The sequence below is a fragment of the Streptomyces sp. NPDC002958 genome, assembly GCF_055563255.1.
In genome coordinates this window covers 1-57,671 of record NZ_JBVHDS010000008.1, presented here as the reverse complement: position 1 = coordinate 57,671, position 57,671 = coordinate 1, and the positions used below count along the sequence as shown (strand labels likewise).

Below are 57,671 nucleotides of genomic sequence, written 5' to 3'. Positions count from 1 at the left end.
CAGACCGGAAAGGTCGCCGCCGCACTGCGGGCACAGCCCGACACCGATCCGACGCAGGTCCAGGTGCGTGACGAGATCGCACAGGAGCTGGTCAGCGATCCGCTGGGCGCCGGGCCGCAGGCCGCGCTGCCCGCGGTGGCCGTCGTCGCTGCGGCCCTGGCCGCGGTCGGCTTCGCGGTGAGCGCCGTCGGCGCGCAGCGCGAACGGAACGCGGAGTTCGCCGTCCTGCGGGCGCTGGGGACGCCACGCCGACGGCTGACCCGGATGATCGCCGCCGAGCAGGGGGTGCTGATCGCGATCGCGCTGCTGGTCGGGGTCGCGCTCGGGGCCGTACTGAACCGCGCTGTCGTGCCGCTGATCGTCCTGACCGGGCAGGCCACCCCGCCGGTGCCCCCGGTGCTGGTGCAGCTGCCGGCCGGGCAGATCGCGGCGTTGCTGGCCGGTGTCGCCGCGCTGCCGCTGGTGATCGTCGCGTTGCTCGCCCTGCGCGGCGCCGACCCCGCGACCTCGCTGCGCCACCAGGGGGACAACTGATATGAGCCCGCGTTCCGATCGAGGCCGTCGCGCGCCCGCTTCCTGTGCGCCCTGGGTCCGTACCCGGCTGCGTACCGCACCCGGCGCGGCCTGGGCGCTCGGGCTGCTGGTGCTGCTGACGGCGTTCCTCGCCGCCGCTTTCCCGCGTGCCGTGGACCGCTACGAGAGCGAGGGGCTGCGCCATGGCGTCTCCGCCTCGGACCCCCGGCTCAGTGTGCTGCAGCTGAGCGCGCCGCAGCCGGATCTGCAACTGTCCCGGACGACGCGTGCGGCAGCGGTGCGTGAGGCGTCGCTGGCGGCCGTCCATCGCAAGGTGCTGTCCGGGCTGCCCGATGCGGTGCGGCCCGACACCGCCCAGTCCTCGTACGGCTTCCGCACCGGCAACCCGATCGCCGCGCAGGAGGGCTGGCTGCCCCGGCCCAACGGCATCGACCCCGTGCTGACCTACTCGACCCTGCCGGCTCTCCCGGATCACGCCACCCTGCACGCGGGGACATGGCCCACCGTCCGCGGCAAGGTCACGGCGGACGGGCCGGAGGTGGAGGGCGCGGTCACCGAGGAGACGGCGAAAGCCCTGCGGATCACGACCGGTTCGGCCATCTCCGTACCGACGCAGAGCGGGACACGACTGACCGTGCGGATCACCGGCATCATCACCCCGGAGCGTTCCGAGGCCACCTACTGGTCGGCCCAGCCGCTGCTGCGGACCCCCGCCCTGGTCCCCAAACCGTCGCGGGAAGCCCCGCGTTACTACTGGTCCGGCGCCGTCCTGCTGCCGCCGGACGCCGCGCCCGCGCTGCTCTCCACCTTCGGCCAGCCGGAAGCATTCTGGCGGATCGCACCGGACGTCTCCGACCTCACCGCCACCGACGTGGCGCAACTGCGCTCGTCGATCGCCTCGCTGGAGGGCGGTCCCGGGCTGGTGAAGCTGCGTGCGGCGGCCGGCAACAACGCCTCGCTCACGACCGACCTGGACGAGATCCTCACCCGGTACGACACCCTGCGTACGGCGATCGGCCCGATCGTCACGGTCGCCGCCGTGGGCATCGGAGCCGTCGCCGGCGTCGTCCTGCTGATGACCGTCGGGCTGATCGGAGGGCGGCGCCGCAGCGAACTGGCCCTGCTGCGCTCGCGCGGCGGATCACTGCGCGGGATCGGCGGACGGCTGCTCGCCGAGACGGTGGTGACCGCGGTGCCCGCGGCGGCGCTGGGTCTGCTGATCGCCGTACTGACCATCGGGCAGGCCCGGCTGTGGCCCTCGGTCGCCGGGGCGGCCGCCATCGCCGCACTGGTCTGTGTCGCCCTGCCGCTGTGTACGACACTGCCGCACCGCAGACCGCAGCTGCACGGTGCCCGCGACGACCTGATGAACGCCCGCCCGTCGCGGCAGCGCACGGTCGCCGAACTCACCCTGCTGGCGCTGGCCGTCGGCGCGGTCGTCGCCCTGCGCCAACGCGGTACGGGGTCCGACGGCAGCGGCGACCTGCTGGTCAGCGCCGCCCCGGTGCTCGTCGGGCTGATCGCCGCCCTGGTCCTCGTACGGCTCCATCCGCTGCCGCTGCGTCTCGCCTCGCGCTCCGTCGCCCGGCGGCGCGGGGCGGTCGGTTTCCTGTCGCTGGCCCGCGCCGGGCGCACCTCGGGGGGCGGCACGCTGCCGCTGCTCGCGCTGCTGATCGCGCTGACCACGGCGGCGTTCGGCGGCTCGGTGCTCGCGGGTGTCGCGGACGCGCGGGACGACGCGGCGGTGCGCGCGACCGGCGCGGACGCCCGGATCAGCGGACCGGGCAACTCCCTGCCGCTGCCGGACCGGCTGATCCGGGAGGTGCGGGAAGCGCGCGGCGTGCAGGAGGTGGCGCGCGTGCAGATCGAGTACGGCATTCCGCTGCCCGCCGACGGAGCCGGGGACCAGCGCACGAAGGGCGCCACCCTGGTGGGTGTCGACCCGGCGGCGTATGCCCGGCTGGCCCACGCGACCGGCCTCGGGGCGTTCCCCGCCGACCGGTTGAAGGCCTCCGGATCCCCGGCGTCGAAGGGGATGACCCCGCCGAAGGACCGGGTGCTGCCCGTCATCGCCTCGCCGTCCGTCGCCGAGCGGCTCGGCGACGGGCCCCGCGACCTCTCCACGGCGGCCGGCTACCTCAAGGTTCAGGTCGCGGGTACCGCCACGCGTACTCCCGCCGTCCCCGACAGCGACTTCCTGATCATCGACGCCGCGTCGCTCACCCACCGCCAGACCACCGCCCTGCTGGTCACCGGCGGCTCCCTGGACGCGAAGGCGCTGCGCACGGCGGCGCACGACGCGGGCAAGGACTTCTCCGTACAGCTGCGCTCCGAGGAGCGCGAGGCCTTCGTCGACACCCCGATGCAGCGGGGCGCCGAGGGGATCTACGCGGCGGCGATCGCAGCCGGCGCGGGATACGCCCTGCTCGCCGTCCTGCTGTCGCTGCTGCAGACCGCACCGGAACGCACCGCCCTGCTGGCCCGGCTGCGGACCATGGGCCTCACCGCCCGACAGGGCAGACGGCTCCTCGGCCTCGAAGCGCTGCCGCAGGCGCTGCTGGCCGCCGTCGGCGGACTGCTCGTGGGCTGGGCGACGATCGCCCTGCTGGCGCCGGGCGTCGACCTGGTCAGCCTCGCACTCTCTGCCGGTCCCGGCTCCGGCTCGCACGAGACCGTTTCGCTGCGGGCCGACCCGTGGTCGCTGACGCTCCCGGCGCTCGGCGTGGTCGTCCTCGCCGCCGCGGTGGCCGCCGTCCAGGCCTGGTGGGCCGGCCGCCGCGGACCGATCACCGAACTCAGGTCAGGAGACCCCCGATGACGTCGCCATCGACCGACACCACGCTGGCCGAGCTCGAACAGCGGGCCGCCGCACGCCGCGACCGGCCCTCGTACGGGCACGACGCGCTGATCGCCTGCGACCGCCTGGTCCGCATCTTTTCCACGGACGGGGTGGAGGTCCAGGCCCTCCAGGGGCTCGATCTGCTGGTCACCGAGGGCGAGTTGATGGCCCTGGTCGGTGCGTCCGGCAGCGGCAAGTCGACCCTGATGAACATCCTGGCGGGCCTCGACGTGCCCACGGCCGGGTCGGCGAAGGTCGCGGGGTCCGATCTGCTGTCGATGGGGCCGAAGGAACGGCTCCGCTACCGGCGGGACGTCGTCGGCTTCGTCTGGCAGCAGACCGCCCGCAATCTGCTCCCGTACCTCACCGCCGTCCAGAACATCACCCTGCCGATGCAGCTGCGCGGCCGGGGCCGGAACCGTGAACGGGCCGCGCGCGCAGAGTCGTTGCTCCGGATGCTGGAGCTGGAGGAATGCCGCGACCGGCGCCCGCAGCAGCTCTCCGGCGGCCAGCAGCAGCGGGTGGCGATCGCCGTCGCGCTCGCCAACAGCCCGTCGGTGCTGCTCGCCGACGAACCGACCGGCGAACTCGACTCCGCCACCGGCGAGCAGGTCTTCGCCGCCTTCCGCCGCGCCAATGAGGAGCTGGGCACCACGATCGTGATCGTCACGCACGACCAGGCGGTGGCGGGCGAAGTGCGCCGCACGGTCGCCATCCGCGACGGCCGTACGTCCTCCGAGGTGCTGCGCCGCACCGAGGTCGACGCGGCGACGGGCCTGGAGTCCCAGGTGGCACGGGAGTACGCGATGCTCGACCGCGCGGGCCGGCTGCAACTGCCCGCCGACTACACGGAGGCGCTCGGAATGGAGCACCGCGTGATGCTGGAGCTGGAGCAGGACCACATCGGGGTGTGGCCGGACGACCAGCCGCGCCCGTGAGGAAGTCGGTGGGACACCGAACAACCCGCCCGGGAAGCCGGACAGGTCGTCCTGCCGTCGGACCGACACCCAGCCCACGCCCGGCGCTCAGCCCGTGCCCGGTGCTCAGCCCGTGCCTGGCGCCCAGCCCGAGCCCGGTGCTCAGCCCGCGCCCGGTGCTCAGCCCACGCCCACCGAAACGGCAAGCGTGCCGAGCCCGCTGCCCGGGCCGCGCCCCGGCGCCCAGCCCGCGCCCCGGCGCCCAGCCCACGCCCGGTGCTCAGCCCACGCCCACCGAAACGGCGAGCGTGCCGAGCCCGCTGCCCGGGCCGCGCAAGGCGATCGAGCCGAACGGGGTACGCAGCCGCAGCCAGGACCCGGCCGCGAGCAGAGCGATCGGGAAGTCCGGCGCCGGGCGGAGGAAGCCCAGGGACTGGGCGGCGTGGACGGCCCGCAGCGGAAGTTCGGTGTCGGCGACCGTGCGCGACCAGATCTCGCGGCCGATCAGGTCCCGCTCCGCCCGGGTACGGCGGCCCTCGGGCAGCGCCTCGTCGCGGGAGCGGAACTCCGCCACCGCGGCGGTGACCGCTGTGCGCAGGGAGACCGGGTCGGGCAGGCCCGGCAGTTCGCGCCAGCCGCCGCGGGGCGGGAGGACACCCGCCCACGGCGGCCCGGTGACGGGTGCGGGCAGAGTGCCCGAACCGGCTGCCGTGCCCTCGACATCGAGGGATTCGAGGAGTTCCCCGGCGGACACCGTGATGTCGAAGTCATGCGGGCCGGCCAGCCGCGCCGCCCGGATCGCCAGGACCTCGAACGACGGCGGCCTGCCGAACACGGCCAACGCACTGCCGCCCGCCTGCATGCGCACCACGGCGGCCCGGTCGTAGTGGAGCAGCCGACCGAGGAAGGCCGCGAGATCCGCGGCCTCCCTCGCGTCGGCGAACTCCAGTGACCGCACGGGCACCGTCATGCTGCGGCATGCTCCTCGGCCAGGTACTGCTGGAGGAAGAGCTTCTCCTCGGCGGAGATCCGCCGGGGCCGCTCCTCGGCCAGGTCGTACGGCACGACGACGGTCGAGGCCCGTACGTACACCTGGTCCAGGTCCTTGATCTCGTACGCGATCGTCAGCGACGCGGCGCCGATCTTCGTGACCCACGACTCGACGGTCACCGGCTCGTGCCGGTGGACCAGCGGCCGTACGTAGTCGATCTCGTGCCGGGCCACGACGGACCCGCCCGAGAAGGACGGCGAGCCGTCCCCGGGCGCCAGCCGGAACATGAAGTCGATACGCGCCTCCTCCAGATAGCGGAGGAAGACCACGTTGTTCACATGGCCGAAGGCATCCATGTCCGACCAGCGCAGCGGGCAGCTGTAGATGTGACGAGCCAAGACGATCAGCCTCGCGTGAGCTTCTTGTACGTGGCACGGTGCGGGCGGGCCGCGTCCGCACCGAGGCGGTCGACCTTGTTCTTCTCGTACGACTCGAAGTTGCCCTCGAACCAGTACCACTTGGATTCGCCCTCGTACGCCAGGATGTGCGTGGCGACGCGGTCCAGGAACCAGCGGTCGTGGGAGATGACCACAGCGGCGCCCGGGAACTCCAGCAGGGCGTTCTCCAGCGAGGACAGGGTCTCGACGTCGAGGTCGTTGGTGGGCTCGTCGAGGAGCAGCAGGTTGCCGCCCTCCTTGAGCGTCAGCGCCAGGTTGAGGCGGTTGCGCTCACCACCGGAGAGAACACCGGCCGGCTTCTGCTGGTCCGGGCCCTTGAAGCCGAACGCGGAGACATAGGCCCGCGAGGGCATCTCGACCTGGCCGACGTTGATGTAGTCCAGCTCGTCCGAGACGACGGCCCAGAGGGTCTTCTTCGGGTCGATGTTGGCGCGGGACTGGTCGACGTAGGAGATCTTGACCGTGTCACCGATCTTGATGGAGCCGGTGTCCGGGGTCTCCAGGCCCTGGAGCATCTTGAACAGCGTGGTCTTGCCCGCGCCGTTCGGACCGATGACGCCGACGATGCCGTTGCGCGGCAGCGTGAACGACAGGTCGTCGATGAGGACCTTGTCGCCGAAGGCCTTCGAGAGGTTCTCGACCTCGACGACGATGGAACCGAGCCGCGGGCCCGGCGGAATCTGGATCTCCTCGAAGTCCAGCTTCCGCATCTTGTCCGCCTCGGCCGCCATCTCCTCGTAACGGGCGAGACGTGCCTTGGACTTGGTCTGCCGCCCCTTGGCGTTGGAGCGGACCCACTCGAGCTCTTCCTTGAGCCGCTTGGCGCGCTTCTCGTCCTTGCGGCCCTCGACCTTGAGGCGGGTGGCCTTCTTGTCGAGGTACGTGGAGTAGTTGCCCTCGTACGGCAGGGCACGGCCGCGGTCGAGCTCGAGGATCCACTCGGCGACGTTGTTCAGGAAGTAGCGGTCGTGGGTGACCGCGACCACGGCGCCCGAGTACTTCGAGAGGTGCTGCTCCAGCCAGTTCACCGACTCGGCGTCGAGGTGGTTGGTGGGCTCGTCGAGGAGCAGCAGGTCGGGGGCCTCGATCAGCAGCTTGCAGAGCGCGACACGGCGCTTCTCGCCACCGGAGAGGTTGACGACCGGCCAGTCGCCGGGCGGGCAGCCCAGGGCGTCCATGGCCTGCTCCAGCTGGGCGTCCAGGTCCCACGCATTGGCGTGGTCCAGGTCCTCCTGGAGCTTGCCCATCTCCTCCATCAGCGCGTCGGAGTAGTCGGTCGCCATGAGCTCGGCGACCTCGTTGAAGCGCTTGAGCTTGCCCATGATCTCGGCGGCGCCGTCCTGGACGTTCTCCAGAACCGTCTTCGCCTCGTCGAGCTTCGGTTCCTGCATGAGGATGCCGACGCTGAAACCGGGCGAGAGGAACGCGTCACCGTTGGACGGCTGCTCCAGGCCCGCCATGATCTTCAGCACCGTGGACTTACCGGCGCCGTTGGGGCCCACGACACCGATCTTCGCGCCGGGCAGGAAGTTCAGGGTGACGTCATCGAGGATCACCTTGTCGCCGTGCGCTTTGCGCGTCTTGCGCATGGTGTAGATGTACTCAGCCAAGAGAAACCGTCCGGCTATCGATGTGTGGGCAGATACACCCCATCTTGCCTGACGGCCACCTCTCCACGGAAACCAGTCTCGCCAGGGGCCCGTGACCTGCCCCTTCACTGTCCCTGCTCTTATCCGATCCGTCACTGACCGTCGCCGCCGATCGCTGACGTGCGCCCTCGCACGGCCCAGGAACGATCACTCTGCGGGCGTCGCCCGGTCTTCACCTCGTTCAACGGCGGCCGGGGCCAGGGGGTGGTCGCCGGGACCGGCCACCACCCCCGCTGCTCACTGCCCGTACGCGACCAGCAGGTGGGTGGCCGGAACCACCACGAGCCCGCCACCCGCTCCGAGACCGGTCAGCGGCTCGGACACGTTGTGCTCGTCGGGCTCGTTGATCGGCGCGCCGACGTCCGTGGACCAGACGGACTGACCGGTGGCGCCGTTGAGCGCCCAGAGCCGACCGGTTCGGGAGCCGACGTAGACGTAGCCGTTGACGACGATCGGCGCCGTGCTGATCTGGCCGTCGCCCTCGAACTTCCAGCGAGTGGCCAGGGTGCGGCTGTGTCGCTCCTGAAGGACACCGTCGTCGACGAAGTAGCCCTGGCGGCCGTCGAAGGCCGGTGCAGGCGACCAGCCGGTGGCCTCGTAAGTACCGCGGACCGTCCCGTCGGCGGCGTTGAGGACCGAGGGGGCCATCCCGGCAGCGTCGCGGATCCAGACACCGCCGTCGGCGATGACAGGAGTGCGGCCCCCGCCGCCGGAGCAGTCCGTCCGGTGGCGCCAGATCGGGTTGCCCGACTTGGGGTCGAAGGCGTATGTCTGCTCGCAGGCGTATGAGACGTAGACCCCGTTGGCCGTGACGGCGGGCGAGCTGTTGTCCCCATTTGCGACAGGCTGGGTCCAGAGCACCGCACCGCTGGAAGCGTCCACCGCGTACAGGGTGCCGCCCGAGCCGGCGCCGCCCGTGTACACCACGCCGCCGGCGAAGGTGGGCGGTGAGGTGAAGGAATACTGACCGGGCAGCGTGGTGGTCCAGATCTCCGTCCCGGTGTCCGGGTCGAACGCTGTCAGCACGCCGTCGTAGTTCTGGGCGTAGAGCCGGCCGCCCCCGTAGGCGAGCGCGGACCACCAGTAGGTGCCACCGAGGTCAACGGGCTCCCAGGCGTTCTCGCCCGTGGCCGCGTCAATGGCGTAGAGGATGGTGCCGTACCCGTCCGGCGAGGCAGCGGTGGCGAAGACGCGCCCGCCGGCCACGACGGGGTAGGAGACGTTCCCGCCCAGGTCGCGGGACCACTTCTGGCTGAGCGGCGGCGCGCCCACCGCGGTATCGACGAGACTGCCGTCGTGCCGCGCGTTGATCTGATAGGTGGTCGAGGCTCCGGCCGGCGTCGTCTGCGCGCCGACCGGCGACACAAGCATGACAACCGACAGTGCCGCGCCGAACAGGACGGTGATGGTTCTTCGAAGGTTCACTGAGATGTCCCTCATCATCCGGCATCGTCGTGGCGATGCGCGCAGGACGTCCGGCCCCCAGGTTCGGTGGCCCGCTTCCAAGCCCCATAGTTTCCCAAGGGCACCTCAACCGCCTTCTATTTTCGCCCAGTTGGAGCTCCACGACCGCATTCCGCGATCCGCGATCCGAGGCGCCGGTCGACGTGACATTGCCCCGGGCGACGTCCACCGGCCTGCCTCCACGCGGTGGAAGCCCGCGCGGTCCGCGATACGCCCGTCCCGGCCTGCCGGGCGTGCCGGGAGCCGGTCTCCGGCATGCGACGGCCCCGGTACGCGTCGGCGTACCGGGGCCGTCATCAGGCGGACGCGGCAGTCCGCCCTCGATTCGTCACTCCCGGGATTCAGCTACGGGGCGACGGTGCGGGATCACTGTGCTGAGGACTGCGTCTTGCGCTTGCGGAGAAGGATCAACGCGCCGCCGCCGACGACGACGAAGGCGATCGCGACGCCCGCGATGACCGGAGTGGCGCTGGAGCCACCGGTCTCGGCGAGGTCACCCGAGCCACCGGTCGAGCCGCCACCGGTCGTGGCCGGGGCGGGCTTGTCACCGCCGGTCTGGGTGTCAGTGCCGGTGCCGGTGCCGCCGGTGCCACTGCCGCTGGTCTTGCAGTCCAGGACGCCCTTGAACGTCTTGGTGAAGCCACCGGGGCCGGTCACCGTGATGTCGTACGCCTGGTCCTCGGCGACCGGGACGGTCACGGTCTCGGACTTGCCCGCCTCGACGGTGTGCTCCGCCCCGGCCAGCTCGAAGGTGAACGCCTCGTCGCCCTTGTTGCTCGCCGTGACGTCCACGCCGCCCTTGGCGCAGTTCTTCTTCGCCGAGACGGCCGGGATCGCGCCCTGCTCGGCCCAGGTCGCGGTGGCGGTCGCGGAGACCGTGGACTCGCTGGAGCCGGCCAGGATCATGGTCTGGCTCTTGGTCACTCCGGCGAAGGCCCGGCCGACCGGCACCGAGGTGGTGGCCTGGACGGACAGCGAGGCGGAACCGTCGGCCGCGCCCGCCGGTACGTCGAAGTAGAGCTGGGCACCGTCGACCGCGGCGGTCACGGGCTTGCCGCTCTTGTCGGTGACCTTGACACCGCTGGCGACGTCGGCGGGCGGGGTCACGGAGACCTGGCCGGCGTTGGTACGGACGGTGACCGGCCCGAGCCGCTCACCGGACCGGCCGGAGACCGCGGCCGGGTCCAGGGCGAGGGACGCCTTGGGCTCGGTCTGGTCGGCGGCGTTCTTCTCCAGCCAGTCGGCGAGCTTTTCGGCCTGGCTGTCGGTCGCGTCGACATCGACGTTGTCCGAGTAGCGCCAGATGGCGACCTGGGTGCCCGCCGCCGCGGTCTTCTCGGTGAGCGGCCCGGTGCCGGCCTGCTGGGCGAGCGCCGCGAGGTCGTCGACCTGCGGGTAGGAGTGCTCCAGGATCCAACGGATCTTGCCCGCGTTCTTGTTGCTGCCGAGCGAGGTCTGGTTCCAGGGGGTCTCCAGGTACTTCGCCCGGTCCTGGGTGGGGTTGTGAATGTCGATGCAGTACGTCTTGAGCTTGCCACCGCCGTCGACGGTCATCTCGAAGAGCCCGGCGGGCAGTTGCTCGTTCTTGCCGTTCACGTGGAGCACGGCGCGGTCGTAGGTCTTCAACCCGTCCAGGACCGCGGCCGCGCCACCTTGGTGCTGCGGCGCCTCGTCGGCGACCGCACCGCCCGCGCCGACGAGGGCGCCTGCCATGACCAGACCGGATGCCACCACCGAAGCGGCCAGCCGGGCTATGCCCCGCCGCTGTGGAGAATTGGTTGTCTCCGTGGACGACGAATCGGTTGCTTTAGAAGCAGAAAGCACAGAATTCCCCTCCGGGCGAGACCCTCCGCGCCTGATGCGCGTGTGGGGATTGTCCCGCCAGTCGACTCAAGTACCCCGTGAGTACTGGGGAATCCTAAAGATGAAGCGATGAACATTCCCCCGTCGTACCGTCGTACAACCATTCCGAATCGGAATCGTTATCGCCGGTATCGCCCGCGCACGGTTGAACGCACCTGCGCGCACCTCGTTCCGCCACGGTTCGCCCCGCTCCTGCTCGGTTCGCTTCGGCCCGATCACGGCACCGACGCAAGCTCCTGGCCGCGCTTCTGACGCCCCGTCGGCCGCTTGCTCACCTGCCGCCCACCCCGCTCACTCCGACCGCCCGCTTCCTCCCGTTCACCTCGTTCACCTCGTTCACCCTGCTCATCCCGATCGGCCCGTGGCGCTTCGTACGCACCACCCGACCCCTCCGACCCCTCCGACCCCTCCGATTCGCCCGAGCGTCCTGGCCTGCCCGCGACCCCCACCCAGCCCGAGTCCCCCATCCCGTCCACGCTCCCCGAGCGCGCCATCAACCCCGGATCGCCCCTCATCACCCTCCGGAACGCGGCCGTCCCCCGTGTCAGATCGTGTCCCACCGCGACCGCCTCGATGTCCACGAACGTCCTGCGCCCGCCCTCCCGTTGCTCCTCGCGCACCTTCAACCTGCCGTGCACGACCAGTGGTTCTCCGACAGAGACGGAACCCGACAGATTCGACGCCAGAGTCCGCCAGGCCCACACGGTGTAGAAACTGGTGTGTCCATCCGTCCAGAACTGTTTCTCGCGATCCCAACGGCGCGGTGTCACCGCGAACCGGAATCGCGCCATTCCGCCGGTCGCGGTCTCCCGGAACTCCACGCCCGTCGCCGCGTTGCCCACCAGTGTCACCAGGGTGTCATTCATGACTCCGCCTCCCCTTCGGCCTTCGGCTCCAGCGACCGCACCCGCGCGGTCACTGATCCCAGGTTGAAGGGAAGGCAGAAATCCTGCTGACGCCTGTGGACTACTGAACCGTTGTGGAAAACTCCGTCACCGCCACGTACCTCTCCCGCACCTCGCGATACCGCACGAGTTCCGCCGCCACCGGATCGAGCACCCGCGCCCGCCCACATGCCGCCGCGGCCTCGCGCAATTGCCGCTCGGCCTCCTGCCCGTACCGTCGCGCGGGCCCCCGTGCCGCGGCCGCGCACGACCACTCCACCAGCGGACCGCCGATGACCCCTGCCAGCATCACCAGGGCGGGCGTGAGGAATCCGGGTTCGAGTACGCCGACGATCTGGCCGAGCAGCCAGAGACCGCCGAAGACCTGAAGCAACGTCATCGACGCCTGTGCCAGCACGGCGGCGGGCCACCACTTGGGCCGAGGCGGCTTCCCGCCCACGCGACCGCTGTGCGCCACACCGGAGGCCCCGGCCACCCCCGTCGCCACAACCGTCGAACCGCCCAGACCGCCCGCGCCCTGCGCGCCGCCCCCCGAGTCGCCCGAGGAGCAGTTCACCACCCGCCCACGCCCGTCCGCGGCGCCGACCCTTTCAGCCAGCTCGTCGAGCGCCTCCGGCAGCCCTTGTGCGCCGTTCACCGCGGCCTCGCGGACCGCCTGGGCCCAGGGGCCCGGCAGCCCGTCGGCGGCCTCGCCCGCCACGGTTCGTACCGCCTGTTCAACGCGTTGCCGGGCGGTGAGCCGCTCCTCGGGGGGTGCGGGCTGTGCAGGGCACTCCAGGCTTCCCGGCCGCCGGGTGGACTCGTACCAGCGCCACAGCCGCAGCCATGGTGTACCGCACGCCCGTCCGGCGTTCCTGCGCCACTCGCGCTCCGCCGCCTGTCCCGCCGCGGCCGCTCCGACGGCTTCCGCGAGCCGGTCGGCGAACTCCTCGCGGGGCCGTTCGCCGAGTCCGGGCCGCCCCTCGGCGACGTACACCGGGCGGAGCCTGGCCGCGGCGGCGTCCACATCTGCGGAGAGTCTGCGTGCCGCTGCCGTGCGCTCCTGGACCAACCGGCCGAGCATCTCTCGTAGTTCACCCACGCCTTCACCGGTGAGTGCGGACAGGGACATGACGGTGGCACCCGGTTCGCCGTGTTCGCCGAGCGCCATGCCGTCCTCGTCGAGCAGCCGGCGCAGATCGTCCAGGACCTGGTCGGCGGCGTCGCCGGGCAGCCGGTCGATCTGGTTGAGGACGACGAAAGTGATCTCGGCGTGCCCGGCGAGCGGCCTCAGATAGCGCTCGTGCAGGGCCGCGTCCGCGTACTTCTCCGGGTCGACGACCCAGATCACCGCATCGACCAGCGCAAGCACCCGGTCGACCTGCTGACGGTGTCCGGCCGCCGCCGAGTCGTGGTCGGGCAGGTCGACGAGGACGAGTCCCTGGAGCGCCTCGTCGGCGTCCGCACCACCCTGCTGCGGCCTGCGTCTGAGCCGTCCGGGAATGGCGAGCCGGTCCAGCAGCCCGGCGGCACCATCGGTCCAGGAACAGGCGATGGGGGAGGCGGTGGTCGGCCTGCGCAGCCCGGCCTCGGAGATCTGGACGCCCGCGAGGGAGTTGAAGAGGGTCGATTTTCCGCTGCCGGTCGCTCCGGCGATGGCGACGACGGTGTGCCGGGAGGAGAGCCGCCGACGGGCTGCCGCTTCGTCGAGCACGCGTCCCGCTTCGGCGAGGGTGGCCCCGTCGAGCCTGGCCCTGGACAGCCCGACGAGCTCGCGCAGCGCGTCGAGCCGCGGCCGGAGCGGACCGCCGGACGGTACGTACGCCTCGACCTGGGGCGGCCGTACGTCGTCGTCCGGGGCGATCCCGGACTCGGGATCTGCCGCCTTGTCCGCCGCGCGCCGGGCGATGAGCCCGTCGTTCCAGTCCCCGCTCGCCTCCAGCACACCTGCGCACCCGCCGTCGCGCGTCCGGACCCTGCTCCGGTGGCCCTGGCTCCGGTCCTCGTGAGCAGCGGGACTCTCGCCCCGGCCGGGCCCCTCGTCAATGACGGCAGTCATCGCTGCCACCTCTCCTTCTGCAGTACGGACAGCGCGGCGATCAGTTCGGCCTGCGGCTCCGGGGCCACGTCGAGTGCGTCGAGCGGTGCGAGCCGACGGTCGCGCTCGCCGTCCAGCACCCGGTCCAGGCAGTTGGTGAGCAGCGCGCCGCCCTTGTCGCGCAGCCGCAGCGCGCCCTGGGCGCCGATCCGTTCGGCGAGCTGTTCCCCGGCGCCGCGGGTACGGCGACCGCCGAGCAGTGCGGCAGCCAGGAGCGCCGCCACCGTCTCGGCGTCGGGTGCGGCATTGCGTTCGAGCCGGCGCACCTCTTCCTCGGCCAGTTCCTCCAGCACCCGCCACCACCGCCGTACGGCCATGGCGATCCGCCCCCGGATGTCCTCGGCGGGCCCCCATCCCCCGGCCTCCCGGCCGACGCCCTCGAAGCCGAACACCCCGGCCGCGGGCTCGCACTGCCAGGTCGTGCGGATCTGTTCGTCGGCGGCGGCCACGGCGCACTGCAGAAGTGCGGCGAGACTCTCCACCAGTGCTTCGAGGAGTTCCTCGGAGGTGCTGTACAGCGGGTATCCGCGCCACCTGGTCCGGGCGTCGCCTGCGAGCACGCCGCCGTTGCGCAACCGCCGCCGGACCCGGGCGCCTTCCGTGCGGTACGCGTCCTCGACGACGCCGGTCAGCCGCACGGCCGCCGCGTACTGCGCCGCGACGGCACCGGCCAGCGCGGGCATCCGTACATGCAGCGAGTCGATGACCCCGGCCGCGGTACGCCCGACCGCCTGCTGACGGGCCGCCGGGTCCTGGGCGCGGTGGGTGAGCCAGGCCCGCAACGGGGCGACCGCGGTGGTGGGCAACAGCCCGCTGCCGCCGCCGGCCGATTCGGGCAGCTCGGGAATGGTGAAGCGCGGCACCTCACCGAGGCCCGCCTTGGTGAGCAGCGCCCCGTACTGCCGCGATACCTCGGCGATCACCTGGTGCGGCACCCGATCGAGGACGGTGACGAGCGAGGCGTCGTACTCCTTGGCGGTACGCAGCAGATGCCACGGCACCGCGTCCGCGTACCGGGAAGCCGTGGTCACCATCACCCATACGTCCGCGGCGCAGATCAGCTCGGCGGCCAGCACCCGGTTCCGTACCACGAGCGAGTCGATATCGGGCGCGTCGAGCAGCGCGAGCCCGCGCGGCAGCCCGACGGCGGTCTCGACGCGCAACGCGCTCCCGTCCTCCTCCTCGCCCCCTTCGAGCCCGTCGAGGTCGTCGCACCGACCGCGATCCCCGGACTCCTGAGGCGGCAGCCAGACCCTGGTCAGCTGCGGCAGTACGCGGACCCCCGCGAACCAGTGGTGATCATCCGGATGACAGACGAGCACGGGCGTCCGCGTGGTCGGCCGCAGCACCCCGGCCTCACTGACCCGCCGCCCCACCAGCGAATTGACGAGCATCGACTTCCCCGCCCCGGTGGACCCGCCGATAACCGCGAGCAGGGGTGCTTCAGGATCCCTGAGCCGGGGAAGCAGATAGTCGTCGAGCTGGGCGAGCAGCTCGCTCCGCGTCTGGCGGGCGCGTGCGGCCCCCGGCAGCGGGAGTGGAAGACGCACGGCAGCGACACGGTCGCGCAGGGCGGTAAGTGCGTCGATGAGCTGAGGCCGTACATCCAAGGTCACCACATGCGAAGAATGCCCAATTTTGGCGCCTTTTTGAAGCGTATAGCCACCTCTGCGCGCCGGTTCTCCCCTCGGGATGGATTCAGGACAGAGGGGATGAGTAGGGCGCAGGCATAACGAGTGCACAACACCCGGGGCGCGAGGCGTCAAAAGCGATGCACAAATCCCACCGACCTGCGATTATCGGTTCGCTTCACCGAACCTCCACATCGTGCCACGCGGGTGAAGCAACCGGGTCGAGGTGATCGGAGCCCTATCCTTGTCCCGGCAGGTCACCGACCGGCCCGGCCCCAGGGCTCCAGGCCGCCGAGGCCGCCATCCGGCCCCCGTAGCTCAGTGGATAGAGCAGGCGCCTTCTAAGCGCTTGGCCGCAGGTTCGAGTCCTGCCGGGGGCACACAGCTCGCACGACATCAGGCCCTCCCTCGGGAGGGTCTTTTTTGCAGGTCACCGCACCGTAGCGAGGGCGGCGTAGCGAACACGTAAGCGCCGGACCGGCCCCAGGTCGCGGTGGGGAGCGTACGGCGCTGTCCGACTGTCACCGGTTTTTCGGGGGGCCACCGTGGATGCGCGGTGGCACTTCCGAAGCCACGGTCAACGCTCCGGCCCGGCCCGCTCATGGACCCCCTCCGCGACGAGATCCGGGTCGGTCTCGGGCGGGTACATCCGTGCTGCCCGAGTCCCGGGGGGGTAGGGCCCGCCCCGCCCCCGGGCGTGTTCGTGGCGCGCGGCAGGCAGCCCGGGTCAGCGGTTGAACGACGAACCCAGCCCCGCGGCCGTCGCGACCGTGCCCAGCGTCCCGTGGCCGAATGTGAACGAGCCCTTGGCCGTCACGCCGGAGGCCGTGGTGGGGAAGACCCACAGGGAGCCCGCGTGCGCGTTCTCGCCGGGGGCGCCGACGACCAGTTCGGTGCGGCCGTCGCGGTTGGTGTCGACCAGCTTGGCGGCGGCACCGAATTCGTCGTTCGCCTCGGCCACTCCGGGGACGTTCGCCGTGTCCTGGTTGAAGCCCAGGGTGCCGGTCCCGGTGGGGCCGGAGGCGGTGCCGGGGAGGATCAGGACCGAGCCCGCGTTCTTCGTCGTGCCGAGGACCTCGTAGGGGACGCCGACGGAGATGTCTCCGTAGCCGTCGCCGTTCATGTCGCCGATCGACACCGAGCCGCCGAACCCGTCGTCCGATTCTGCGGCGCCCGGGACACCGGCGCTGTCCTGGTTGAAGAGCTTGGCCCGGTCGCCCCGTGGGCCGGTGGCACTGCCCGGGACGTAGGTGATCATGCCGCCCTCGGCGAGGGGTATGTCCACGTCGCTGTCGTAGCCGGCGACCGGGCGGCCCACGACGAGGTCGGCGTACTTGTCACCGTTGACCTGGCCGGCCGTGATGGTCTCGCCGGCCTGGAGGCGGAAGCCGTTGGCCCCATTGATGACGGTGTAGTCCTCACCGAGGCCGGTGTCGCCGCCGTTGCGGATGATGATGCGCCGGGCGTCGTACTCGTCGCCGTCGTGGACCACGCCGGCCAGGTCGTCGCGGCCGTCGCCGTCGAGGTCGCCCGCGGTGATGTCCATGTAGCGCAGATCATCCATGTCGCGGATCTCCCTAACGGGAGCGGCCGCGCTGCCGTCGCGCTTGAACGGGCCGGACAGGATATGGGTGTCGCTCCTCCCGAGGGTGACGACGTCCGTGGCACCGTCGCCGTCGAAGTCACCGACGGCGGTCTCGGATCCGATCTCGTCGTACAGCTCGTTGCCGGTCAGAAGGGTCGCGCCACCGGACAGTCCGTGCTCGCCGCCCCAGATCACGGTGAGCGAACCGGCGAACCCGATCGTGTCGGTCTTCTCGTTCTCCGCACCGACCACGAGGTCGCTGTACCCGTCCTTGTCGAGGTCCGCGGAGGCCGTCGAGCCGGCGAACGCGTCACCGGCCTCGGCGGTGTCCGGGATTCCGGGCGAGTCCTGGGTGAAGACCTGCTTGGTGGAGGTCTGCAGACCGCTCCTGGAGCCGTACACCACGCCCACGTACCCGGCTTTGCCCTGGCCGCCGACGGTGGCATCGGGCGCGGTGAACGCCAGGTCCGGGTAGCCGTCCCCGTTGAAGTCGTCGCGTCGCGGGGCCGGGGCGGGCACGGCCGCCCCGGGGGACGCCGAGGCCGCGGCGGGGGTGGGCGTCGATGCCTGGGCGGTGGGGAAGGTGATCACAGCGGTCGCCACGGTGATGGCGAGGACCACGGCGGTTCCGAGGGCGCGGGATGCCACGTGGACTCCTTCATTCAGGGATTGAGGGTGGGTGTTCATTCAGGGATTGAGGGGTGCGCGGTGCGTCGGCACTGCACCGGCACGGCACCGGCGCTGTGAAGACTCAGACCGACGGCTGCGGCCAAGGGTTGCGTTCTGGGCCGGGCCGTCACAGCTCCTCCACGCGGGTGGGACGCAATCCCGCCGGAACCGGCCGGATGTTCCGTCGTCGTCGGTCGGACGTGGCCGGAGGGAGGTACGGCGTGGCAGGAGGGAGGTGCGGCGTGGCAGGAGGGAGGTACGGCGTGGCAGGAGGGAGGTGCGGCGTGGCAGGAGGGAGGTGCGGCGTGGCAGGAGGGAGGTGCGGCGTGGCAGGAGGTACGGAGAGCTCCCGGTCGCGTTCCTGCGCTGGCGGCCGACGAGGACCTGCCGGAGACCTGATCTGATCGTCCGTCATCCTCACGGCCGGGGGACCATCCCGTAGTCGGTTCCACGAATGCCGTTGAGGCGCAGCCCACTTGGCTCCTCCCCGGCAGGAGGACACGGTGCGCATCATGGCGTCGGCGGACGGGCCGCACAGCCCGCTTGCGTGGGCTCGTGCGGCCCGGCGCCTCCCCCGGTCAGTCCATCTCGCCCTCCGGCACGCCTCCGGACCCGCTGTCGCCCCCGCCGCCCTTGAGCCGGCCGGCCTGCTCGATCGCGGTCGCCAGCTTCCGTACCGAATCATCTTCGGTGTCCGCCGCCAACTTGCTCGCGTGTGAGGCGAGTTCCCCGAGTCCGGGCGCGCCCGGCAGCTTGCCGCCGCGCAGCGCCTCGGCGAAGTACGCGGCGACCGCGGCCACTTGGAGCCGCTTGCTGTCGCCGCCCCACAGCGGGCCGTCGACCGCGTTCGCCTCGACCGACCCCGTCTGCTCGTGCGGCGCCCGGGTCTTGGGGTCCAGCCAGCGTACGGTCGCGGTCGCCACATGCCCAGAGGCGCCGTCCCTGAGGTGTACGGCGTAGAGCGCCGTCACCGTGTGGCCGGGGCCGACCTCGCCGCCGTCGACGCGGTCGTTGCGGAAGTCCTCGTCGGCGACCTTCCGGTCCTCGTATCCGATCAGCTTGAACCCCTGGACGGTCTCCGGGTCGAAGGCGACCTGGGCCTTGGCGTCGCGCGCCGTCAGTTCGAGGTGTGCGGGCAGCTGGTCGACGAAGACCTTCCGGGCCTGGGCCTCGTCGGCGATGTACGTGGTGTGGCCGTCACCCTTGTTGGTGAGCTGTTCCATCAGCGCGTCGCCATAGTCGCTGCCGACGCCGACGCCGAAGAGGGTGATGCCGTAGTCGCGGCGGGCGGAGTCGATGCGTTCGAGGATGGCTTCGGCGTCGGTCTCGCCGGTGTTGGCGAGGGCGTCGGAGAGCAGGACGACCCGGTTGTTGGCGCCCTTGACTCGGCCGTCGACCGCCTCCTCGTACCCGCGGCGGATACCCGCTCCCACATTGGTGGAGTCGGTGGGTTCCATGGAGTCGACCTTGTCGCGGATCTGGCCGCGATGGTCTCGCAGCCGGGTCATCGGCAGCAGCGTCTTCGCCTCGTCGCTGAAGGTGACCAGGGAGATCGAGTCGTCGTCACGGAGTTCGTCGGTGAGGATGCCCAGGGACTTCTTCACCAGGTCGAGACGGCCCGGTTCGGCCATGGAGCCGGAGATGTCGACGACGAAGGTGAGTGCGGCGGGCGGGCGTTCGTCACGGGCGGGGGCGGCCCGGGTGGCCAGGCCGACCCGTACCAGCGACCAGCCGTCGGACCCGACCCCGGCGCGGGCACCGTCGACGTTCACGGTGAAGCCGTTGCCCGCCGGGCGGCGGTAGCCCTGGCGGAAGCTGTTGACGAACTCCTCGGGCCGCACGGTGGTCGCCTCCGGCAGGCCGCCGTCGGCGAGGGTGCGGCGCGCGTACCCGTACGAGGCGGTGTCGACGTCCAGGGCGAAGGTGGACAGGTAGTCGGGTGACACGGACTCCCGGAGCCCGTCCTGCTGCTTTTTCGAGCCGTCCGCACCCTTCGAGCCGTCGCTGTCGGCCGCACCGCCCGACGCGGCGGGCGCGGGGGCGGGTGCGCCCCGGTGGCCAGTGGCGGACTTGCTCTCGGTGGACGTCGCCGAACACCCGGTGAGCAGCACCCCGCCCGCCAGCAGCACAACGAGTGCCCCTTGCCATGTCCGTATGTACTTCCCTGTCCGGCGTTCCATGCCCTGCCCCCAACATCGTCGTGTCAGCACTTGTGAATGTGACGCGCGAGACGGGGCCGAGAAGCAGACGAAGACGTTGCGGATGGGTCTCGATGCGGCAACAAAGGCCGGGGAATCGGCCGAAGGTCGAACTCAGGACGCGATGTCCTTCACATGGTGTTGACGATCAGGCCGATGTGGGTGAAGTAGTTGAGCCCGCCGAAGAGCAAAAACACCAGTCCGGCCAAACCCCAGACAACTCCGATGACCGGGCCCATCCAGCTCTTGGGCCGGTGCAGCACAAACGGGAACAGGAGCGCGCCGATGCCCACCAGGACATACAGCCCGGACATGAAACTCGCTTCCAGCATCGGCCACTTCGCGAACTCTCCGGAGATGGGTTCCTCGGGCGGCGCGGCGAAAAGGGTGTATTTCCAGCCCGCGGCGGCGATCCCGAAGCAGGCGAGCCCGAGGCCGAACACGAAGACGGAGATGGGCGAGGCGACACGGGCCGTGCGGACGATGCGGTCGGCGCTGTTGAGTTCGGCGCCGCGTTTCCAGAGGTAGAAGGACGCGGCCAGCAGAAAGACGCCGAAGGCGAGTGCCGGTTCGCCGAAGATGACGTTGTCGAACGGGAAGCCCTGCCCGGCGAGCGGCCAGGTCAGGGTCATATGGAGGCCGGTGGTGACAAGAGTGAAGCCGATGGCCCCGAACGCCAGCACCCAGCCGTCGGGGGTGATGGTGCGCGCGGGCGTGAGGAGCTGACGCCCCAGCGCCACCACGAGCAACAGCCCGGCGCCGGCGGCCACCGCCATGATCGTGTTGTACGTCGGCATCCTGGCCCAGTCGATCTTCAGGCCGGACGCCGCCAGAGGGATGGCATGGTGGGTCATGCGCGGAGCGTAACGCCAGATATGTCCCTTATGGGGCATTAACCCTTCTGGCCGGGTGACGGGTCAAGCTGTCCCCCCGTCGGGAACGCGGCTCCGGCCGACGGGTACGGCGACTCCCGCGGCAGGAGTTCCGCCGCGTCATCGAGCCGCCCGGCCGACACCAGTCCGTGGATCTGCCGGGCGAGCGGGGTGACGTCACGAATCGACACCGTCCACTCATCCGCGTACCGCCGCGCCGCCTCACCGGAGAGCCCGAGCTGGAGAGAACGGTACGGAAGCCGGTCCAGGCGGAGGTCGCGCTCGGGATCCCACTGGACACGGGCCGGGCTCCGGCGCAGGTTGCGCTGCCAGGTGGCACGGTCGAGGTGAACTCCCCTTACGTAGTGCGAGAGTTCGGAGTTCGCCAGGGCCCAGTCGAACCCCTCACGGGTGATCTCGACGGCCAGGACGGTCTCCTGACCCTCCTTCGTGGCCCAGCCGCAGCGGTACATCATCCACAGAAAACTCGGCTTGATCCATGTCATGCGGTCGCGCTTCCAGGCATCCGGGAAGCGCCCGTCGCGCACGGCGGGAAGACCGATGAACGGGGAGTACGCCTGGTAGACGGTGACGGTCGTATCCGTGTGCTGGGCGCGGATCTCGTTGCTCGGTGGTGCGGTCATGACATCCAGGGTGCAGGAGAACAGATGCCTCCGGCACCTGGATATCCACTCGGAGGACGCCGACTGCGGGGCGAAATCCGCGTCGCCTCACGCTCGTCCAAAACGCCGCGCACGTGCAGACACCGATGACCGGCATGGGCTCTCACGCCTCGCTGCAGGACGCCGAGTGCCTGGTCGAGTCATCGCGGCCGCTCCCTCCGCATGGGCGGACCCGCGAGGCGAGGCCTTCCGGCTCCCGCGCCACCCGTCGGCCCCGCACCGGTCGGCCATTACCTGGAAGGTAATTGAGCCGGCACCCCGCCCGTCCCTAACGTCCCCGTACGGGCACGGACCGCCGAGGACGACACGACAGCGTCCCGGGGCCCACCTGCCTGCCCTGCGCGACCGGCGGCTGTTCGTTGCCTGCGCGACCGCATGACCATGGAAGGAAGACCTCATGATGTCGACCCGGAACGCGGGTACGGTCCCCTCGACGGACACCGCCCGTTCCGACAGCCTCCTCCGACTGGCCCTCGTGGCGGACGTGATCCTCACCGGTGCGAACGGCCTCGGCTACCTCGTGCTCGCCACGGTCCTGGACTCGTTCCTCGGCGTGTCCCCCTCGGTCCAGTACCCGGTGGGCGTGTTCCTCACGGTGTACGCCCTGTGGGTGCTGGTCGTCTCCCGGCAGGAGAACATCAGCCGCGGCTCGGTCGCCGTCATCATCACCCTGAACATGGCCTGGGCCGTGGCCGGCGTCGCGGCGGTCGCCGTGGACGCACTGACCGCGACCGGGGTCGGTAACGGATGGATCGTGTTCCAGGGCCTGACGGTGGCAGGCATGGGCGGGCTCCAGTACGTGGGTCTGCGTCGCATGTGAGCGCAACAAGGACGAGCATGCGGTCGGAGCCCCACCCGGATGTTCCGTCGCCGGAGCCGAACGCGGACCGGCCCGCACGGATCGCGAATCCGTACGGGCCGGTGCGGGGCGTCGGTGACGTCAGTGGTTGCGCGGGAAGCCCAGGTCCACGCCCGCCGGGGCGTCGGCCGGGTCCGGCCAACGGGTGGTGACGACCTTGCCGCGGGTGTAGAAGTGCACGCCGTCGTTGCCGTAGATGTGGTGATCGCCGAAGAGGGAGTCCTTCCAGCCACCGAAGGAGTGGTAGCCCACCGGCACCGGGATCGGCACGTTGACGCCGACCATGCCGGCCTCGATCTCCAACTGGAAGCGGCGGGCCGCGCCGCCGTCACGGGTGAAGATCGCGGTGCCGTTGCCGAACGGCGAGGCGTTCATGAGGGCCACGCCCTCTTCGTACGTCTCGGTGCGCAGGACGCACAGGACCGGGCCGAAGATCTCGTCCCTGTACGCGTCCGAGTCGGTGGACACGTTGTCGAGGAGGGAGAGGCCGATCCAGTGGCCGTCCTCGAAGCCCTCGACGGTCAAGCCGGTGCCGTCGAGGACGACGTCGGCGCCCTGGGCGGCGGCCCCCGTGACGTAGGAGGCGACCTTGTCGCGGTGGGCGGCGGTGATCAGCGGGCCCATTTCGGACGTCGGATCGTTGCCGGGGCCGATCTTGATCTTCTCGGCGCGTTCCTTGATCTTGGCGACGAGCTCGTCGGCGATGGAGCCGACCGCGACGACCGCGGAGATCGCCATGCAGCGCTCACCGGCGGAACCGTACGCGGCGGAGACGGCGGCGTCGGCCGCGGCGTCGAGGTCCGCGTCCGGCAGTACCAGCATGTGGTTCTTCGCGCCGCCGAGCGCCTGGACGCGCTTGCCGTTGGCGGAGGCGGTGGCGTGGATGTAGCGGGCGATCGGGGTGGAGCCCACGAAGGAGACCGCTGCCACGTCGGGGTGGTTGAGCAGGCCGTCCACGGCGACCTTGTCGCCGTGCAGGACGTTCAGCACACCGTCCGGCAGACCGGCCTCGGCGGCCAGCTCGGCCAGCAGGTTGGCGGCCGACGGGTCCTTCTCGCTGGGCTTGAGCACGAAGGTGTTCCCGCAGGCGATGGCGAGCGGGAACATCCACATCGGCACCATGGCCGGGAAGTTGAACGGGGTGATGCCGGCGACGACACCGAGCGACTGACGGATCGCGGAGACATCGACCCGGCTGGATACCTGGGTGGACAGTTCGCCCTTGAGCTGGGTGGTGATGCCGCAGGCCAGCTCGACGATCTCCAGACCGCGGGCGACCTCGCCCAGCGCGTCGGAGTGCACCTTTCCGTGCTCGGCGGTGATCAGCGCGGCGATCTCGTCGCGGTGGGCGTCGAGCAGCGCGCGGTAGCGGAAGAGGACCGCGGTGCGGGTGGCCAGCGAGGACGTGCCCCAGGTGGCGTAGGCGTCCTTCGCGGCGGCGACCGCCGCGTCGACCTCTTCGAGCGATGCCAGTGCGACCTGGGTGGTGACGGCGCCGGTGGCCGGGTCGGTGACCGGGCCGTAGTTGCCCGACACGCCCTCGACGGTCTTGCCACCGATCCAGTGGTTGACGGTCTTCATGACAGAACTCCTTCAGAGGTGGTGGCGTCGGTCGGCGACGTGACGGTCGTACTCTTCCCGGGCTTTCACGGCCGACGGCCGGGTGGCCGTTTCGGCTACGGGAACATCCCACCACGCCTGCGCCGGAGGGAGGCCCGACACTGTGTCTGCCGTTTCGGTCTCGACGTAGACACAAGTAGGACGGTCCGCCGTGCGCGCCTCGGCAAGGGCTTCGCGCAGGTCACGCACGGTCTTGGCGCGCAGCACCCGCATCCCCAGCGAGCCGGCGTTGGCGGCGAGGTCGACGGGGAGCGGGGGGCCGGTGAAGGTGCCGTCCGCGGCGCGGTGGCGGTAGGCCGTACCGAAACGCTCGCCGCCGACCGTCTCGGAGAGGCCGCCGATGGACGCGTAGCCGTGGTTCTGGAGGACGACCAGTTTCACGGGGAGTTTTTGCTGCACCGCGGTGACGATCTCGGTGGGGTTCATCAGGTATGTGCCGTCGCCGACGAGGGCCCAGACGGGGCGGCCGGGGGCGGCCAGCTGAACTCCGATCGCGGCCGGGATCTCGTAGCCCATGCAGGAGTAGCCGTATTCGACGTGGTACTGGTGAGGGGAGCGGGCCCGCCAGAGTTTGTGCAGGTCGCCGGGGAGCGAGCCGGCCGCGTTGATCAGGATGTCGTCCTCGGTGACCAGGGTGTCGAGCAGGCCGAGGACCTGGGCCTGGGTGGGGCGGGCGTGCGGGTCGTCGGCGGCGAACGCGGCGGTGACGCGCTGCTCCCATTTCGCCTTGGCCTCGGTGTACTCGGTCTCGTAGGACGGGTCGACGCGGTGGTTGCGGGCGGCCAGCTCGGCGGTGAGGGCTTCAAGAGCGGTGCGGGCGTCGGCGACGAGCGGGAGCGCGCCGAGTTTGTGTGCGTCGAAGCCGGTGATGTTGAGGTTGAGGAAGCGGACTTCCGGGTCGGCGAAGAGCGTGGCGGAGGCGGTGGTGAAGTCGGAATAGCGGGTGCCGATGCCGATCACCAGGTCGGCGGCGCGGGCCAGCTCGTCGGCGGTCGCGGTGCCGGTGTGGCCGATGCCGCCGACATCGGCGGGGTGATCGTGGCGCAGGGAGCCCTTGCCGGCCTGGGTGGAGGCGACGGGGATGCGGGTGGCGGCGGCGAACGCGGCGAGGGTCTCCTCCGCCGCGCTGTGATGGACGCCGCCGCCCGCCACGATCAGCGGCCGGCGGGCGGTGCGCACGGCCCGCACCGCCCGGTCGAGCTCGTGCGGATCGGGGGCGGGCCTGCGTACGTACCAGATGCGCTCGGCGAAGAACTCCTCAGGCCAGTCGTAGGCCTGGGCCTGCACGTCCTGCGGCAGCGCGAGCGTGACCGCGCCGGTCTCCGCGGGGTCGGCGAGGGTCCGCATGGCCTGGAGGGCGGCCGGGATCAGGGCCTCGGGGCGGGTGATCCGGTCGAAGTAGCGGGAGACAGGGCGCAGACAGTCGTTGACCGAGATGTCGCCCGCGGACGGAACTTCGAGCTGCTGGAGCACGGGGTCGGCGGGCCGGGTCGCGAAGGTGTCCCCAGGCAGGAGGAGGACGGGGAGGTGGTTGATGGTGGCGAGGGCGGCGCCGGTCACGAGGTTGGTGGCGCCGGGGCCGATGGAGGTGGTGACGGCGTGTGCGCAGAGCCGTCCGGACTGGCGGGCGTAGCCGACCGCGGCGTGCACCATGGCCTGCTCGTTGCGGCCCTGCAGATAGGGCATCGCACGCCCCGACTCGACGAGCGCCTGACCGATTCCGGCGACGTTGCCGTGGCCGAAAATGCCCCAGGTGGCGCTGATCAGCCGCTGTCGGCGGCCGTCGCGCTCGGTGTACTGGCGGGACAGGAAGGACATCAGGGCCTGGGCGGTGGTGAGCCTGCGGCTGGGTGGTGCGCTCACGAGGTCGCCTCCGGTCCGTGGAGCGGGAGTCTGGGGTCCACCGGCTGCGACGGCCAGGTGTCGCGGATCCAGGCGTGGTCGGGGTGGTCGCTGATCAGCCACTCCCGCTCCTCCCCCGGGCCGGCCATCACATTGAGGTAGTAGAGGGTGCGGCCGGGGGCGGCGATGGACGGACCGTGCCAGCCGTCGGGGATCAGGACCGCGTCTCCGCTGCGGACCTCGGCGAGGACATCCGTACCGCCGTCCCTCGACGGCGACACCCGGTGGTAGCCCAGGCCGTCGTTCTCCACCTCGAAGTAGTAGATCTCCTCCAGTACGGACTCGACGCCGGGGCGGTGCTCGTCGTGCTTGTGCGGCGGGTAGGACGACCAGTTGCCGCCCGGGGTGAGGACCTCGACGGCGATCAGCCGGTCGCACTCGAACGTGTCGGCGGCGGCGAAGTTGTTGACCTGGCGGGAGCAGTTCCCGGCACCGCGCAGTTCGACGGGAACCTCCGGCGCGGGGCCGTAACGAGCGGGGAGTCGTCGCTCGCACTTCGCTCCTGCCAGGGCGAAGCGGCCTCCTGCGCCGGAGGCGATCTGTGCATGGGCGTCACGCGGTACGTACGCGAAGTCGGATACCCCGCTGAACACACTTTCCCGGCCCAGAAGTTCAAAGATCTCACCTGAGGCGTGCACCGTACAGCCACCGGTCAACGGCAGGACGATCCACTCGCTCTCCCCGGTGACAAGTGTGTGAATTCCACCCGGCCCCAGTTCAAGCACACGCAGGCTCGACCGGTCCCAGCCGGCGCGTTTCGGGTCGATGTCGAGGGCGTAGGGGCCGCTCGCCGCGCTCCCGGCGCCGATGTGGTACCGCGGTTCATTGTGCGTCGTCATACCCATTCCCTACCCGGTCCCCCGTCCCCGCCCGTTCTTCCGGGCTCCAGCAGCGATACGGCCGTGTCGACGGCCGCGGCCACCTCGCCGTCGGCCGGATAGAGCAGCGAACGCCCCACCACCAGGCCCTGCACGGTGGGCAGTCGAAGCGCCATGCGCCACTTCTCGAAGGCGCCGTCCAGGTCGTCGCCCACCTCGCCGCCCAGCAGCACGGAGGGCAGCGTCGATGTCTCCATCACCCGGGCCATGTCGTCGGGGTTCTCGGTGACGGGGACCTTGAGCCAGGTGTACGCGGATGTTCCGGCCAGTCCCGAGGCGATGGCGATCGAGGTGGTGACCGCCTCCGCGCCGAGGTCGTTGCGGACGCGGCCGTCCATGCGGCGGCAGAGGAACGGCTCGACGAAGACCGGCAGCCGGTGCGCGGCCATGGCGTCGATGGCACGGGCCGTGGCGTGCATGGTGTCGAGCGAACCGGGGTCGTCGTAGTCGATACGGAGCAGCAGCTTGCCCGCCTCGAAGCGGAGCCGGGCGAGGTCCTCGGGGCGGTGGCCGGTGAAACGGTCGTCGAGTTCGAAGGCGGCGCCCGCGAGTCCGCCGCGGTTCATCGAGCCGATGACGACCTTGTTCTCCAGCGCGCCGAGGAGCAGCAGGTCGTCGAGGATGTCGGCGGTGGCGAGGACGCCGTCGACGCCGGGGCGGGAGAGGGCGAGGCAGAGCCGTTCCAGGAGCTCGAAACGGTTGGCCATGGCCAGTTCGCGACCGCCGACGGCGAGGGAGCCGCGGGCCGGATGGTCCGCCGCGACGATCATCAGGCGTCCGTCCCTGCCGACGAGGGGGCGTCTGCGGCGTCCCGCGGCGGCTTCGGCGACGGCCTCGGGGTGGCGCATGCGCAGGTGGACGAGTTCGGAGATCGAGGAGGCCGGGGGCGTCACGGGGCGGCTCCGGAGGGACGGGAGACGACGGCACCTTCGGCCAGGGCCGCTTCGACTTCGTGCGGGAACGGCATGGCGGAGGAGCAGGCGAGCCGGGAGGCGACGATGGCACCGGCGGCGTTGGCGTACCGCATGACGCGTTCGGTCCCCCACCCCGCGAGCAGCCCGTGGCAGAGCGCCCCGCCGAAGGCGTCGCCGGCGCCGAGGCCGTTGACGACCTCGACGGGCAGCGGCGGGACATCGGCCACCGTGCCGTCGCGGTGGACGGCGAGTACGCCCTTGGGGCCCTGTTTGACGACGGCGAGCTCGACGCCCGCGGCGATCAGGGCGCGGGCGGCCGCGTACGGCTCGCGCTCGCCGGTCGCGATCTCGCACTCGTCGAGGTTGCCGACGGCGACGGTGGCATGGGCGAGGGCCTCGCGGTACCGGGCGGTGGGGCCGGCCGCGCCCCGGTGGGCCTCTTCCGCGGTGTTCCAGAACATCGGGCGCCAGTCGAGATCGAAGACGGTGATGCCGGACCGGTCGCGGGCCCGCAGTGCGGCGAGAGTCGATGTGCGGCTCGGTTCGGCGCACAGCCCGGTGCCCGTCATCCAGAACACCCGGGCGGACCGCACCGCGTCGAGGTCCAGCTCCGGCTCGTGGATCTCCAGGTCGGGTGCCTTGGGCTGCCGGTAGAAGTAGAGCGGGAAGTCGTCGGGCGGGAAGATCTCGCAGAAGGTGACCGGCGTCGGATACCCGTCGACGGGCGTCACCCACCGGTCGTCCACCCCGAACTCCCGCAACTGGTGGTGGAGATACTCCCCGAAGGCGTCCCGGCCGGTGCGGGTCACCACCGCGGTCCGCCGGCCGAGGCGGGCTGCGGCGACGGCGACATTGGCGGGTGAGCCGCCGAGGAACTTCCCGAACGTGTCGACCCGGGCCAGCGGCAGACCGGTCTGCAGGGGGTAGAGATCCACGCCGATCCGACCCATGGTGATCACGTCGTACAACTCAGGCATGTGCATCCCTTCGGTCGGCGACCGGGCGGCTGCTCCCAGGTCTAGCCCTCCCCAGGAACCCTGTCAACGCTTTGTCCGGACATACGGACGAATAATTGACACCCGTCCCCGTGGCCGGAAGGCTGGGCGGCATGATCTCCTCCGCATTGGCTCCGGCCCGTATCCGCATCGGTTCGGCACCCGACTCGTGGGGGGTGTGGTTCCCCGACGATCCGCACCAAGTGCCCTGGCAGCGCTTCCTCGACGAGGTCTCCGAGGCGGGTTACGAATGGATCGAGCTCGGCCCGTACGGCTACCTCCCGACGGACCCGGCCCGCCTCGCCGACGAGACCCGGCGCCGCGGGCTCACGGTCTCGGCCGGCACCGTTTTCACCGGATTGCACCACGGGCCGGACGTCTGGGAACGGACCTGGGCGCATGTCGCCGACATCGCGGCACTCACCCGGGCGATGGGCGCCAGACATCTCGTGGTCATCCCGTCGTTCTGGCGCGACGACAGGACGGGCGAGGTCCTGGAGAACCGCAGTCTCACCGCGCAGCAGTGGCGCGACCTCACCACCCAGATGGACCGGCTGGGCCGTGAGGTGCGGGACCGCTTCGGGCTGCGCATCGTCGTCCACCCGCACGCCGACACCCATATCGACGGCGAGGAGAACGTCAGCCGCTTCCTCGACGCGACAGATCCCGACCTGGTCTCGCTCTGCCTCGACACCGGCCACTACGCCTACTGCGGCGGCGACAGCGTCAAGCTGATCGAGACCTACGGCGAACGGATCGGCTATCTGCACCTCAAGCAGGTCGACCCCGAGGTCCTGGCCGAGGTCGTGGCCGACGGGGTGCCGTTCGGGCCCGCCGTGGCACGCGGAGTGATGTGTGAACCGCCCGGCGGGGTGCCCGCGCTGGAGCCCGTACTCGCCGCCGCCCGCAAGCTGGACGTCGATCTCTTCGCCATCGTCGAGCAGGACATGTATCCGTGCCCGCCCGACAAACCCCTCCCCATCGCCCGCCGCACCCGCGCCTTCCTCCGCTCCTGCGGCAGCCCGCACCGAGCTGCCTGACACGCCGAGCAGCCGGCGGAAGTGACGGAGTACCGGTAGGCGGTGTTGTCCTCGGTGAGAAGCCGGTGCGTGGCCTCGGCCGCGCACCACCACCGCACGCACCACCACCTCACCAGGAGCAACTCAGCATGATCCGGAAGCTGCTGTCGTCCCGCAGGGCGGCCCGGCCCTCGGGCCAACACACCGCCGCCCCAGCCGCCACCCTCACCGCCGTCCTCACCGCCGTCCTGACCGCTGCCCTCTCCGCCGCCCCGGGCGCCCGGGCCGACGAGCACAACCCGCCGCCACCGCCCGGCTCCAGCGCGGTCTGCGTCTTCTACGACGGCACCGGGCCGACCATGTACGGCGAGCAGGGCGAACAGGTCTCCCAGGTGCAGTGCATGCTGGCCAACCGCCACTACCTGCCGTGGTCCGCGGTCGACGGAACCTTCGGACCGCGAACCCTCCTCGCCGTGCAGCGCTTCCAGGCGGACCACCCGCCGCTCGTGCCGGACGGCCTGGTCACCCCGGTCACCTGGTCGGCGCTCTGGCACGCGGGACCGGCCGGCACGACCTCTCTCCCCCGTCCGCCGGTGTAACACCGCACAGCGGCCCCCTCACCCGCACCCCCCTCGGGCACATGCATGCCTTCTGTCACAGAGATCACCCTCACGTCACACATGTCTCCATTACGCGGGTGTTCCGTAACAGACGCTCGACAACCCCTCCCCTGAACAGGCTCCCTTTCGTTGCACCGTGCACAGGTTGAGTGATCGTCAGCGTCCGTGCTGCGGCTCCCCCGATGGCCTTCCCGGCTGCCGCTGCGGCGCAGAGAGGTGTCACCTATGACGGACAGAAGTCTCTGGTCCTACAAGGACATTGCCGCGCACATCCGGGTGCAGCCGGACACCGTCCGGTCCTACCGCAAACACGGCCATCTCCCGTTACCGGACCATGTGGAGAGCGGCAAGCCCTACTGGTACGCGGACACGATCCGCGCCTGGGTCGCATCGAGACCCGGCAATCGCGGGCGCAGGGACTGACACCTCCGGCCCCGTACGGCCAGCGGGGCGTGCCCTGCTGGAGACCAAGGTGCTGCGCGGGTGCTCGCACCCGTTCGGGCACGGCCTCTGGACTTCGGGCACGGCCTCTGGACGGCGATCGCCGGTGGCGTCCTGTCTCTCCCTCCGGAGGCCGAACGGGCGTTTCCACCTCGCCGCGCCCGTGATCGCCACGTACCTCGGCGTCGCCGTGCTGCACTCGCTCCAGGACTCGATGCACGGCATCGTGATCCGGCTCGTCGCCGGGTCACCGACACTCACCGACACCGGCCTGAGCCGCGCGCTTTTCGCGCAGGGATACGTCCCGGCCCCACCACAGGGATGCATCCGGCCCCCACCGAGAAGCAGCAACATCTGTTCACCCTCTTCCCGGTGGGCGACACGGTCGTGCTCACACTCGTCGCGCCGGCCCGGCTGCGGTCCCTGGCACTGAGCGCGCGGCGGGCAGCGGGGGCACTCGCATTCATACCCCCTAGGGGTATAATGTGATGAGTGTGGGGCACACCGGGTCACCCGGGGCTCCCGACACCACACCCTTGCGCTCGTCGAAGAGGAGAACACCATGACCGCCGAGACCCAGCTCCCCCAGGCCACCGGTTCCTGCTGCTCGCCCAGCGGCTCCTGCCACGACGGTGCGGAGTCCGGCACCCCTGCGGGAGATGTGACCACCGTCTACCAGGTGTCCGGCATGACCTGCGGACACTGCGAAGGCGCCGTCGCCGAGGAGATCTCCGGCATCGACGGTGTCACCTCGGTGAAGGCCGTTGCCTCCACCGGCCGGGTGACCGTCGTCTCCCGGGCCCCGCTGGCCGAGGACGCCGTGCGCGCAGCGGTCGACGAGGCCGGTTACGAGCTCGCCGGCAGGGCCTGATCACCTCCGGGGCGCACCCGATACGACAGCTCCGGGCGCACCCGATACGACAGATGCAGCCGCATGCAACGGATACACCCGTATCACCCCTTTTACCGCCGGGCCGGACCGACCAGCAGATACTGGTGGGGTACGGCCCGGTCGGTATTTCAGGAGTTCGGACATGCACAGCGCAACAGAGGCCGCGACACCGACAGCGCGGAATTCGCGCGCCGAACTCGCGATCGGCGGGATGACCTGCGCCTCCTGCGCGGCCCGCGTCGAGAAGAAGCTCAACCGGATGGACGGCGTCACCGCGACCGTGAATTACGCCACCGAGAAGGCCCGCGTCGACTTCGGTCCGGGAACCGACCTCGCGGATCTGATCGCCACGGTCGAGCAGGCCGGTTACACAGCACAGCCGGTACACCGCCCCGAATTGGCACCTCCCGCCCCCGCACCGGACGCCGCACGGGTCGCGCCGGAAGGCGCCGGCGCGTCCGCACCCGGGAGCGGCACCCCGCACAGCGCCCGAGTCCGCCCCGAGCAGGCCACCGGGAGCCCGACCGGGGCCGGGACCAGAGCCGGGACCGAGACCGGGGCCGGGACCGGGACCGCAACCGGGGCCGGGACCGGGGCCGGGGCCGGGGCCGGGACCGGGACCGCAACCGGGGCCGGGACCGGGGCCGGGGCCGGGGCCGGGACCGGGACCGCAACCGGCACAGCAGCCGCCCCCAAAGCCGCACCCGAAGCCGAGGCCGAGCCCGCGCCCGAAACCGGCGCCGAGACCGGCATCGACGCCGAGGACCCGGCCGAGCGGCAGGCCGCCGACGCCCTCGCCTCGCTGCGTCAGCGCCTGATCGTCTCGGCCGTCCTCGCCGCCCCCGTCGTCGTGCTCGCGATGGTCCCCGCCTTCCAGTTCGACAACTGGCAGTGGCTCTCCCTCACCCTCGCCGCCCCCGTCGTCGTCTGGGGCGGACTGCCGTTCCACCGCGCCACCTGGACCAATCTCCGGCACGGCGCGGCCACCATGGACACGCTGGTCTCGGTCGGCACCCTCGCCGCCTTCGGCTGGTCCGTGTGGGCGCTGTTCTTCGGCGACGCGGGCATGACCGGGATGCGGCACGGCTTCGACTTCACCGTCTCACGCGACGGAGCCTCCTCCACCATCTATCTGGAGGTTGCCGCCGGCGTCATCGCCTTCATCCTGCTGGGCCGCTACCTGGAGGCGAAGTCCAAGCGGAAGGCCGGTTCCGCGCTGCGCGCGCTGGTGCACCTGGGTGCGAAGGACGTCTCCGTCCTGAGGGGCGGCACCGAGGTACGCGTCCCCGTCGCCCGGCTCACCGTCGGCGACCGCTTCGTCGTCCGCCCCGGCGAGAAGATCGCCACTGACGGCACCGTCGTCGAGGGCACATCGGCCGTGGACGCCTCCATGCTCACCGGCGAGTCCGTCCCGGTCGATGTGGGCGTGGGCGACTTCGTCACCGGGGCCACCGTCAACACCTACGGCCGGCTCGTCGTCGAGGCGACCCGGGTCGGCGCCGACACCCAGCTGGCCCGGATGGCGAAGCTCGTCGAGGACGCACAGAGCAGCAAGGCCGAGGTGCAGCGCCTCGCCGACCGGATCTCCGCGGTCTTCGTCCCCGTGGTGCTGGTGCTCGCCCTGGCGACCCTGATCGCATGGCTGCTCGTCACGGGCGACGTGACTGCCGCGTTCACCGCCGCCGTCGCCGTACTGATCATCGCCTGCCCCTGCGCCCTGGGCCTGGCCACCCCCACCGCCCTCATGGTCGGTACGGGGCGCGGCGCCCAGCTCGGCATCCTGATCAAGGGCCCGGAGGTCCTGGAGACCACGCGTCGCGTCGACACGATCGTCCTCGACAAGACCGGCACCGTCACCACCGGTCGGATGACCCTCCAGGACGTCCACCCCGCACCCGGCACCAATGAGACCGAGCTCCTGCGGCTGGCCGGCGCCCTGGAGCACTCCTCCGAGCACCCCATCGCCCAGGCCGTCGCCGCCGGAGTCACCGAACGCGTCGGCGGCCCCCTCCCCACCCCCGAGGACTTCGCCAACGTCGCGGGCCTCGGCGTACGCGGCACGGTCGACGGACACCGGGTACTGGTCGGCCGTCCGCAGCTGCTGGCCGACGCGGGCATCGACGTCCCCGACACCCTGTCCGGCGCAGTGGCGGACGCGGCGGCCCGTGGCCGTACCGCGATCGCGGTCGCCTGGGACGGGCAGGCGCGCGGTGTCCTCGCCGTCGCCGACGCGGTCAAGGAGTCCAGCGCGGCAGCCGTCGCCGAGCTGCGCGAACTCGGCCTCCGTCCCGTTCTGCTGACCGGCGACAACCGGGCCGTGGCGGACGCCGTGGCCCGCGCCGTCGGGATCGACGAGGTCCACTCGGAGGTCCTGCCCGAGGAGAAGGTCCACGTCATCGAGCGGCTCCGGGCCCAGGGGCGCTCCGTCGCCATGGTCGGCGACGGGGTCAACGACGCGGCCGCCCTCGCTACCGCCGATCTCGGACTGGCGATGGGAACCGGCACGGACGCCGCGATCGAGGCGAGCGATCTCACCCTCGTTCGTGGAGATCTCAAGGTGGCAGCCGATGCGATCCGGCTTTCCCGGCGCACCCTGGCCACCATCAGGGGCAACCTCTTCTGGGCATTCGGCTATAACGTAGCCGCCCTGCCCCTTGCGGCATTTGGCCTGCTCAACCCTATGATTGCCGGAGCGGCGATGGCGTTCTCATCGGTCTTCGTCGTGACGAACAGCCTGCGGTTGCGCGCCTTCACGTAACTTCCACAAAGAGACCTAGATCACACCGATTTCAGGGTAACCATTCGGCGGGTTCGCGAGTCTAAGAGTGCGATGCCATGGATGTCTTGGGGGATGTCCGTCGAAGCGTCTTGGGGGATGCTTCGGGCAAGCGTTGGCCGGGGCACGTGCACCGGGGTGCTTTGAGCGGCCCTCCCGTGCGTACGTACCCCGGCAGACCGCACGCGAAGTACAAGTGAAAAGCGCAGTTCACAACGCAACGCCGAGGAACACCCAGGAGCTTCGGCTCCCACAGACGCCCGGCCGGATCCCGTGGGGGGAATCCGCTCCGGGATATGGGAAGCGCCTCGCTGTCGGCCCGTGGGGGGATCGACGGCGGGGCGCTTCTCGCTGTCGGCCCGGCGCACCAGTGCCGCGCAGGACCGGACACGCAAATCGCCCCGGACACCGCGCTCTATGCGAAAGCGCGGTACTCGGGGCGAAGACGACCGGCCTCGGCGGCCGGGGTGGTGCAGGGGCGGTACGGGGCTCAGCGGCCCTCGACCGGGACGAAGTCACGCAGGACCTCGCCGGTGTAGATCTGGCGCGGGCGACCGATGCGGGAACCCGGCTCCTTGATCATCTCGTGCCACTGGGCGATCCAGCCGGGGAGCCGACCGAGCGCGAAGAGCACGGTGAACATCTCGGTCGGGAAGCCCATGGCCCGGTAGATCAGACCCGTGTAGAAGTCCACGTTGGGGTAGAGGTTGCGCGAGACAAAGTACTCGTCGGAGAGCGCGTGCTCCTCCAGCTTCAGCGCGATGTCGAGCAGCTCGTCGGACTTGCCGAGCGCGGACAGCACGTCGTGGGCCGCGGCCTTGATGATCTTGGCGCGCGGGTCGAAGGACTTGTAGACGCGGTGGCCGAAGCCCATCAGCCGGACGCCGTCCTCCTTGTTCTTCACCTTGCGGATGAAGGAGTCGACATCGCCGCCGTTGGCCTGGATGCCTTCGAGCATCTCCAGCACCGACTGGTTGGCGCCGCCGTGCAGCGGGCCCCACAGCGCCGAGATACCGGCGGAGATCGAGGCGAACATGTTCGCCTGCGAGGAGCCGACCAGACGCACGGTGGAGGTCGAACAGTTCTGCTCGTGGTCCGCGTGCAGGATGAGCAGCTTGTCGAGCGCGGAGACGACGACCGGGTCCAGCTCGTACTCCTGGGCGGGGACCGAGAAGGTCATGCGCAGGAAGTTCTCGACGTACCCGAGGTCGTTGCGCGGGTAGACGAAGGGGTGGCCGATCGACTTCTTGTACGCGTACGCGGCGATCGTCGGCAGCTTGGCCAGCAGACGGATCGTCGAGAGGTGACGCTGCTCCTCGTCGAACGGGTTGTGGCTGTCCTGGTAGAACGTGGACAGCGCGCTGACGACCGAGGACAGCATGGCCATCGGGTGGGCGTCGCGCGGGAAGCCGTCGAAGAACCGCTTGACGTCCTCGTGCAGCAGCGTGTGCTGGGTGATCTCGTTCTTGAAGGTCGACAGCTCGTCGACCTTGGGAAGCTCACCATTGATGAGCGTGTACGCGACCTCGAGGAACGTCGAGCGCTCGGCGAGCTGCTCGATCGGGTAGCCGCGGTAGCGCAGGATGCCCCGCTCACCGTCGAGATAGGTGATGGCGGATTTATACGCTGCGGTGTTGCCGTATCCGCTGTCCAGCGTGACCAGGCCCGTATTGGCCCGGAGCTTCCCGATGTCGAAGCCCTTGTCGCCGACGGTGCTGTCGATCACCGGGTAGGTGTACTCGTCATCGCCGTACCGCAGTACTACAGAGTTGTCGCTCACGTCATCCCTCACCGACGTAGTGCCTCTTCTTCGAGGTTCCCTGACTGTCTCCACCCTCCCCCATTTGGCTCAGGAGAGTGCACTCGAGGTCGTCCATTGGACCTACTCGCGGCACTGAGTGCCGCGAGCTTACTCATCCTGCCCCCTCGACTCCGGTTCCGGAAGGCCTCCGTGATGTTTCCCACCGATTTGATCGATCATTTGTCCGGGGATTCTCCGCCCAGGCCCCCTGACAGCCGGTAATCCAGCGCCGTACAGCGCCTGCCTGCGGAAACCGTGCGGACCGCCTGGCCGATCGCCTGCCGCGAGCCGACCAGCACGACGAGCTTCTTGGCCCTGGTCACAGCCGTGTACAGCAGGTTCCGCTGGAGCATCATCCAGGCGCTCTTGGTGACGGGGATGACGACGGCCGGGTACTCGCTGCCCTGGGAGCGGTGGATCGTCATGGCGTACGCGTGGGCCAGCTCGTCCAGCTCGTCGAAGTCGTAGGAGATCGCCTCCTCCTCGTCCGTCAGAACGGTCAACTTCTGTTCGTCCAGGTCAAGGGCGGTAACGACACCGACCGTGCCGTTGAAGACGCCGTTCTCCCCTTTGTCATAGTTGTTGCGGATCTGGGTGACCTTGTCGCCGACCCGGAAGACCCGGCCGCCGAACCGCTTCTCGGGCAGGTCGGGCCGGCCCGGGGTGATGGCCTGCTGGAGCAGCCCGTTGAGCGTGCCCGCGCCGGCCGGGCCGCGGTGCATCGGGGCGAGGACCTGTACGTCACGCCGCGCGTCCAGCCCGAATTTGGCCGGGATACGGCGGGCGGCGACGTCCACCGCGAGTACGCCCGCGTCCTCCGTCTCGTCCTCCACGAAAAGGAAGAAGTCCTTGAGGCCCTGAGTGAGCGGCGGTACGCCGGAGTTGATCCGGTGCGCGTTGGTGACGACTCCGGACTGCTGGGCCTGGCGGAAGATCGTGGTCAGCCGGACCGCCGGAACGGGGCTGCCGTCGGCGAGCAGATCGCGCAGCACCTCTCCCGCGCCGACCGACGGCAGCTGGTCGACGTCCCCGACAAGCAGCAGATGGGCACCGGGTGCCACCGCCTTCAGCAGCTTGTTGGCGAGCAGCAGATCCAGCATCGACGCCTCGTCGACGACGACGAGATCGGCGTCCAGCGGACGGTCCCGGTCGTACGCCGCGTCCCCGCCCGGCTTGAGCTCCAGCAGCCGGTGAACGGTGGACGCCTCGGCCCCGGTCAGCTCGGAGAGCCGCTTGGCCGCCCGCCCGGTGGGCGCGGCCAGCACCACCTTGGAGTGCTTCGCGCGCGCCAGTTCGACGATGGACCGGACGGTGAACGACTTCCCGCAGCCGGGCCCACCGGTCAGGACGGCGACCTTACGGCTGAGCGCCAGCCGGACCGCGGCCTCCTGTTCCGGGGCGAGCTTCGCCCCCGTGCGGCTCGCGAGCCAGCTCAACGCCTTGTCCCAGTCCACGTCCGCGAAGGCCGGCATCCGCTCCTCGGGCGTCCGCAGCAGCCGTTGCACCTGGGAGGCGAGGGAGATCTCGGCACGGTGGAAGGGCACCAGGTACACGGCGGTGATGGGCTCACCGCCCTCGGGCGACGGCACCTTCTCCCGTACGACGCCTTCCGGGTCCTCGGCCAGTTCGGCGAGGCAGTCGATGACCAGCCCCGTATCGACCTGGAGCAGCTTCACCCCGTCGGCGATCAGCCGCTCCTCGGGCAGGAAGCAGTGGCCCTGGTCGGTGGATTGCGACAGCGCGTACTGCAGCCCGGCCTTGACCCGCTCCGGGCTGTCATGCGGGATGCCGACGGCCTGCGCGATCTTGTCGGCGGTGAGGAAGCCGATGCCCCAGACGTCGGCGGCCAGCCGGTAGGGCTGGTTCTTCACGACGGAGATCGACGCGTCCTCGTACTTCTTGTAGATACGGACGGCGATGGAGGTGGAGACGCCGACCCCCTGGAGGAAGACCATCACCTCCTTGATCGCCTTCTGCTCCTCCCAGGCCGCGGCGATCATCTTCGTCCGCTTCGGCCCGAGACCGGGCACCTCGACGAGCCGCTTCGGCTCCTGCTCGATGATGTCGAGGGTGTCGACGCCGAAGTGGGTGGTGATCCGGTCCGCCATCACCGGGCCGATGCCCTTGATCAGGCCGGAGCCGAGATAGCGGCGGATGCCCTGGATGGTGGCGGGCAGCACCGTCGTGTAGTTCTCCACCGTGAACTGCTTGCCGTACTGCGAGTGCGAGCTCCAGCGCCCCTCCATCCGCAGCGACTCCCCCACCTGGGCGCCGAGCAGCGAACCGACCACCGTGAGGAGATCACCCGCGCCCCGACCGGTGTCGACGCGGGCGACGGTGTACCCGTTCTCCTCGTTGGCGTAGGTGATGCGCTCAAGCACACCTTCGAGGACGGCCATGTTGGACATGTTCCGACGGTATCGGTTCCCACCGACAGCGCATTCCCGGCCTCGGAGACTGCCCGTTTCCTGTGGTGACGGCGCTTGAGCAGCGCCGTCCGGCCCGCCGGGAACACAGCCGGGCCAGGGCCTGTTTCACCCATGGTTCATCTTCGGAATGATCAGCAACTCCGGTGTGAGGAGGACGTTTTGGAATACGCCGATGGTCCGAGCGTGCACACGGATGGGGCCCCAGGGCATCAAGACGTTCGTCGAGGAGGCCGGTCGGAGCGGCTAGGAAGCTGTTGTCCGGCGACGCTTTGCCCCACCTGGCCATGGCCTCATCTGTCGGTGATCCCGGAAAGCCATGCCGTATCCTCCGGGCCCGGCGCTCCGACGCCGGGCCCGGGCAGCCGGCGGACCTCGCCCGTTCGCAAAGCGACCGTGGCCCGTGGCCGCATCGGCCCGTCGCCCCTGCGTGAGAGCAGGACGAGTTCCCAGACCGTCGCCGTCATGGTGTCGAGCCGGGTGACACAGTCGGCGGTGACTCGCCGCGGATCCCGGGTCCGGCCCAGGGACAGATGTGGGGTGAAGTTCTTGGCGGGCCCACTGCAGCGCGGGAACCGCTGCTGCAGCAGGCGGTGCAGGTGGGCCCACGGCGCCTGGCCGGCTGCCGTCGGGTCGAGCCACACGGTGAAGTACGCCCTGTGCCGGAAGGTGCGCACCCCGTCCAGCCGGGCGGTGAAGACCGGCGTCTCGGCCGTCGCCGCGGCGAGCAGCGGGGCAGCCCGCTCGAAGTCGGACTCCGGCACGAAGCCGAAGAGCACATTGACGTGCGGCGGCCACCGGTGGATCTGCGGATCGTAATCCCGGCGGATGTCCTGGATCGGCGGCCACAGCTCCGCAGGCGGGACCCAGGCCACCGCTGTGCGGGCCGTCGGGGGCACGTCGAGGACGCCGACGGGATCGCCCATGCCGGAGCTCGTACCGAAGCTCAGGTCCGCTTGCGGGTCCCGCACCCGGCCGGCGCCCGACGCATCGATGCGGTCCACGCCGGTGGCCCGGTCCCAGACCACCTCGCCGTCCGCCTCGATGAACACCACCCGGTGCCACGGGATGTCGCCCCCGGGTACGAATGAAGGCAGCGGGATGCGTTTACAGGCATCCCCGCGCTGGCTGATCCCCAGCACGAACCGGGCCGGGTCGAACCGCGGGTCCCAGCGGACCCGGTGATAGATCTCGTCGCTGGTTCGCATCACGCCTCCACGCCCCACTCACGCCGCACTCACGCCGCGACCGGCCGGACCGCCGCTCCAGCGCGGCTTCGCATACTCCACCTTCACCACATCCGGCACGTCGGGCAGCTTCTCCCGGCCGGTCAGGAGTGCCTCCGCCGACGTGTCGCCCCTGAGGTACCGGCGGAAGAAGGCGACGGTGCAGCCCGTGGCGATCCGGCGCCGGGTGGGCTCGTCGGCCGCTCCAGAACCCCTTCAGGACGGCCATGTTGGACATGGACCGACGCTACCGGCTCGCACTGGCAATCCCGGCCCGGCCCCCTCGCACCAGCGCCGGCTCTCAGACCCCCGTCCGGCCGTCGATGCGCTCGCGGATGAGGTCGGCGTGCCCGCAGTGGCGGGCGTACTCACCGATCATGTGCGTTTGAAGTGCTCTCCCGGCTGAAGCCGGGAGATTCCTGCTTACCTTGCGGCAGCGGGCTTGACGCGCTTCGCACGCCTGACGACTGCCCTCCCGGCAGCCGGGATGAGCGCGAGGCCCATCCGGTACAAGTGCAAGACATTCCGGGCTGCGTTGTGGTCGGCGTTGCCCGACCAGCCGCAGTCGGGGTTCTTGCACACGAACACGGCCTGGCTCTCCCGGTTGCCGGGCGTGGTGAAGCCGCACGCTGAGCAGCGTTGGGAAGTGCCGGGGGCGGGGACCTTGTGCAGGGTACCGCCGAGCCGGGCGGTCTTGTACGTCAGCATGGTGACCGTGCGGCCCCATGCCTCCCCGCTGATGGAGCGGTTCAGCCCGGACTTCTGGGCAACGTTCTTCCCTGGCTCCTCGATGTTCCCCTGGCCGACTTGACCATGTTCGTGATGGTGAGTGCTTCGACCACGACGGTGCCGTATGTGCGGGCGATGGCGGTGGTCGTCTGGTGCTGCCAGTCCAGGGCCCTGCGCTTGGCTTTCGCGCGAAGTCCTGCGATCTGGTCGTAGGTGCGGTGCAGCCGGCGGCTGGTGCGCTCGCCGGGCTTGCGGTGCCGCTTGCGCTGCGCGGCGCGCCGCTCCAGGTGCAGAAGCCTGGCCTCCTCCTTGCTGGTCAGCCATTCGCCGTGCTCGTACGTCTTGCCGTCGGAGAGGGCGATGGGCACGGTGACGCCCATGTCGATGCCGACGTCCGGCCCCTGGTGGGGCTCGGGCTCGACCTCCAAGGTCTGGACACTGAAGGCGATGTGCCAGCCGAGTGCGTCCTTGACCAGCCGTGCCCCGGTGATCCGGTTCTCCGCGTTGGCGAGAACCAACGAACCAGCCCTGCTCGAATTACGCATTCCTCAGCAGAGTCCTGAAGGGCGGAGCACTGGCCAAGATCAGAGGTAGATCCAACGCAGGTGACCTGCCCGCCCATGAACGAGCTGGTGTCGTCGAGCGACCGGGCGGCGCAGTTCGCCCTGGCCCGCTCCACGCTCCACGCTCCACGCTCCACGCTCCAGACAGAGGTTTACGCCCGTGCCGTGTTCCAGGCATATCGCCCCAACTACTGTACGGAGGAACTTGACGAATTCGTTGTCAACCGCATGGAGCGCGGCCGACTACTCACCAAGTCATCGACTCCAGTTGCCTGGACACTGCTCGACGAGGCGGCGCTCAGGCGCTGCGTCGGCGGGCCGCGCGTCATGCCGGAACAGCTGCACAAAGTGGCGGACATGGCCGAGTCCGGTCGTCTGCGTCTGCACGTGCTCACTTTCGCATCGGGAGCACACGCACTCCTGGAGAGCATGGTCTACCTGTTGAACTTCGCGGATGCCGCGCCAGTCGCGTACGTCGAGGGTCTTCAAACTGGACACCTGATGGATGATCCGGCGCTGGTTGAGGCCTGCCAGACGGCCTACACTCTCGCCCTGGGGGACGCGACCCCGCACCAGGAGTCAGTGGCCCTCGTCAGAGCCATCGCGGAGGAGCACGAACATGCACAGCACCGAGCCCACCATCGATGACGCCAGGACGCTGACCGGGTGGCGCAAGTCCAGCTACAGCGGAGGCGGCAACGGAGAGTGCCTTGAGGTAGCCGACGGCTACAGCGCCATCCCCGTCCGCGACAGCAAGACCCCGAGCGGCCCCGCGCTCGTCTTCTCCGCCGACGGATGGTCGTCGTTCGTCGCTGCGGTCAAGGGCGACAGCATCTGACGCCTTCCACGCCTCGCAACCGATCAGCTCCTGTTCCCGCTCGGCCGATTCGGCGCGCTCGACGGTCCAGTCGACTACGTAGCGGCTGAAGATGTCGGTGATCACGTAGGCGTGGTACCAGGTCCCCTTGGCCGACCCGGCGAGCTTGGTGATGTCCCAGGTGAACGCCTGTGACGGGCCGGTGGCGACCAGCTCGGGCACGGTCCTGGCCGGATGCACGGAGGCCCGGACCGCGCGAAAGCGGGCCGGGCCTCGGGTGTTCCTCAGGCCGCCGGGAGCCGGGGCAGTTCCTTCGGGAAGGTCCGCGACTCCTGGCAGTCGACAGCCTTGTACGTATGGCGGGCGAGTTGGTAGGCGAAGTCGACAAAGACCTGCCGCAACTCGGTCCCGTGGACGCGGGTCTCGCCGATGGTGCGGGCCTCGACGGTCAGCGCATAAGCCTCCCGCGCCTCGCCTCGCTTCTTGCCGGGCGGGGTGCAGGGGACGTACACATACGCGCGGTCCGGGTGCGCCAAGGCTCTGATGTCGCCGGACGACACCTCGACCGGGTTCTTGTCGCCCCCGTTCTCCGCGTAGTAGTCACGCCACGGGCCGGGAGCCGAGTCACGGGGCTGCACCTCTCCCGAGATGACGGAGCCACCGCTGGTGCGTACGTAGCAGGCGAAGAAGTAGTCCCCCTCCGACTGGTTCTGCCGAAGGCTCCCCCGCTCCTCGGCCGAACGCGCCGAGGGCAGGGCACGCGCCGCCGTCTCCCGGTCCACCGCGCCGTCGCACGGCCGGGCCGGCAGCCGGTCGATGCCCTTGGTGAAGATCTCCAGGTATCCGAATACCGCCGCGATCGCCACCAGGCAGCCGATTCCAGCGGTGAAGAAGTTTTTCTTCCGACGTGCCTGCATGAGGCTTCCCACATCCACTCAGAAATTACGCGGACGGCCGGGCATGGGAGTCCTCCAACATGTTGTCGCTGTCGTTCCAGCCCGCCTGAGTCGCCATGCGGATCATGTTCCGCGTGGCATCCTCCGTCAGTTCCTTGGACCCGTGCTTTTCCATGGCCTTGATGGCGCTCTCCTGTGTCTGCACGTTGGCCGATTCCAAGGAGTCGTTCAGCTTCCCCCCGCTGTCGTAGAGGGCCTGGTCCAGGGCGCCGTCGATCTGCTGCCCGTCGATGAGGCGGTCGACGGACATACCCGCGATTCCGCCGAAGAAGCCGCTGACCGCGGCGCCCGCCGCCGCCGCGGCCGGTGCCGTTCCCACCAGGGCGACGGTGCCCACGCCGACCCCGGCGGCCAGGATGGACTTGACGATGTCGCCCTTGGTCTTGAGGGCGGTGTTCGCTTCCTTCTCGGCCTCCAGGTCACCGGCGATCTCGGCGTCCGCGACCGAGTGCCCGACGATGCCTTCGATGATTCCGGCGTTCGTGGAGATGGCCCTGACCGCGTCCTCCGTCTTTCCGTCGAAAAGCTCCGGCTGGGCGATGTGCGCCTCCAGGGAACTGGCCGTGTAGACGCTCTCCCCGACGATGATCGCGGCGCGGCCCATGGGGTCCCGGGCCGTCTCGTACAGGAACCGTGTGGCATCCAGCCTCTTGAGCCCATCGGGATCCTGGCTGTTGCTCCAGAAGATCGACTCGGCTCCTTTGCCGGAGATCGACTGGCTGATCTCGGGCATGTAGGCGGCGGCCATGTCGCCGAAGCTCTCGCCCGTGGCCTTGTTCACCAGATCGGCGCCGGTCCCCGGCTGTGCGACCGCGTGCATGACCTCCTGCATCAGCGCGACCTGCGCCTTGCTGTGCGGCCTGATATCGGTCGCCTTCTCACCGTCCCCGTAGCCCGTCACCGCCGACTCCAGGGCGTGCGCCACCGAACCGTCGCGGTCGGTGTACCGGGTGCTCTCCAGCATGTGCTCGAAGACCTTCTTGTCGTCGAAGGTCTCCAGCGCGGCCTCGGGGTTGTGCGACAGGGCCTTCATGTAACCGATCAGCGGGTCGCTGCCGTTGTCCTTGCCGAAGACGAGGTCCGTGACGTTTCCGGCCTTCCAGAGGTCGTTGGTGCCCATGCCGGCGCTTCCGGCCGGCGCCATGTCCATCTTCAGGAGCTGCTTGCCGTAGGCGTCGAGGAACTCGGCGTCGTACTTGCCGTGGTGCATCAGGCTGCTCATGACCTGGTAGCCCATGGCGCCGTTCGGCCTCCGGGTCCGAGGAGTTGGCCCGGAAGGCCGTGGTCCCCTCTTCGATGACCCTCTTCTTCCACTCCTGCATGCCGTCCGCGTCGGACAGCGTGGCCGTCGCGAGCGTCATGCTCATGTCCCTCTGAATGCCCTGGAGCTGCTTGAGCTCGTCGCCCGTCGCGCCGCGGTGAAGCTCGGCGAGGTCGTTCCAGAACTGCAGGGTCTCCTTGCCCCCCAGCTTGGAGGCGAACTGGGCGGAGAAGAGCTCGTCGTCCTTGTACTTGGACATGGTCCGCTGGAACTCGGCGAGTTCCTCGGGCGACATCTTCTTGGCGTCCTTCGCCAGCTTCGCCATGTCGTCCGCCTTCTTCAGCGCGTCGGCGGCGGAGTCGCGGTCGGCGTACTTGGCGCCGGAGAAGCCGTAGTCGGCCTGTTCGGCTATCGCCTTCAGGGCACGGGCGGCGGTGGAGTCGCTCGTCGTGGCCGCGCCGAGGAGAACCTGGATCGTGTCCCTGAGAGCCTCGGCCTTCTCCTTGGTGCCGGGAGGTTCGGGGTGGACGCTCGCGATGACACGGAAACCGCCGCCCTTCTCACCGTAGACCGAGAGCTTGTCCCTCTCGAAGCCGTCGTCCAGGGCCTTCTTGAGCTTGTCCCGGTACCCGACGAGCTCGTCGTACGTGTCCTTGAGGATGTTGTGGATGGAGGTCGCCTGGGTGAGGGCGTCCGAGAACTCACCGAACGTCTTGGCAATGAACTCGCGTGAGACGGTGGCATTGAGACCCGCCCAGTTGGCCTTGTCGGACTTGGCCTTCATGTCGTCGCGCGACTGCTTCTCCAGCCTCGTCAGGCTCTTGACGACCGTGCCCCAGTCGCTGATCGCGGTGTTCAGAGTCGAGAAGTTGGCGTGCCGGAGTGCTTCGAGGTCCATCAGCGCTTCGTCCCTTCGTCAAAACCCTTGTCGAGGGTGGCGATGCTGCTGACGGTCGACGCGATGTAGTACTCGTCGCCCGCGTGGGCCTTCTTCGTGAAGTCCATGTGGTTGGAGATGTGGGCGCAGGCATCGAGCAGGGTGGTCAGCGACTTCTCCCACCGCTCCTGGACCTTGTGCAGGGCGCCCCCGAGCTCGAACTCCTGCGTCTTGAGGTCCTTGGCTGCGGTCTGGCTGCTGGACCAGGCGTCACGGCCGTAGCGGCCGAGTTCCGTGAACAGCTTGAACGCACTGTCACCGACTGCGGCCAGGTCCTGCTGGTCGACCTTGAGGTCACCCTGCTGCCCGCCGCCGCCTCCGCCGCCCCCGTTGCCGGGCACGCCGTTTAGTTGCATGCGCGAGGAGCTTCTGCTGCTGGCGTCGGCCTTCAGCTGCTCCCATTCGTCCCACGCCATCAGATCGAATCCTTCCCCCGTACGGACAAGCAAGGGTGCGACGTTCGACTCGGGAAGACCAGACGTCCCGATCACGTCAAAGGCCGACCCTACACAAGCAATTGGAACGGACGACCGGACAGCCCGACCCCCTGACGGCTCTCCCATGCGGGCGAGCGGTCAGACCGAGGAGCCGCGCGCCCGGGAGAGCAGGTCGCGGGCCGGGCCGGTGGGGGAGGGAACCCGGAGACCGGCCGCCGTCCCGCGCCCAGATCGGCCAGGAGTGCGGTGTGGGCGAGAACGTCGTCCGTCGCGCGCAAGAGCTCCTGATCTCAGGGCGTGTTGGAGGGGCGGGCCGGGTCAGGGACGTATGTGGCCGGGCCCCGGCAGCGGGTGCGCATAGTTCGCTCCGCTGCGCGCGAGCAGCCCGACGGCTCGCCATTCCGCGCGGACATGAAGGCTGTGGGGAAGCACGAGGGACCGACCTGTCTACGACAGTGAAGCAACCCGCGTAGGAGCGGATCCCGGCGGAGAACCCGACCGACGCACCCGCGCCCCGAAAGTGCGAAACGGGGCCCGGTCGAAAGACCGGACCCCCCTCTCACCTGGGACACGCTCGCCGAGGTACGGGGTGACGCGCCGGAGGCGGGTTCGTTGCGCCAGTCCTTGGCGGCCATGGGCTGCGCGCTCCTGGCGATCGTGTTCGTCGGGATCTGGGTGAACGGGTTCCTCGACCTCTTCCGCTGACAGCGAATGCCTCAAGTCGCCCGCGGCTACGCCACCGCCCCTGTCCGCAACAGCCCCAGCACGCCTCCGTCCGCAGGAAATCGCCCACCTGGGCACCGAGCAGCGCGCCGACCATCACGAGGAGATCACCGTTGCCGCGCCCAGTGTCGATGTGAGCGACGGTGTACCCGTTCTCCTCTTTGGCGTCGTCAAGCGGGTTGCCGACTCACCGGCTGCCGATGTCCGGTTCTCGGTGCCCCAGCCTGTCATTGTCCGGAACAGGTCCACTCGCGTTCAGTCGCGAACCCCGGCTCTCAGCGACCCGCTTGACCTCCCGCAACGACTCGCTCAGCCGGCTGGCGAGGAAGTGGAGCTCCACCCCTGTGACCCGTCGGTCCGCCAGCAGGTCGGCGGCGTGGCCGAGCAGGTCGTCCGCCATGCCGAGTTGAATGCTCTCGATACCGTCGGCCATCCGTGACACGTAGCCGGTGCCGTCCCCCAGGACGTAACACGGCTTGCCCTCCGCCGCAGTCCAGGGCAGCAACCTGAACGTGCGGCTTTCGCCCTGCTCCCCGTTCACGCGGCGACCTCGGCTCGGCGGAGGGGCCTGGGCCTCGAGATAGGGACGCACCAGTGGGCCGCCCTCCCCACACAGCGGACGCTCACCGGTACGGCGGACGGTGGGGCCGGCCACATATACGCAGGAGTACGGATGGACGGTGACGGGGACCGGGCGCAACCACCGCACCAGCGACTCGGTGAACCGGCGGACGAAATTCTTCATGTGTGCGCTCTCCCTCTGACTTACCCACGAACGGATGCGTTCTGTGGTGAATTGATCACAGAGTGGGGTCGGGCGTGGCTACGCTGCCAGGGGTTCGGGCTTGACAGCCCGCTGGTCAGACAGAGGAGTTGGGGCTGGATGGCGATGAACCGGAAGCCGCGTACACCGAGGGAGAAGTACGGGGAGGAGTTGAGGCTGCGAAGGACGGCAGCGGGGCTGACCCAGGAGGCCCTGGGCGATCAGGTGGTGTGCTCGCCGACGCTGATCAGCCATTACGAGGCGGGGCGGCGGCTGCCGAACCCGGATGACGCGCAGCGGGTCGATCGCGCGCTCCAGACGGATGGCTTCTTCGCCCGATAGCTGGAGGACCTGGAGACGAAGTACGCCGATCACTTCGCCGTGATGGCGGAGCTGGAGCAGCAGGCAACACTGATCCAGCAGTTCGCGCTCTCCCTGGTGCCCGGTCTGCTCCAGACGGACGGCTACGCGCGTGCGCTCTTCCGCGCGTACCGGCCGAACCATCGGCAGGCGGACCTTGACAGGGATGTCGTCATCCGGACCGAGCGTGCCCATATCCTCGACGGCCCGTTGAACCCTGTCCTGTGGACCATGCTGGACGAGGCCGTACTCAGGCGTCAGGTCGGCGGACCGCAGGTCATGGCCGAGCAGCTGCGCAAGATCGCCGACATGGCAGATGCCGGGCGGCTACGGTTGCATGTGCTGCCGTTCGGCGTGGGGGCGCACGCGTTGCAAGAGAGCCTGTTGTCACTGATGGGCTTCGAGGATGCCGCGCCGGTGGCTTATGTCGAGGGCTTCTTGACGGGGCATCTGATGGATGATCCAGCTCTGGTGAGGTCCAGTCAAACGGCCTACGATCTTGCCTTGAGCGATGCGATGTCGCACCAGGAATCAGTGGCCCTTGTGCGGGCAGCAGCGGAGGAACACGAACATGGTCAGCAGTAAGCGCAGCGTCTCCGACTCGTCCACGTTCACCGGGTGGTTCAAGTCCAGCTACAGCGGTGGCGGTCAGGGCGAGTGCCTTGAGGTCGCCGTCGGCTACGCCGCAGTCCCCGTCCGCGACAGCAAGATCCCGGACGGCCCCGCGCTCGTCTTCTCCGCCGACGGCTGGTCGTCGTTCGTCGCGGCGGTCAAGGGCGACCGCATCAACATCTGAGACCGACTGCGCCTCGCAACTGGTCAGCAATAGCTGACCAGTTGCGAGGCATTGTCACACGCGCAACAGAAATCTCTCACGCAGGTCCGGGTCGCGAAGCAGGTCGCAATAAATTCCCGAGGCGGCAGGTAGTTGTGATCCTTGACGTAGTGGTAGGTGAGATCCGGCGCGATTAGCAATTCTCCGTCTGCGGAGTAGACGCGCACTTCAGCAGCAGTGAGGCGTTCTGTTTTGCCGTCTTCGGCCTCGGCGCGGGTCCGACGCTCGGCTTCGAGGCGGTCGGTGGACTCGCAGCTTGACCCGGGACTGGGCCACTGCGTCGCGCGAGCGAAGGTGTTCCCGTTCTCCTCGTTGGCTACGTAATGCGCTCCAACACACCTTCAAGGACGGCCATGTTGGACATGATTCAACGCTATCTGCTCACGCTGACAACCCCGATCCGGCCCCTTCGCGCGACCGCTCAACCGATCGCCGACTCTCAGGCCCCCGTGCGGCCGTCGATGCGCTCGCGGATGAGGTCGGCGTGTCCGCAGTGGCGGGCGTACTCGCCGATCATGTGGGTGTAGATCCAGCGCAGCGTGACCTGCCCGCCCATGAACGGACTGGTGTCGTCGAGGGACCGAGCGGCGCAGTTCGCCCTGGCCCGCTCCACCTCGGCCTGCCATGTCGACAGCGCCCCTCCGTAGTCGGCCCCCTCGACGAGGTCGAACCCGCCGTCGCTGCCCGACGGGTCGGCGTCAGGGGTGAAGATCGGCAGCACATTCTCCTGAATCAGGACCCGACGGAACCAGTTCCGTTCGACCTCCGCCATGTGCTGGACGAGACCGAGCAGGGTGATCGGCGAAGGCTTCACGGATGCCTCACGCAACCGGTCGTCGTCGAGGCCCTCGCACTTCCGGGCAAGGGTGGCGCGGTAGAAGTCCAGCCAGCTCGCCAGGGACGTCCGCTCATCGGCGTCCAGGGGAGGCATGGTGCGATCGGGAGTGCTCATGGGCCGCAAGGCTGCCATGAGGGTCTGACAGCGGCGGTGATCAACGGGAGCACCGCCCCGCAGACGCCGGTGTGGGTCCGGAGCCGGAGCCGATCGCAGCCGATCGCTTTCCTGTTGTGGCAGCCAGCCTGCTCAAGTAGGGTCACCCGACGTGAACACCGGACCGGCGCTACGCCACACGCAGATTGGCCACCCGGTGGAGGGCTGATCGCACGACGGGTGCAAAGGACGCACCCCCTCAGTTCGCACGCGGACCTCCCGGAACTCGCCCACCGCGAGTCCGTTTTCCGTGTCGAACAACAACGAGGTCAGCCGAATGACAGCCACGTTCAACCACACCATCATCGCTGCCAAGGACCGCAACGAGTCGGCTCGGTTCTTCCGAGAGTTGTTGGAGCTTTCAGAAGCACCGCCCTGGGGCCCGTTCACCAACATCAGCTCTCCGACGGCGTGCTACTGCAGTTCGCCGAGCCGCCGGTGGAGATCCAGATGCAGCACTACGCGTTCCTGCTCGACGACGAGCTGTTCGATCGCGCGTATCGGCGGCTGTGTGATCGCGACATCGAGCACTGGGCCGATCCGCAGATGCGCCGCCCAGGCGAGATCAACAACGGGCACGGCGGTCGAGGCGTGTACTTCAAAGACCCTACCGGCCACGCGATTGAGCTGATCAACCGCCCGTATCTGTAACCGAGGGAAGACCTGGTCGGGTGCCCGGAACATGGCGCCCGACCAGGCGATCAACCGGCCGAACCCAACTTTTCCCCAGGGCGCCACCACCATCCAGGATGAAGTGGCCATGACCGGATCGGTGAGTCGGGCGCGAAGTAGGTCTTCGGTTCCGCTCGGGTGTTGCGCCAGCGGACGTAGGCGGCGTTCTGTTCGTCGTGGCTGCGGTGATCGGTGCCGTCGAGTGCGAAGTAGCGCCCCCACGGCTCCAGGCTGGCTGCGCGAGATCGAGGCGGTGCAGGTCCTGCGTGTCTCCTGGGTCCAGCAGTACCACCGCGACGACAGGGGCGTGCGCTTGCGGGAGAGCAAGGATCTCCCGCAAGTTCATCACCGGTTGTGCTCTCCCTATGACACCAATGCCCGTTACGGGATCAAGCGTGGCTCGGGCTGGACCAGCTACAAGGCCCACCTGACCGAGACCTGTGAGCCAGATGCACCGCATATGATCGCGCAGGTGGCCACCACCGACGCCGTGGTGGCCGACACGGAGATGACCCAACCGGTCCGCCTTACCGTCGGCATTGACGAGCCGCTGCAGCGCTGCCACTGCTGAAGACGGTGCCGGTGGACCGGATGGACGAGGCGGAGTCGGTGTGCTGACGTCTGCTGCGAGGGGTGGGCGGGACGTGCGTCCCGCCCACCCCTCGTAACGTCAGTCCCTCTGAAGGCCCTGGTCGACTGCACCTTCCGGGTAGCCGAGACGTTCGCCGAGTGCCACCAGCGCTACCCGGCACGGGCCGTCCAGCGGCAGCGCGTAGCGTTTGACCGCGCGCAGGAAGAGCCGGAAACCGAGGTCGGCGCACGCCCCGGTGATCACCTGCTCCAGCGCCGGTACCAGGGGCGCGGGCAGCGGCAGCGGGTTGAACACCTCTCCTTCCTCGTGCGCCCGCGTCAGCGCGGCAGCCAGCGGGGCCGTTGCCCTGTACACCGCGGCGCACAGCGACTCGTCTGTCACGGGGTCGGCCGGGGGCGGGGTAAAGCCGGGGTCACGGTGGGATTCCGCCGCGAGCCAGGCCGATTCGATCCGCTCCAGCCACTCCCGCGCTCCGACCTGCTGCTTGGCCGGGTCGAACGCGTAGTCGGTTGAGCCGACCCAGGCCGTGCGGATCGTGTCGTCCGCCAGGCCGGAGTCCAGTAGCCGCCGTACGTCACGGCCCAGCTGCAGGGACGCCGGACGGCCAAGCTCCCGGACCGACCGTTCGGTGGTCAGGAGCAGGGCCGAGACCGGCCCCCGCTCGATGAGGCACTCCATCTCCGCAGTAGGCAGGTCCGCGAGCTCATCGCACTGCTCGGAGAGCCAGGTGAGGCCGGTCTCGTATGTCATGTTTACTCCGGGTAGGCGGTGTAGACGACCCAGGTCTTGGGCTTCATATGCCCCTTGGCGAACTTCAGCTGGATCACCACCGTGTTGCCGACGGCCTGGCCTGCCGAACTGCCGCCGCTCACCCACTTCGTACCGAGTGAGGCGCCGTGCCCGGTGACCTGAATGCGGATAGGCAGCAGGTCCTTTCTCGGGTCGAAACCGATGCCCTTGCCGACCCGCTGGGCCTGCCTGAGGCGCCAGGCCTCCAGCTTGTCCGCGTTGCCGGGCAGCTTGATCCAGTCTGCCATGGCCTGGTCGACCGCCGCGACGGCGATGTCCTTGCTGGCCCACTGCGTCGCCACGCCGTCCTTGGCCAGCTTGTCGGCCAGCTTCTGGGGGCTGAGGTCCACATGGTCCCCGAGGGTGTGCGCACCCTCGACGCCCTCGTCGGCGAGGATATTGGTGCAGTTGTGCACCAAGACGTCGCGGGAACGCTGCCCGGCGGTGCCGATGTAGAACGAGTGGAACCCGTCGACCGTGAGGTCGAACACCTCACGGGGCGCCAGGCCGGCGCGGTCCCGCAGGCCCTGCACCCGGTGCAGGCTTCCGTCGGGGGTGTGCAGGCGGTCGCCCACCCGCAGGTCCGAGACCAGCGTCCAGCCGTGCTCCGCGACGTAGAACCGGTGACCGGCCGTGCTGGTCAGGACTCCGCCGCTGACGGTGATGTCCACCAGCCGCGTGGTGTCGTGGCTGAAGGTCGCGGTCACCGGCTGGGCCGCGGACTGCCCGCTCTGCGGGTCGGTGGCCAGCACCGTCTCACCGACGTGCACGTCGCGGATCGCCTTGCGGGAGCCGTCCGCCATGAGTACCTGGGTGCCTCCGGGGAAACTGTTCCGGGTGCATGTGGTGACCAGGTCCTCGTACGCGTCGACAGTGTTCTCGATTTTGGCGAGAGTCGTCGGGTCGATGTCCAGTGCCTTCAGCGCGTTGAGTGCCTCCCGCACCCCGGTGCCCGTGCGCATGGCGGTCTTCAGGGCGTTGAGCCCCTCGACGACCTTGCCCAGCGCCTTACTCGGGATGAAGTTGGACGCCGCCCAGGCGCAGCCGGACACACTGCCGTGCCAGCAGTCCAGGAAGTCCTGGACCAGGATCTGCTTGCCGACCTCGAGATAGGTCTTGAGCAAGCCTTGCAGGATATCCGACTGGGTGAATGTCTTGGTGATGTCTTTCTTCAGGCCGGTGAAGGGCTCTGAACCCAGGTGCACCGTGTCCACCGAGGGGCAGCCCGACTGGGTCGCCGGCACGTTGGAGTTGGTGCACAGGTAGTAGTCGACCTTGACGTTGAAGGTGTAGGTGAAGGTGACCGTGCAGCTCGTGCCGAGGCCGGGCGGCAGCTCGCACGGCTGGTCCTGCCTGACGTCCGTGACCTCGACGCTCTCCTCGTCCACGACGAAGAACGTGCCGCCGCCGAAGCTGGTGCCGGCGCCGTCACTGACCGTCTGGTTGGCGGCCTCCCGTTCGGCGGACTCGGCTGCCTGCTGTGCTGATTCGGCGTAGGCCTGGGCGTCCTTGGCGGCTTCCTCCGCCGCCGTCGCGGCAGCGTCGGCCCGCTCAGCGGCGGCCCTGGCCTGGCTCGCGGACTCCTCCGCCTGCGTGGCGGCCGCGCGGGCGGCGTCGGCGTCGAGAGCGGCGGCGTCGGCGGAGGTGCGGGCGGCTTCGGCGTAGCCTTCGGCACGGCCCGCGGCATTGTCGGCGGCGGCTGCATCGGCGGTGGCCTGGGCCTGGTAGCCGATGGTGCGAGCCAGTGACTGCTGTGCCTTCGCCGCGGCGGTCGCCGCCTCGGCCGCGTAGGTCAGTGCCTCCTCCGAGTAGCCGCGGGCGTCCGCGGCGTGCTTGGCGGCGTTCGCCGCGTGCTGGTAGGCGGCCTTGGCGTCGCCCTGTGCCTGGTTGGCGATGGTCTGGGCGGCCTCGGCCTCCTCCGCCGCATTGGCGGCGTGGGCGTCCGCGACGGCCTTCTGCTGCTCGGCGATGGTCTTCGCCGCCTGGCCGGACAGGACCACCAGAGAAGCGGCCGAGTCCTTGGTGACGTACGGCGAGCCGAGCTGGATCGCGTCGTTCGCGGGGGCGGCGACCTGCGCGGCTGAGTTCCCGGCGTCCACCGCCGCCTGCGCGGTGACATAGGCGAACCCCGCCGCCTTCGCTGCGGCGACGGTGGCCTTGTCGGCCTCGGCCTGCGCCGCGTCCGCCTCGGCCTTGGCCGTCTTCGCCTGCGCCTCGGCCTCGTTGGCCGCCTCGACCGACAACGCGGCCTCGGCCGAGGCGTGCTCGGAGGCGTCGATGGCGTCGGCAGCGGCGCTGGTCGCGGTGCGCACTGCGGCGTCCGCCTGCAGCTTCGCCGCCTGCGCCTCGTCCGCGGCTGCCCGGGAGCGCTTGGCGGCGGCCTCCGCGCGGGTCGCCGCCGCGTCCGCGTCCGCTGCCGCCTGGGTGGCCGCGTCGGCCGCGGTACGAGCCCGGCCGGCCGCCGCCTCGGCGTCCTCCGCGTGCCGGTCGGCCTCATTGGCCGCCGCCCGCGCGGCGTCCGCCGCATCCCCCGCTTCCAGAGATTCGGCGTAGGCCTCCTTGGCGTCGGCCTTGGCGCGCGCCGCGTCCGCCTTCTGCTCGGCGTCCCACGCGTCGTCGCGCAGTTCCCTGGCACGATCCCGGGCGGTCTCGGCGTCCTCCTTCCGGGCCACCGCCGTGGCCTCCGCCGTCTCGGCCTTGCCCTTGGCGGTCTCGGCGTTGGCCGCTTCGGCTTCTGCGGTCTGCCGGTGCTGGGCCGCCTCCGACTTCTTGAGGTCGGCGGTCTCCTTCTCCTTCTTCGCCGTGGCCTCTTCAGCCTCGGCCTGCAGTCGCTTGGCATGCGCCTCAGCCGCCGCCGCCTTCGCGTCCGCCTCCGCGACCAGGGACTCGGCGAGCTTGGCCTCGGCCAGCTCCTTGTCCGTCTTGGCGTTGTCACGGTGCAGCTTGGCCGCGTCCGCGGCCGCCTTGGCCTGCAGTTCGGCCCGGTAGGCCGCCTGCTTGCGGAACTCCGCCTTGGACTGCGCGGCCTGCGCCAGCGCCCGCTGGGCGATCGTGGCGCTGTCCGCAGCAGCCGCCCGGGTGGCCGCCTCCGCGGTCTCACCGGCCTTCACCAGCGCCGCGACCGCGGCCGCCGCTCCCTGCGTGACCTGCGCCTTCTGCTGGCCTACCAGCAGACCGCGGCCCCGCGGCGCCCCGTTGGCGTCCGCGATCGCGTACGCCGCCTGCTCGGCGGTGACGCTGGCGTTCTGGGCGGCCGTCGCGGCCGTCGCCTGGCGCTTGAGCTCGGCCAGCTCGGCCTGCGCTCCTGTGCGCGCGGCGCTCAGCCGCTGCGACGCCTTGGTGAACTCCGTCGACGGCGGAACGCTGCCGTTGTGCTCGGAGACCTTGAACAGCACCTTCTGCGTGGCAGCGTCGCTGCAGGCGGCCGCGAGCACGTCCTGTCCGGCGTTGTACGTGGGGCTCAGGCACTTGTTCGCCCCCAGGTTCTGCAGGGTGGCGTCGGCCCGGACGCTGAACTTCCACACCTGCATGGACGTGCCGTTGCAGGTCCAGATCTGGATCTTCGTCTGGTTGGTGGCCACGTCGAGGCACTTCTGCGAGTTCACGTTCTGCAGGCTGTAGCCCTCGCCGTAGCCCCCGTTGATCCTCCACTGCTGGGCGGCCGCCGTGGAGCAGGCGACGACCTCCACAGCCGTGCCGTTCGCGGTGCCGGAACCCTGCACGCCCAGGCACTTGCCGGTCGCGCCCGGGAAAGTCACGCCCGGGATCTGGACGGCCATCGGGGAGGTGCCGATCCAACCGATACCGCCCGAGGACCAGTAGTCCTGCCAGCGGGTGATGTGGTCGGCGACCCACGAGTAGCCGAGCATCTTGCCCATCGACTCGGAGGCGACAGTCAGCGCCTGGACGGCGTTCTTGTTCGCGGCCAGGATGTCGTTTCGCTCGGCGGCCTGCGAGCCGATCTCCTGCTGCCACTCCGCCCCGGCGGTCGCGGAGACCTCGCCCAGGACCTTCTCAGGGTCCATCGGATCACGCCACGCACAGGCGGCGAAGCGGGACTTGAGGTCCTCGACCGCGATCCGGTGCTCGGCGGTTCCCGGCACCGGCGCCTTGTTCGGGAAGCCGCCCGAGCTCAGGAAGAGGCGGGCGTTGTCCGCGCCGGTCGGCTCCCGGCTCCACCTGTCCGTCAGGTATTCGTAAGCTTCCCGCAGGGCGACCTGTCGGTTCCAGTCCGGCAGGGAGGGGTCGGGGTCGCTGCCGTACAACGGCTGTCCCAGAGCCTTGACCGCCGCGACGGTCTCCGCGTCGGCCGGCGGAGTCGCGTCCTCGTAGAAGTCGCTCTCGTCCTTCCAGAACCGGTCGGCGATCCACGCCGTGAGGCCGGTCTGGGAGTGGAAGTCCTCACCGTCGTCACCACTGGTCCCGGGCGGCCACTCGAAGTCGACGACGGAACCGAAGCCGCCCGGCGTCTCGAGCCCGGATATTTTCCAGCTGTCGTGGAGCGCGTTCAGCCGGTCCAGCTCAACAAGCGCGGCATCCTGGTCCGACCTGTACGCGGTGGCGAGCGGAGTGTCCTCCCAGTAGTGCCGGTCGGCCAGCTCCCGCAGCCGCTCCGGACTCTGGTTGAGCGCTTCCTTCGCGGTGGCGGCCATGGCCGGCCCGCCCAGCCGCAGTACGTCGCTCATCAGGCACTGGTCCTGCCGCAACTGCTCGGCGGCGGTGACCTCGTACAAGTCGTAGTCAGCGGCCAACTCAGTCGGCGGTGCCGTGTACCCGTCGCTCACACCAACCCCGGCCAGTAGGGCCATGGCAAGCAGTGGTGGGAGCAGACGGCCGGTCAAGCGAAAGTGTCGGAGTAAGGGTCTGGGAGACCCTGGGGGTCTGGAGCGCAATGGAGTACCACTTCTGGTCAGGGAGCCGACCGAAGGATGCGGCAGGGCCCGCATGACTCAATGGCCTCACGCCTTCGCACCTGACGGTCGCTCAAGTAATGCGTCCGTATATAGAACAAGAGTCCGGACCTGGAGGCAGGATGGTACCCAGAGGTGGCAGGCGTGGATAAGGAATAATCTTTCCCCGGCAGGGGAGTTGAGCAGATCAGAGGCGGCCCCGCGGTGCTTTCGGCGTTCCCTGCGCGGGCGGCGCGGCCATCGTCAGCTACGAGGTCGTCGGCCGCGACACCATCCGCCGCAAACACGACGTCGACACCGAGACCAGCATCGACCGGCGAGGAGCTGGCGGGCGCCGCGCAACGTGGTGTGCAGCTTTTGCTGGGTGGCGCGGCTGTCGAGGCGGACATCGAGCGCCCCGGGAAGCGCGCTCTCGGCCCGCAGACCCACAGGAAGTCGGGAGGCGTCGAGCCCGTCACGCTTGGCGATGAGGATTCCGACCGATCCCGTACAGCGAGCGCCCGTGACCGGCGAGGAGGCCGAGTACCAGACCCGTCAGCGGCTGCCCGGTGCCCCCTCGTCGGCTGTCGTCCCCTCGTGCCGCATTCCCAGGCATGGCGTCCAACTCCTCTGCTCGTCACCCGGCTCCGTCATGGTGAGGAGGAAACCGGCAGCTCGAACGCGCCATGTTCCTCATGCCCTTGCCTGTATGAACGCGGGAGCGAACCGAAGGCGGTCGTCGTGGCGATGAACTCGAGGATCTGGGTGGAGGTCGCTTCCGTGGGGCCATGCCACTCGGTCAGGGACAGCGGCAGGTGCCAGGCGCCCCACACAGGGCCGACGACGAGGGTGGCGACCGGTGGGGGCTGAAGATTGACCGCCGTTCAGGTCCCCCGCTTCACCTGCAATACCGGACCGGCGCCGCGCCGCAGGGTCTCGGACATGTGCTTCTGCTGTACCGCACTGAGGGCGCGGACGACGAAGACGACGGCCGCGTCGGCTGCCAGCAGCAGGGGTGCATCCGTGTAGACGCGGGCGATGACGGCGTCCGTGGTATCGGTGTACATCAGGCCTGCTCCGCTCAGGCTGCCGACCAGCCACAGGTCCCACCACCAGTTCACCGCGCGTGGTAGGCACTCACCGGGGGCGTCGGCGCGGTGGATGTCCACGACGATCCCGCGGGGTACCCACAGGTTGGCGACGGGGACGATCCAGCCGGCGTAGCCCCATGGCCAGGCGTAGCGCGGGCGCTGTCCCGAGAGGGTGTGCGCGTTGTCCTGGACCCTCCACAGCCAGGTGAGGAAGGCGATCGCGCACAGCGCCGTGGCCGCGTCTCCCAGGGAGCTGACGATGTGGTAAGCGTTCTCCAGCGCGGTCGGCGGGCGGTGCCCGCCGTCGCCCTGGTCCGGTGGTCCGGACGGCGGCTGTCCCGCTGCGGCGAGCCGGATCTGCCACACGGCCCGGGCCACCCAGGCTGCGCCGGCGAGAACAAGGGCGGCGACGGCGCAGCGGGCCACTCCCTTGATCGGGCGCAGGGCGGACGGTGCGATGTGATCGTTCTCTATCGACGGATTCGCCACTGGTGAAGGGCAGAGTCTCGACGCCCCGTTCGGCCACGCCGGCACGCGGCTCCATGAGTGGTTCTTCCCGACC

Annotated in this window: 40 protein-coding genes, 1 tRNA gene and 10 pseudogenes (1 of these 51 running past the window's edge); 18 read left to right on the top strand and 33 right to left on the bottom strand. The window is 69.9% G+C overall.

From position 1 onward, the window contains the following. The 3 genes in view from ACZ3IC_RS16575 to ACZ3IC_RS16565 are tightly spaced (at most 1 nt apart) and all read left to right on the top strand, a layout consistent with a single transcriptional unit that may run on beyond the window. On the top strand, window positions 1-534 hold the final stretch of the coding sequence (locus tag ACZ3IC_RS16575; RefSeq protein ID WP_467416806.1) for an FtsX-like permease family protein. 2,799 nt of this gene lie to the left of the window's left edge; 534 of the gene's 3,333 nt are visible here — the last part of the coding sequence; its start codon lies off the left edge, out of view; the stop codon is at window positions 532-534. Between the two features lies 1 nt (window position 535). After that, the gene (locus ACZ3IC_RS16570) at window positions 536-3,352 is read left to right on the top strand and encodes an FtsX-like permease family protein (RefSeq protein WP_467416803.1); all 2,817 of its coding nucleotides are present in this window, start codon (window positions 536-538) and stop codon (window positions 3,350-3,352) included. Continuing rightward, window positions 3,349-4,311 carry an ABC transporter ATP-binding protein gene (locus ACZ3IC_RS16565; RefSeq protein ID WP_467416800.1) on the top strand — a complete coding sequence of 321 codons (963 nt, stop codon included), beginning with the start codon at window positions 3,349-3,351 and terminating at the stop codon, window positions 4,309-4,311. The genes ACZ3IC_RS16570 and ACZ3IC_RS16565 overlap by 4 nt, the downstream gene beginning before the upstream one ends. A gap of 259 nt (window positions 4,312-4,570) precedes the next feature. Here the strand turns inward: ACZ3IC_RS16565 and ACZ3IC_RS16560 are convergent, their stop codons facing one another. From ACZ3IC_RS16560 to ACZ3IC_RS16525, 8 genes are all read right to left on the bottom strand, one after another. Then, on the bottom strand, window positions 4,571-5,260 hold the full coding sequence (locus ACZ3IC_RS16560) for a DUF8010 domain-containing protein (protein ID WP_467416798.1): 690 nt from the start codon (window positions 5,258-5,260) through the stop codon (window positions 4,571-4,573). Then, window positions 5,257-5,679, bottom strand: a complete 423-nt coding sequence (locus ACZ3IC_RS16555) for an acyl-CoA thioesterase (protein WP_467416795.1) — start codon at window positions 5,677-5,679, stop codon at window positions 5,257-5,259. The genes ACZ3IC_RS16560 and ACZ3IC_RS16555 overlap by 4 nt, the downstream gene beginning before the upstream one ends. A 5-nt stretch (window positions 5,680-5,684) precedes the next feature. Beyond that, window positions 5,685-7,349: an energy-dependent translational throttle protein EttA gene (gene ettA / locus ACZ3IC_RS16550; protein ID WP_467416793.1), complete on the bottom strand. Its 1,665-nt coding sequence runs from the start codon at window positions 7,347-7,349 to the stop codon at window positions 5,685-5,687. 276 nt (window positions 7,350-7,625) lie between these two features. Next, window positions 7,626-8,813 carry an outer membrane protein assembly factor BamB family protein gene (locus ACZ3IC_RS16545; RefSeq protein ID WP_467416791.1) on the bottom strand — a complete coding sequence of 396 codons (1,188 nt, stop codon included), beginning with the start codon at window positions 8,811-8,813 and terminating at the stop codon, window positions 7,626-7,628. Between the two features lie 405 nt (window positions 8,814-9,218). Further along, window positions 9,219-10,676, bottom strand: coding sequence for a Cys-Gln thioester bond-forming surface protein (locus ACZ3IC_RS16540; RefSeq protein WP_467416789.1), 1,458 nt, complete (start codon window positions 10,674-10,676; stop codon window positions 9,219-9,221). Between the two features lie 254 nt (window positions 10,677-10,930). Further along, on the bottom strand, window positions 10,931-11,581 hold the full coding sequence (locus ACZ3IC_RS16535; protein WP_467416787.1) for a single-stranded DNA-binding protein: 651 nt from the start codon (window positions 11,579-11,581) through the stop codon (window positions 10,931-10,933). 100 nt (window positions 11,582-11,681) lie between these two features. Next, window positions 11,682-13,658: a GTPase gene (locus ACZ3IC_RS16530; protein ID WP_467416785.1), complete on the bottom strand. Its 1,977-nt coding sequence runs from the start codon at window positions 13,656-13,658 to the stop codon at window positions 11,682-11,684. Then, the gene (locus tag ACZ3IC_RS16525) at window positions 13,655-15,307 is read right to left on the bottom strand and encodes an ATP-binding protein (RefSeq protein WP_467417189.1); all 1,653 of its coding nucleotides are present in this window, start codon (window positions 15,305-15,307) and stop codon (window positions 13,655-13,657) included. The genes ACZ3IC_RS16530 and ACZ3IC_RS16525 overlap by 4 nt, the downstream gene beginning before the upstream one ends. A 328-nt stretch (window positions 15,308-15,635) precedes the next feature. Between ACZ3IC_RS16525 and ACZ3IC_RS16520 the strand changes: the two genes are divergently transcribed. After that, window positions 15,636-15,708: transfer RNA gene (locus tag ACZ3IC_RS16520), tRNA-Arg, on the top strand. Window positions 15,709-16,055: 347 nt separating this feature from the next. On the opposite strand, the gene ACZ3IC_RS16515 is transcribed toward ACZ3IC_RS16520, so the two are convergent. The 4 genes from ACZ3IC_RS16515 to ACZ3IC_RS16500 all read right to left on the bottom strand — a co-directional run bounded on the left by ACZ3IC_RS16515 (window position 16,056) and on the right by ACZ3IC_RS16500 (window position 21,296). Next, window positions 16,056-17,561, bottom strand: coding sequence for an FG-GAP repeat protein (locus ACZ3IC_RS16515; protein ID WP_467416782.1), 1,506 nt, complete (start codon window positions 17,559-17,561; stop codon window positions 16,056-16,058). 599 nt (window positions 17,562-18,160) lie between these two features. Next, window positions 18,161-19,762, bottom strand: a complete 1,602-nt coding sequence (locus ACZ3IC_RS16510) for a vWA domain-containing protein (RefSeq protein ID WP_467416780.1) — start codon at window positions 19,760-19,762, stop codon at window positions 18,161-18,163. 149 nt (window positions 19,763-19,911) lie between these two features. Beyond that, on the bottom strand, window positions 19,912-20,634 hold the full coding sequence (locus ACZ3IC_RS16505; RefSeq protein ID WP_467416778.1) for a DUF981 domain-containing protein: 723 nt from the start codon (window positions 20,632-20,634) through the stop codon (window positions 19,912-19,914). Window positions 20,635-20,672: 38 nt separating this feature from the next. Next, window positions 20,673-21,296, bottom strand: a complete 624-nt coding sequence (locus ACZ3IC_RS16500) for a DUF4291 domain-containing protein (protein WP_467416776.1) — start codon at window positions 21,294-21,296, stop codon at window positions 20,673-20,675. A gap of 436 nt (window positions 21,297-21,732) precedes the next feature. Between ACZ3IC_RS16500 and ACZ3IC_RS16495 the strand changes: the two genes are divergently transcribed. After that, on the top strand, window positions 21,733-22,155 hold the full coding sequence (locus ACZ3IC_RS16495; RefSeq protein ID WP_467416774.1) for a hypothetical protein: 423 nt from the start codon (window positions 21,733-21,735) through the stop codon (window positions 22,153-22,155). Between the two features lie 120 nt (window positions 22,156-22,275). Here ACZ3IC_RS16495 and mmsA read toward each other — a convergent pair whose 3' ends face one another. From mmsA to iolC, 5 genes are read right to left on the bottom strand one after another with little or no spacing between them, the layout of a single operon-like run. Further along, a complete protein-coding gene (gene mmsA / locus ACZ3IC_RS16490) occupies window positions 22,276-23,775 on the bottom strand; it encodes a CoA-acylating methylmalonate-semialdehyde dehydrogenase (protein ID WP_467416771.1) in 1,500 nt (499 codons plus the stop codon). Between the two features lie 12 nt (window positions 23,776-23,787). Beyond that, a complete protein-coding gene (gene iolD, locus ACZ3IC_RS16485; RefSeq protein ID WP_467417187.1) occupies window positions 23,788-25,632 on the bottom strand; it encodes a 3D-(3,5/4)-trihydroxycyclohexane-1,2-dione acylhydrolase (decyclizing) in 1,845 nt (614 codons plus the stop codon). Window positions 25,633-25,673: 41 nt separating this feature from the next. Further along, entirely contained in the window at window positions 25,674-26,555 is an 882-nt protein-coding gene (gene iolB / locus ACZ3IC_RS16480) for a 5-deoxy-glucuronate isomerase (protein ID WP_467416769.1), read from the bottom strand. After that, window positions 26,552-27,487: a Cgl0159 family (beta/alpha)8-fold protein gene (locus tag ACZ3IC_RS16475; RefSeq protein ID WP_467416768.1), complete on the bottom strand. Its 936-nt coding sequence runs from the start codon at window positions 27,485-27,487 to the stop codon at window positions 26,552-26,554. Before ACZ3IC_RS16475 ends, iolB begins: the two co-directional genes overlap by 4 nt. After that, entirely contained in the window at window positions 27,484-28,485 is a 1,002-nt protein-coding gene (iolC, locus tag ACZ3IC_RS16470; RefSeq protein ID WP_467416766.1) for a 5-dehydro-2-deoxygluconokinase, read from the bottom strand. The genes ACZ3IC_RS16475 and iolC overlap by 4 nt, the downstream gene beginning before the upstream one ends. Window positions 28,486-28,616: 131 nt before the next feature. Here iolC and ACZ3IC_RS16465 point away from each other — a divergent pair, with 131 nt between their 5' ends. The 5 genes from ACZ3IC_RS16465 to ACZ3IC_RS16445 all read left to right on the top strand — a co-directional run bounded on the left by ACZ3IC_RS16465 (window position 28,617) and on the right by ACZ3IC_RS16445 (window position 34,233). Next, window positions 28,617-29,543, top strand: coding sequence for a sugar phosphate isomerase/epimerase family protein (locus ACZ3IC_RS16465; protein ID WP_467417185.1), 927 nt, complete (start codon window positions 28,617-28,619; stop codon window positions 29,541-29,543). A gap of 128 nt (window positions 29,544-29,671) precedes the next feature. Then, window positions 29,672-30,121: a peptidoglycan-binding domain-containing protein gene (locus ACZ3IC_RS16460; protein WP_467416763.1), complete on the top strand. Its 450-nt coding sequence runs from the start codon at window positions 29,672-29,674 to the stop codon at window positions 30,119-30,121. Window positions 30,122-30,367: 246 nt separating this feature from the next. Continuing rightward, window positions 30,368-30,565, top strand: a complete 198-nt coding sequence (locus ACZ3IC_RS16455; protein WP_467416762.1) for a MarR family transcriptional regulator — start codon at window positions 30,368-30,370, stop codon at window positions 30,563-30,565. A 580-nt stretch (window positions 30,566-31,145) separates the two neighbouring features. Continuing rightward, a complete protein-coding gene (locus tag ACZ3IC_RS16450; RefSeq protein ID WP_467416760.1) occupies window positions 31,146-31,454 on the top strand; it encodes a heavy-metal-associated domain-containing protein in 309 nt (102 codons plus the stop codon). Window positions 31,455-31,617: 163 nt separating this feature from the next. After that, window positions 31,618-34,233 (top strand): heavy metal translocating P-type ATPase, encoded by a 2,616-nt coding sequence (locus tag ACZ3IC_RS16445; RefSeq protein ID WP_467416758.1) that lies wholly within the window; start codon window positions 31,618-31,620, stop codon window positions 34,231-34,233. Window positions 34,234-34,741: 508 nt separating this feature from the next. Here ACZ3IC_RS16445 and ACZ3IC_RS16440 read toward each other — a convergent pair. The 5 genes and pseudogenes from ACZ3IC_RS16440 to ACZ3IC_RS16420 all read right to left on the bottom strand — a co-directional run. Further along, on the bottom strand, window positions 34,742-36,031 hold the full coding sequence (locus tag ACZ3IC_RS16440) for a citrate synthase (RefSeq protein ID WP_467416755.1): 1,290 nt from the start codon (window positions 36,029-36,031) through the stop codon (window positions 34,742-34,744). Window positions 36,032-36,228: 197 nt separating this feature from the next. Next, window positions 36,229-38,460, bottom strand: coding sequence for an SF1B family DNA helicase RecD2 (gene recD2 / locus ACZ3IC_RS16435; RefSeq protein WP_467416752.1), 2,232 nt, complete (start codon window positions 38,458-38,460; stop codon window positions 36,229-36,231). 338 nt (window positions 38,461-38,798) lie between these two features. Continuing rightward, window positions 38,799-39,686: pseudogene (locus ACZ3IC_RS16430) on the bottom strand (RNA repair domain-containing protein); the annotation flags it as partial. A gap of 319 nt (window positions 39,687-40,005) precedes the next feature. Continuing rightward, a pseudogene (locus tag ACZ3IC_RS16425) lies at window positions 40,006-40,101 on the bottom strand (mycothiol transferase); the annotation flags it as partial. 26 nt (window positions 40,102-40,127) lie between these two features. Continuing rightward, a pseudogene (locus tag ACZ3IC_RS16420) lies at window positions 40,128-40,942 on the bottom strand (RNA-guided endonuclease InsQ/TnpB family protein); the annotation flags it as partial. Window positions 40,943-41,134: 192 nt separating this feature from the next. Here ACZ3IC_RS16420 and ACZ3IC_RS16415 point away from each other — a divergent pair. Together ACZ3IC_RS16415 and ACZ3IC_RS16410 are read left to right on the top strand one after the other, a co-directional pair. Continuing rightward, window positions 41,135-41,644: pseudogene (locus ACZ3IC_RS16415) on the top strand (DUF5753 domain-containing protein); the annotation flags it as partial. Further along, complete coding sequence (locus ACZ3IC_RS16410; protein WP_467416750.1) at window positions 41,616-41,834, top strand: DUF397 domain-containing protein; 219 nt, start codon at window positions 41,616-41,618, stop codon at window positions 41,832-41,834. The pseudogene ACZ3IC_RS16415 and the gene ACZ3IC_RS16410, both read left to right, overlap by 29 nt. A gap of 263 nt (window positions 41,835-42,097) precedes the next feature. Here the strand turns inward: ACZ3IC_RS16410 and ACZ3IC_RS16405 are convergent, their stop codons facing one another. Together ACZ3IC_RS16405 and ACZ3IC_RS16400 are read right to left on the bottom strand one after the other, a co-directional pair. After that, window positions 42,098-42,730 (bottom strand): hypothetical protein, encoded by a 633-nt coding sequence (locus ACZ3IC_RS16405; RefSeq protein WP_467416747.1) that lies wholly within the window; start codon window positions 42,728-42,730, stop codon window positions 42,098-42,100. 25 nt (window positions 42,731-42,755) lie between these two features. Then, window positions 42,756-43,991, bottom strand: a complete 1,236-nt coding sequence (locus ACZ3IC_RS16400) for a hypothetical protein (RefSeq protein ID WP_467416745.1) — start codon at window positions 43,989-43,991, stop codon at window positions 42,756-42,758. Between the two features lie 13 nt (window positions 43,992-44,004). On the opposite strand from ACZ3IC_RS16400, the gene ACZ3IC_RS16395 reads away from it, so the two are divergent. Then, a complete protein-coding gene (locus ACZ3IC_RS16395) occupies window positions 44,005-44,763 on the top strand; it encodes a hypothetical protein (protein WP_467416743.1) in 759 nt (252 codons plus the stop codon). Between the two features lie 164 nt (window positions 44,764-44,927). Here the strand turns inward: ACZ3IC_RS16395 and ACZ3IC_RS16390 are convergent, their stop codons facing one another. After that, window positions 44,928-45,383, bottom strand: a complete 456-nt coding sequence (locus ACZ3IC_RS16390; protein ID WP_467416740.1) for a hypothetical protein — start codon at window positions 45,381-45,383, stop codon at window positions 44,928-44,930. A gap of 251 nt (window positions 45,384-45,634) precedes the next feature. Here ACZ3IC_RS16390 and ACZ3IC_RS16385 point away from each other — a divergent pair. Beyond that, window positions 45,635-45,833 (top strand): annotated as a pseudogene (locus ACZ3IC_RS16385) (GntR family transcriptional regulator); the annotation flags it as partial. A gap of 328 nt (window positions 45,834-46,161) precedes the next feature. Here the strand turns inward: ACZ3IC_RS16385 and ACZ3IC_RS16380 are convergent. Then, a pseudogene (locus ACZ3IC_RS16380) lies at window positions 46,162-46,293 on the bottom strand (YrrC family ATP-dependent DNA helicase); the annotation flags it as partial. Window positions 46,294-46,314: 21 nt separating this feature from the next. Further along, complete coding sequence (locus tag ACZ3IC_RS16375) at window positions 46,315-46,668, bottom strand: hypothetical protein (RefSeq protein ID WP_467417184.1); 354 nt, start codon at window positions 46,666-46,668, stop codon at window positions 46,315-46,317. 342 nt (window positions 46,669-47,010) lie between these two features. On the opposite strand from ACZ3IC_RS16375, the pseudogene ACZ3IC_RS16370 reads away from it, so the two are divergent. After that, a pseudogene (locus ACZ3IC_RS16370) lies at window positions 47,011-47,835 on the top strand (helix-turn-helix domain-containing protein). Then, window positions 47,822-48,046, top strand: coding sequence for a DUF397 domain-containing protein (locus tag ACZ3IC_RS16365; protein ID WP_467416738.1), 225 nt, complete (start codon window positions 47,822-47,824; stop codon window positions 48,044-48,046). Before ACZ3IC_RS16370 ends, ACZ3IC_RS16365 begins: the two are co-directional and overlap by 14 nt. Before the next feature lie 23 nt (window positions 48,047-48,069). Here the strand turns inward: ACZ3IC_RS16365 and ACZ3IC_RS16360 are convergent. Next, a pseudogene (locus ACZ3IC_RS16360) lies at window positions 48,070-48,327 on the bottom strand (DUF7919 family protein); the annotation flags it as partial. Window positions 48,328-48,524: 197 nt separating this feature from the next. Then, on the bottom strand, window positions 48,525-49,037 hold the full coding sequence (locus ACZ3IC_RS16355) for a DinB family protein (RefSeq protein ID WP_467416735.1): 513 nt from the start codon (window positions 49,035-49,037) through the stop codon (window positions 48,525-48,527). Window positions 49,038-49,353: 316 nt separating this feature from the next. Between ACZ3IC_RS16355 and ACZ3IC_RS16350 the strand changes: the two are divergent. After that, window positions 49,354-49,727: pseudogene (locus ACZ3IC_RS16350) on the top strand (VOC family protein). A gap of 223 nt (window positions 49,728-49,950) precedes the next feature. Next, a complete protein-coding gene (locus ACZ3IC_RS16345) occupies window positions 49,951-50,319 on the top strand; it encodes a hypothetical protein (RefSeq protein ID WP_467416734.1) in 369 nt (122 codons plus the stop codon). 99 nt (window positions 50,320-50,418) lie between these two features. On the opposite strand, the gene ACZ3IC_RS16340 is transcribed toward ACZ3IC_RS16345, so the two are convergent. From ACZ3IC_RS16340 to ACZ3IC_RS16325, 4 genes and pseudogenes are all read right to left on the bottom strand, one after another. Further along, the gene (locus ACZ3IC_RS16340; protein WP_467416732.1) at window positions 50,419-51,090 is read right to left on the bottom strand and encodes a hypothetical protein; all 672 of its coding nucleotides are present in this window, start codon (window positions 51,088-51,090) and stop codon (window positions 50,419-50,421) included. A gap of 2 nt (window positions 51,091-51,092) precedes the next feature. Further along, on the bottom strand, window positions 51,093-55,937 hold the full coding sequence (locus ACZ3IC_RS16335; protein WP_467417182.1) for an RICIN domain-containing protein: 4,845 nt from the start codon (window positions 55,935-55,937) through the stop codon (window positions 51,093-51,095). Window positions 55,938-56,282: 345 nt separating this feature from the next. After that, window positions 56,283-56,519: pseudogene (locus ACZ3IC_RS16330) on the bottom strand (hypothetical protein); the annotation flags it as partial. Between the two features lie 383 nt (window positions 56,520-56,902). Continuing rightward, a complete protein-coding gene (locus ACZ3IC_RS16325; RefSeq protein ID WP_467416731.1) occupies window positions 56,903-57,598 on the bottom strand; it encodes a DUF4328 domain-containing protein in 696 nt (231 codons plus the stop codon). Between the last annotated feature and the right edge of the window lie 73 nt (window positions 57,599-57,671).

What these genes read in the sequence shown, in the direction of transcription:
- ACZ3IC_RS16560 (WP_467416798.1), bottom strand. Translation starts at nt 5,260, where the DNA reads ATGACGGTGCCCGTGCGGTCACTGGAGTTCGCCGACGCGAGGGAGGCC.
- ACZ3IC_RS16400 (WP_467416745.1), bottom strand. Translation starts at nt 43,991, where the DNA reads ATGAGCAGCCTGATGCACCACGGCAAGTACGACGCCGAGTTCCTCGAC.
- ACZ3IC_RS16565 (WP_467416800.1), top strand. Translation starts at nt 3,349, where the DNA reads ATGACGTCGCCATCGACCGACACCACGCTGGCCGAGCTCGAACAGCGG.
- ACZ3IC_RS16570 (WP_467416803.1), top strand. Translation starts at nt 536, where the DNA reads ATGAGCCCGCGTTCCGATCGAGGCCGTCGCGCGCCCGCTTCCTGTGCG.
- ACZ3IC_RS16450 (WP_467416760.1), top strand. Translation starts at nt 31,146, where the DNA reads ATGACCGCCGAGACCCAGCTCCCCCAGGCCACCGGTTCCTGCTGCTCG.
- ACZ3IC_RS16495 (WP_467416774.1), top strand. Translation starts at nt 21,733, where the DNA reads ATGATGTCGACCCGGAACGCGGGTACGGTCCCCTCGACGGACACCGCC.
- ACZ3IC_RS16530 (WP_467416785.1), bottom strand. Translation starts at nt 13,658, where the DNA reads ATGACTGCCGTCATTGACGAGGGGCCCGGCCGGGGCGAGAGTCCCGCT.
- iolD (WP_467417187.1), bottom strand. Translation starts at nt 25,632, where the DNA reads ATGTCCTTCCTGTCCCGCCAGTACACCGAGCGCGACGGCCGCCGACAG.
- ACZ3IC_RS16510 (WP_467416780.1), bottom strand. Translation starts at nt 19,762, where the DNA reads ATGGAACGCCGGACAGGGAAGTACATACGGACATGGCAAGGGGCACTC.
- ACZ3IC_RS16445 (WP_467416758.1), top strand. Translation starts at nt 31,618, where the DNA reads ATGCACAGCGCAACAGAGGCCGCGACACCGACAGCGCGGAATTCGCGC.
- ACZ3IC_RS16410 (WP_467416750.1), top strand. Translation starts at nt 41,616, where the DNA reads ATGCACAGCACCGAGCCCACCATCGATGACGCCAGGACGCTGACCGGG.
- iolB (WP_467416769.1), bottom strand. Translation starts at nt 26,555, where the DNA reads ATGACGACGCACAATGAACCGCGGTACCACATCGGCGCCGGGAGCGCG.
- ACZ3IC_RS16405 (WP_467416747.1), bottom strand. Translation starts at nt 42,730, where the DNA reads ATGCAGGCACGTCGGAAGAAAAACTTCTTCACCGCTGGAATCGGCTGC.
- recD2 (WP_467416752.1), bottom strand. Translation starts at nt 38,460, where the DNA reads ATGTCCAACATGGCCGTCCTCGAAGGTGTGCTTGAGCGCATCACCTAC.
- ACZ3IC_RS16535 (WP_467416787.1), bottom strand. Translation starts at nt 11,581, where the DNA reads ATGAATGACACCCTGGTGACACTGGTGGGCAACGCGGCGACGGGCGTG.
- iolC (WP_467416766.1), bottom strand. Translation starts at nt 28,485, where the DNA reads ATGCCTGAGTTGTACGACGTGATCACCATGGGTCGGATCGGCGTGGAT.
- ACZ3IC_RS16500 (WP_467416776.1), bottom strand. Translation starts at nt 21,296, where the DNA reads ATGACCGCACCACCGAGCAACGAGATCCGCGCCCAGCACACGGATACG.
- ACZ3IC_RS16395 (WP_467416743.1), top strand. Translation starts at nt 44,005, where the DNA reads ATGGCGCCGTTCGGCCTCCGGGTCCGAGGAGTTGGCCCGGAAGGCCGT.
- ACZ3IC_RS16365 (WP_467416738.1), top strand. Translation starts at nt 47,822, where the DNA reads ATGGTCAGCAGTAAGCGCAGCGTCTCCGACTCGTCCACGTTCACCGGG.
- mmsA (WP_467416771.1), bottom strand. Translation starts at nt 23,775, where the DNA reads ATGAAGACCGTCAACCACTGGATCGGTGGCAAGACCGTCGAGGGCGTG.
- ACZ3IC_RS16455 (WP_467416762.1), top strand. Translation starts at nt 30,368, where the DNA reads ATGACGGACAGAAGTCTCTGGTCCTACAAGGACATTGCCGCGCACATC.
- ACZ3IC_RS16390 (WP_467416740.1), bottom strand. Translation starts at nt 45,383, where the DNA reads ATGGCGTGGGACGAATGGGAGCAGCTGAAGGCCGACGCCAGCAGCAGA.
- ACZ3IC_RS16505 (WP_467416778.1), bottom strand. Translation starts at nt 20,634, where the DNA reads ATGACCCACCATGCCATCCCTCTGGCGGCGTCCGGCCTGAAGATCGAC.
- ACZ3IC_RS16355 (WP_467416735.1), bottom strand. Translation starts at nt 49,037, where the DNA reads ATGAGCACTCCCGATCGCACCATGCCTCCCCTGGACGCCGATGAGCGG.
- ACZ3IC_RS16460 (WP_467416763.1), top strand. Translation starts at nt 29,672, where the DNA reads ATGATCCGGAAGCTGCTGTCGTCCCGCAGGGCGGCCCGGCCCTCGGGC.
- ACZ3IC_RS16340 (WP_467416732.1), bottom strand. Translation starts at nt 51,090, where the DNA reads ATGACATACGAGACCGGCCTCACCTGGCTCTCCGAGCAGTGCGATGAG.
- ACZ3IC_RS16465 (WP_467417185.1), top strand. Translation starts at nt 28,617, where the DNA reads ATGATCTCCTCCGCATTGGCTCCGGCCCGTATCCGCATCGGTTCGGCA.
- ACZ3IC_RS16335 (WP_467417182.1), bottom strand. Translation starts at nt 55,937, where the DNA reads ATGGCCCTACTGGCCGGGGTTGGTGTGAGCGACGGGTACACGGCACCG.